Origin of the sequence: Mycoplasma seminis (assembly GCF_030718845.1) — a bacterium.
Taxonomy (GTDB): domain Bacteria; phylum Bacillota_I; class Bacilli_A; order Mycoplasmatales; family Metamycoplasmataceae; genus Mycoplasmopsis; species Mycoplasmopsis seminis.
The window spans coordinates 115,344-173,014 of sequence record NZ_CP132191.1 but is presented as its reverse complement, the minus strand read 5'-3'; the positions used below and the strand labels follow the sequence as shown (position 1 = coordinate 173,014).

General features: G+C 27.3%; 53 protein-coding genes, 2 tRNA genes and 1 other RNA gene (2 of these 56 cut by a window edge). 27 read left to right on the top strand and 29 right to left on the bottom strand.

All coding sequences use genetic code 4. The features are described 5' to 3' along the window. The 3 genes from Q8852_RS00865 to Q8852_RS00855 all read left to right on the top strand — a co-directional run. Positions 1–999: the 3' portion of a type I restriction endonuclease subunit R gene (locus tag Q8852_RS00865; protein ID WP_305938125.1), read on the top strand. It extends 2,145 nt beyond the left edge of the window; 999 of the gene's 3,144 nt are visible here — the last part of the coding sequence; the start codon falls outside the window, past its left edge; it ends in the stop codon at positions 997–999. Between the two features lie 75 nt (positions 1,000–1,074). Further along, positions 1,075–1,986: a site-specific integrase gene (locus Q8852_RS00860; RefSeq protein WP_305938124.1), complete on the top strand. Its 912-nt coding sequence runs from the start codon at positions 1,075–1,077 to the stop codon at positions 1,984–1,986. Positions 1,987–2,133: 147 nt separating this feature from the next. After that, positions 2,134–2,334 (top strand): hypothetical protein, encoded by a 201-nt coding sequence (locus Q8852_RS00855; protein ID WP_305938123.1) that lies wholly within the window; start codon positions 2,134–2,136, stop codon positions 2,332–2,334. 107 nt (positions 2,335–2,441) lie between these two features. Here the strand turns inward: Q8852_RS00855 and Q8852_RS00850 are convergent, their stop codons facing one another. Further along, positions 2,442–5,252, bottom strand: a complete 2,811-nt coding sequence (locus tag Q8852_RS00850; RefSeq protein ID WP_305938122.1) for a hypothetical protein — start codon at positions 5,250–5,252, stop codon at positions 2,442–2,444. Positions 5,253–5,384: 132 nt separating this feature from the next. Here Q8852_RS00850 and Q8852_RS00845 point away from each other — a divergent pair, with 132 nt between their 5' ends. The 3 genes from Q8852_RS00845 (at position 5,385) to Q8852_RS00835 (ending at position 7,785) form a co-directional block, all read left to right on the top strand. Continuing rightward, positions 5,385–6,311: an NAD(P)/FAD-dependent oxidoreductase gene (locus Q8852_RS00845; protein WP_305938121.1), complete on the top strand. Its 927-nt coding sequence runs from the start codon at positions 5,385–5,387 to the stop codon at positions 6,309–6,311. Between the two features lie 13 nt (positions 6,312–6,324). Then, on the top strand, positions 6,325–7,110 hold the full coding sequence (locus Q8852_RS00840; protein WP_305938120.1) for a hypothetical protein: 786 nt from the start codon (positions 6,325–6,327) through the stop codon (positions 7,108–7,110). Positions 7,111–7,185: 75 nt separating this feature from the next. Beyond that, complete coding sequence (locus Q8852_RS00835; RefSeq protein ID WP_305938119.1) at positions 7,186–7,785, top strand: hypothetical protein; 600 nt, start codon at positions 7,186–7,188, stop codon at positions 7,783–7,785. Positions 7,786–8,380: 595 nt separating this feature from the next. On the opposite strand, the gene Q8852_RS00830 is transcribed toward Q8852_RS00835, so the two are convergent. The 3 genes from Q8852_RS00830 to Q8852_RS00820 are packed head-to-tail and all read right to left on the bottom strand — an operon-like array spanning position 8,381 to position 11,244. After that, the gene (locus tag Q8852_RS00830) at positions 8,381–9,163 is read right to left on the bottom strand and encodes a hypothetical protein (RefSeq protein ID WP_305938118.1); all 783 of its coding nucleotides are present in this window, start codon (positions 9,161–9,163) and stop codon (positions 8,381–8,383) included. Positions 9,164–9,188: 25 nt separating this feature from the next. Then, complete coding sequence (gene rlmB, locus Q8852_RS00825; RefSeq protein ID WP_305938117.1) at positions 9,189–10,004, bottom strand: 23S rRNA (guanosine(2251)-2'-O)-methyltransferase RlmB; 816 nt, start codon at positions 10,002–10,004, stop codon at positions 9,189–9,191. Positions 10,005–10,014: 10 nt separating this feature from the next. Beyond that, complete coding sequence (locus Q8852_RS00820) at positions 10,015–11,244, bottom strand: class I tRNA ligase family protein (RefSeq protein WP_305938116.1); 1,230 nt, start codon at positions 11,242–11,244, stop codon at positions 10,015–10,017. A 162-nt stretch (positions 11,245–11,406) separates the two neighbouring features. Between Q8852_RS00820 and argS the strand changes: the two genes are divergently transcribed. The 7 genes from argS (at position 11,407) to Q8852_RS00785 (ending at position 19,817) form a co-directional block, all read left to right on the top strand. Beyond that, entirely contained in the window at positions 11,407–13,062 is a 1,656-nt protein-coding gene (gene argS, locus Q8852_RS00815; protein WP_305938115.1) for an arginine--tRNA ligase, read from the top strand. Positions 13,063–13,114: 52 nt separating this feature from the next. Further along, positions 13,115–13,369, top strand: coding sequence for a DNA-directed RNA polymerase subunit delta (gene rpoE, locus Q8852_RS00810; RefSeq protein ID WP_305938114.1), 255 nt, complete (start codon positions 13,115–13,117; stop codon positions 13,367–13,369). A gap of 10 nt (positions 13,370–13,379) precedes the next feature. Beyond that, complete coding sequence (gene fba / locus Q8852_RS00805; RefSeq protein ID WP_305938113.1) at positions 13,380–14,246, top strand: class II fructose-1,6-bisphosphate aldolase; 867 nt, start codon at positions 13,380–13,382, stop codon at positions 14,244–14,246. A gap of 35 nt (positions 14,247–14,281) precedes the next feature. Continuing rightward, positions 14,282–15,505, top strand: a complete 1,224-nt coding sequence (locus Q8852_RS00800; protein ID WP_305938112.1) for a thermonuclease family protein — start codon at positions 14,282–14,284, stop codon at positions 15,503–15,505. A 155-nt stretch (positions 15,506–15,660) separates the two neighbouring features. Beyond that, the gene (locus Q8852_RS00795; protein WP_305938111.1) at positions 15,661–17,610 is read left to right on the top strand and encodes a DNA topoisomerase subunit B; all 1,950 of its coding nucleotides are present in this window, start codon (positions 15,661–15,663) and stop codon (positions 17,608–17,610) included. Between the two features lie 112 nt (positions 17,611–17,722). Continuing rightward, positions 17,723–18,940: an IS256 family transposase gene (locus tag Q8852_RS00790; protein WP_305938110.1), complete on the top strand. Its 1,218-nt coding sequence runs from the start codon at positions 17,723–17,725 to the stop codon at positions 18,938–18,940. A 307-nt stretch (positions 18,941–19,247) separates the two neighbouring features. After that, entirely contained in the window at positions 19,248–19,817 is a 570-nt protein-coding gene (locus Q8852_RS00785; protein WP_305938109.1) for a hypothetical protein, read from the top strand. A 67-nt stretch (positions 19,818–19,884) separates the two neighbouring features. On the opposite strand, the gene Q8852_RS00780 is transcribed toward Q8852_RS00785, so the two are convergent. The 3 genes from Q8852_RS00780 to Q8852_RS00770 are packed head-to-tail and all read right to left on the bottom strand — an operon-like array spanning position 19,885 to position 21,824. Then, on the bottom strand, positions 19,885–20,343 hold the full coding sequence (locus Q8852_RS00780; protein ID WP_305938108.1) for a hypothetical protein: 459 nt from the start codon (positions 20,341–20,343) through the stop codon (positions 19,885–19,887). 14 nt (positions 20,344–20,357) lie between these two features. Then, positions 20,358–20,735, bottom strand: a complete 378-nt coding sequence (locus Q8852_RS00775; protein WP_305938107.1) for a hypothetical protein — start codon at positions 20,733–20,735, stop codon at positions 20,358–20,360. Positions 20,736–20,768: 33 nt separating this feature from the next. Continuing rightward, the gene (locus tag Q8852_RS00770; protein WP_305938106.1) at positions 20,769–21,824 is read right to left on the bottom strand and encodes a hypothetical protein; all 1,056 of its coding nucleotides are present in this window, start codon (positions 21,822–21,824) and stop codon (positions 20,769–20,771) included. A gap of 154 nt (positions 21,825–21,978) precedes the next feature. On the opposite strand from Q8852_RS00770, the gene Q8852_RS00765 reads away from it, so the two are divergent. The 5 genes from Q8852_RS00765 to Q8852_RS00745 all read left to right on the top strand — a co-directional run bounded on the left by Q8852_RS00765 (position 21,979) and on the right by Q8852_RS00745 (position 25,797). Continuing rightward, positions 21,979–22,815: a hypothetical protein gene (locus Q8852_RS00765; RefSeq protein ID WP_305938105.1), complete on the top strand. Its 837-nt coding sequence runs from the start codon at positions 21,979–21,981 to the stop codon at positions 22,813–22,815. Further along, positions 22,707–23,309, top strand: a complete 603-nt coding sequence (locus tag Q8852_RS00760; protein WP_369810271.1) for an IS30 family transposase — start codon at positions 22,707–22,709, stop codon at positions 23,307–23,309. The genes Q8852_RS00765 and Q8852_RS00760 overlap by 109 nt, the downstream gene beginning before the upstream one ends. 555 nt (positions 23,310–23,864) lie before the next feature. Then, on the top strand, positions 23,865–24,851 hold the full coding sequence (locus Q8852_RS00755) for a hypothetical protein (protein ID WP_305938104.1): 987 nt from the start codon (positions 23,865–23,867) through the stop codon (positions 24,849–24,851). Between the two features lie 130 nt (positions 24,852–24,981). Beyond that, positions 24,982–25,188, top strand: a complete 207-nt coding sequence (locus Q8852_RS00750) for a hypothetical protein (RefSeq protein WP_305938103.1) — start codon at positions 24,982–24,984, stop codon at positions 25,186–25,188. Between the two features lie 204 nt (positions 25,189–25,392). Next, complete coding sequence (locus Q8852_RS00745; protein ID WP_305938102.1) at positions 25,393–25,797, top strand: hypothetical protein; 405 nt, start codon at positions 25,393–25,395, stop codon at positions 25,795–25,797. Between the two features lie 64 nt (positions 25,798–25,861). Here Q8852_RS00745 and Q8852_RS00740 read toward each other — a convergent pair whose 3' ends face one another. Next, entirely contained in the window at positions 25,862–26,692 is an 831-nt protein-coding gene (locus Q8852_RS00740) for a bifunctional 5,10-methylenetetrahydrofolate dehydrogenase/5,10-methenyltetrahydrofolate cyclohydrolase (RefSeq protein WP_305938101.1), read from the bottom strand. Continuing rightward, positions 26,680–29,169, bottom strand: coding sequence for a valine--tRNA ligase (locus Q8852_RS00735; protein ID WP_305938100.1), 2,490 nt, complete (start codon positions 29,167–29,169; stop codon positions 26,680–26,682). The genes Q8852_RS00740 and Q8852_RS00735 overlap by 13 nt, the downstream gene beginning before the upstream one ends. Positions 29,170–29,467: 298 nt before the next feature. Here Q8852_RS00735 and smpB point away from each other — a divergent pair, with 298 nt between their 5' ends. From smpB to Q8852_RS00720, 3 genes are all read left to right on the top strand, one after another. After that, on the top strand, positions 29,468–29,902 hold the full coding sequence (gene smpB / locus Q8852_RS00730) for an SsrA-binding protein (RefSeq protein WP_305938099.1): 435 nt from the start codon (positions 29,468–29,470) through the stop codon (positions 29,900–29,902). Position 29,903: 1 nt separating this feature from the next. Continuing rightward, positions 29,904–30,276, top strand: a transfer-messenger RNA (tmRNA) gene (ssrA, locus tag Q8852_RS00725). A 2-nt stretch (positions 30,277–30,278) separates the two neighbouring features. After that, a tRNA-Thr gene (locus tag Q8852_RS00720) sits at positions 30,279–30,353 on the top strand. A gap of 91 nt (positions 30,354–30,444) precedes the next feature. Here Q8852_RS00720 and Q8852_RS00715 read toward each other — a convergent pair. The 5 genes from Q8852_RS00715 to Q8852_RS00695 form a co-directional block, all read right to left on the bottom strand. Then, entirely contained in the window at positions 30,445–31,962 is a 1,518-nt protein-coding gene (locus Q8852_RS00715; RefSeq protein ID WP_305938098.1) for a YitT family protein, read from the bottom strand. A gap of 155 nt (positions 31,963–32,117) precedes the next feature. Next, positions 32,118–32,193, bottom strand: a tRNA-Lys gene (locus tag Q8852_RS00710). A 75-nt stretch (positions 32,194–32,268) separates the two neighbouring features. Beyond that, a complete protein-coding gene (locus Q8852_RS00705) occupies positions 32,269–33,294 on the bottom strand; it encodes a PDDEXK family nuclease (RefSeq protein WP_305938097.1) in 1,026 nt (341 codons plus the stop codon). After that, entirely contained in the window at positions 33,278–34,237 is a 960-nt protein-coding gene (locus tag Q8852_RS00700; RefSeq protein WP_305938096.1) for a DNA cytosine methyltransferase, read from the bottom strand. The genes Q8852_RS00705 and Q8852_RS00700 overlap by 17 nt, the downstream gene beginning before the upstream one ends. Positions 34,238–34,540: 303 nt before the next feature. Next, positions 34,541–35,749 (bottom strand): IS3 family transposase, encoded by a 1,209-nt coding sequence (locus tag Q8852_RS00695; protein WP_305938095.1) that lies wholly within the window; start codon positions 35,747–35,749, stop codon positions 34,541–34,543. A 156-nt stretch (positions 35,750–35,905) separates the two neighbouring features. On the opposite strand from Q8852_RS00695, the gene Q8852_RS00690 reads away from it, so the two are divergent. The 5 genes from Q8852_RS00690 (at position 35,906) to Q8852_RS00670 (ending at position 40,435) form a co-directional block, all read left to right on the top strand. Then, positions 35,906–37,339, top strand: coding sequence for a putative cysteine peptidase (locus Q8852_RS00690; protein WP_305938094.1), 1,434 nt, complete (start codon positions 35,906–35,908; stop codon positions 37,337–37,339). Beyond that, on the top strand, positions 37,317–37,892 hold the full coding sequence (locus Q8852_RS00685; RefSeq protein WP_305938093.1) for a hypothetical protein: 576 nt from the start codon (positions 37,317–37,319) through the stop codon (positions 37,890–37,892). Before Q8852_RS00690 ends, Q8852_RS00685 begins: the two co-directional genes overlap by 23 nt. A gap of 8 nt (positions 37,893–37,900) precedes the next feature. Further along, positions 37,901–38,473, top strand: coding sequence for a hypothetical protein (locus Q8852_RS00680; RefSeq protein ID WP_305938092.1), 573 nt, complete (start codon positions 37,901–37,903; stop codon positions 38,471–38,473). 116 nt (positions 38,474–38,589) lie between these two features. Beyond that, positions 38,590–40,011 carry a glutamate--tRNA ligase gene (gene gltX / locus Q8852_RS00675; protein WP_305938091.1) on the top strand — a complete coding sequence of 474 codons (1,422 nt, stop codon included), beginning with the start codon at positions 38,590–38,592 and terminating at the stop codon, positions 40,009–40,011. Continuing rightward, positions 40,001–40,435: a hypothetical protein gene (locus tag Q8852_RS00670; RefSeq protein WP_305938090.1), complete on the top strand. Its 435-nt coding sequence runs from the start codon at positions 40,001–40,003 to the stop codon at positions 40,433–40,435. Before gltX ends, Q8852_RS00670 begins: the two co-directional genes overlap by 11 nt. A gap of 34 nt (positions 40,436–40,469) precedes the next feature. Here Q8852_RS00670 and Q8852_RS00665 read toward each other — a convergent pair whose 3' ends face one another. From Q8852_RS00665 to Q8852_RS00595, 15 genes are all read right to left on the bottom strand, one after another. Further along, positions 40,470–42,101, bottom strand: coding sequence for a hypothetical protein (locus tag Q8852_RS00665; protein WP_305938089.1), 1,632 nt, complete (start codon positions 42,099–42,101; stop codon positions 40,470–40,472). 2 nt (positions 42,102–42,103) lie between these two features. Then, positions 42,104–43,870 (bottom strand): hypothetical protein, encoded by a 1,767-nt coding sequence (locus tag Q8852_RS00660; protein WP_305938088.1) that lies wholly within the window; start codon positions 43,868–43,870, stop codon positions 42,104–42,106. Between the two features lie 2 nt (positions 43,871–43,872). Next, the gene (locus tag Q8852_RS00655; RefSeq protein WP_305938087.1) at positions 43,873–44,229 is read right to left on the bottom strand and encodes a hypothetical protein; all 357 of its coding nucleotides are present in this window, start codon (positions 44,227–44,229) and stop codon (positions 43,873–43,875) included. Positions 44,230–44,283: 54 nt separating this feature from the next. Beyond that, entirely contained in the window at positions 44,284–45,021 is a 738-nt protein-coding gene (locus Q8852_RS00650; RefSeq protein ID WP_305938086.1) for a hypothetical protein, read from the bottom strand. 3 nt (positions 45,022–45,024) lie between these two features. Next, entirely contained in the window at positions 45,025–46,881 is a 1,857-nt protein-coding gene (locus Q8852_RS00645; protein WP_305938085.1) for a DUF262 domain-containing protein, read from the bottom strand. A gap of 132 nt (positions 46,882–47,013) precedes the next feature. After that, positions 47,014–47,748, bottom strand: coding sequence for a hypothetical protein (locus Q8852_RS00640; protein WP_305938084.1), 735 nt, complete (start codon positions 47,746–47,748; stop codon positions 47,014–47,016). After that, on the bottom strand, positions 47,741–48,715 hold the full coding sequence (locus Q8852_RS00635; protein ID WP_305938083.1) for a hypothetical protein: 975 nt from the start codon (positions 48,713–48,715) through the stop codon (positions 47,741–47,743). The genes Q8852_RS00640 and Q8852_RS00635 overlap by 8 nt, the downstream gene beginning before the upstream one ends. 83 nt (positions 48,716–48,798) lie before the next feature. After that, complete coding sequence (locus Q8852_RS00630; protein ID WP_305938082.1) at positions 48,799–49,524, bottom strand: hypothetical protein; 726 nt, start codon at positions 49,522–49,524, stop codon at positions 48,799–48,801. Then, a complete protein-coding gene (locus tag Q8852_RS00625) occupies positions 49,502–50,497 on the bottom strand; it encodes a hypothetical protein (protein ID WP_305938081.1) in 996 nt (331 codons plus the stop codon). The genes Q8852_RS00630 and Q8852_RS00625 overlap by 23 nt, the downstream gene beginning before the upstream one ends. 58 nt (positions 50,498–50,555) lie before the next feature. After that, positions 50,556–51,530 (bottom strand): bifunctional oligoribonuclease/PAP phosphatase NrnA, encoded by a 975-nt coding sequence (gene nrnA, locus Q8852_RS00620; protein ID WP_305938080.1) that lies wholly within the window; start codon positions 51,528–51,530, stop codon positions 50,556–50,558. Next, positions 51,530–52,495 (bottom strand): bifunctional oligoribonuclease/PAP phosphatase NrnA, encoded by a 966-nt coding sequence (gene nrnA, locus Q8852_RS00615; RefSeq protein ID WP_305938079.1) that lies wholly within the window; start codon positions 52,493–52,495, stop codon positions 51,530–51,532. Before nrnA (Q8852_RS00615) ends, nrnA (Q8852_RS00620) begins: the two co-directional genes overlap by 1 nt. Before the next feature lies 1 nt (position 52,496). Next, positions 52,497–53,735, bottom strand: a complete 1,239-nt coding sequence (locus Q8852_RS00610; protein WP_305938078.1) for a hypothetical protein — start codon at positions 53,733–53,735, stop codon at positions 52,497–52,499. A 98-nt stretch (positions 53,736–53,833) separates the two neighbouring features. Further along, a complete protein-coding gene (locus Q8852_RS00605) occupies positions 53,834–54,850 on the bottom strand; it encodes an HAD family acid phosphatase (protein ID WP_305938077.1) in 1,017 nt (338 codons plus the stop codon). Positions 54,851–55,180: 330 nt separating this feature from the next. After that, positions 55,181–55,468, bottom strand: a complete 288-nt coding sequence (locus Q8852_RS00600) for a hypothetical protein (RefSeq protein ID WP_305938076.1) — start codon at positions 55,466–55,468, stop codon at positions 55,181–55,183. A gap of 22 nt (positions 55,469–55,490) precedes the next feature. Next, positions 55,491–56,507 carry a hypothetical protein gene (locus Q8852_RS00595; protein WP_305938075.1) on the bottom strand — a complete coding sequence of 339 codons (1,017 nt, stop codon included), beginning with the start codon at positions 56,505–56,507 and terminating at the stop codon, positions 55,491–55,493. A gap of 183 nt (positions 56,508–56,690) precedes the next feature. Here Q8852_RS00595 and Q8852_RS00590 point away from each other — a divergent pair, with 183 nt between their 5' ends. After that, positions 56,691–57,671, top strand: the 5' portion of a protein-coding gene (locus Q8852_RS00590) for an IS3 family transposase (protein ID WP_305938074.1). It continues 228 nt past the right edge of the window; the window shows 981 of its 1,209 coding nt (coding positions 1–981); its start codon is at positions 56,691–56,693; its stop codon lies off the right edge, out of view.

Genomic DNA, 57,671 nt, shown 5'->3' with positions numbered 1-57,671 from the left:
TTTTCAAGAACTAACCGGATTTTTGGAGATGATAAACCATTTGGATACATTAGATATTACCGTCAACCATATACAATGGAACAAAATATTAAAAAGGCTTTTGAATATTATTCAGGTAATAAAGCTTTTGGAGTATTTGTTGATAAGATTCAACAAAATGTTGATTCAATTAATGCTTTATATCAAGAAATAACTCAATTATTCCTTGATAATAATATTGATAATTTCCAATCAGTTCCAAGTAGTGATAAACAAGCTGCTAAATTTGCTAGCTTATTTAATCAACTATGAGCAAAAGTGCAATGTGCTATTATTCAAGGATATGACTTTGATACAGACACAAATAATCCAAACAAAAACTATAAAAATAATTTACTTGATAAAACAACTTTTGAAATCTTATGTTTAAGATATCAAGAATTATCTAAAGCTACTGAAAAAGCTTCAATGTCTCATTCAGATGATATCTTATATGATTTCAATGTTAATATCTTACAACTTGATACTGGAAAGATAGACAGTGAATACTTAGAAGATAACTTTTCTAAATACATTAAGCAAATTCAAATTGATAGCGATGTTGAATCAAATAAAGCTAAAGAGCTTTTAAGTTCACTACAATCTTCATTCTCAACATTAACCGGACCTGAGCAACAAGCTGCTAAGTTTATCATTAATCAAATCCAAAGTGGTGATTTAGAAATCTCTCCAGATAAAACATTTAGAGATTATATTAATGAACATATTATCTGAGACGAAAACAGCAAAATAGAAGCATTCTGTCGCAATATGGGAATTAGTGATATTCAAAACTTTAAAGCTAAATTCCATCAAGCCGATTCAAATGCTTTTGGTGTATTAGATGAAATCAGACAACTAGTAGATAAAAATACAGCTAAAGCTTATTTAGAAACTTTAGCTGGAAAAGAAATACCAGGTCGTAATCTCAATAGAGAAATTTATGATGCAATCACAAAATTTATTGAGAAAAACAAGTAAACTCAATCAACTCGGTTGAGTTTTACTATATCTTGTGGTAGTGCTTCCTAATAAATATTTTAATAAGGAAGTATTATGAAACAAATATTATTATCAGAATATTATGCACAGTGAATTAAGATTTACAAAGAAGGAGCAATTCGCTCAGTTACACTAAAGAAATATTACCTAGCTTTAAGTTGAATTAGAAAGCTAGCACCTAATTTATTTATTCACAATTTAAATCGTTTAATTTATCAACAATTACTTAATGATTTTGCTGCTACACACGAAAAACAAACTACTATGGATTTCCATCGTTTACTTAAACCTGCAATCCAAGATGCCTTGGATGAAGGCTTTATTGAAAAAGATCCATGTCGTAAAGTTATTATCAAAGGAAAAGTACCACGTCCTAAAAAAGCTAAATACTTAAATCAATTCGAGCTACATTCATTACTTAAAACCCTTAAATTAGGAGAAAAACCTAATGTAGATTGAATGATACTTTTAATAGCTAAAACCGGTATGCGTTTTTCTGAAGCAGCCGCTCTCACTCCTGCTGATTTTGATTTCAGTAAGCAAATAGTTGTAGTAAATAAAACTTGAGATTATAAAGAAGCTAGAGATTTTCAACCAACTAAAAACAAATCTTCAATTAGAAAGATTCAAATCGATTGAATGATTTCAACTCAATTTAGTGCGTTAACTAAAAATCTCCCAGCAGATCAGCCGATATTTATTAAAGAAAATATTTATAATTCAACGGTAAACGATACTTTAGAGCGTAGATGTAAGCAAGCAAATGTTCCTATTATCAGTGTACATGGACTTAGACATACCCATGCTTCTGTGTTGCTATATGCTGGAGTTTCTATTGCATCAGTAGCACAAAGACTAGGACATTCTAATATGTCAACAACTCAAAAAGTATATCTTCACATTATTAACGAATTAGAAAATAAAGATATTGACTTAGTAATGAAATCTCTTTCTGCATTAACTTAATTAGCATAATATAAAAACGAATAACCCTATGTTAAAGTTAAATTGGGTTAAAAATACTAAACACATTCTTTTAAATAATAAGAGTGTGTTTTTCTATGACTGTAAACAAATTTCAAAATATCAAGAATAAAAATATATAATACTGATATGAATAATTTAAATACTAAAACAAGTAAGTCACCTAAGAAACAAAAAGTTGCATCAAACCCAAAAAGAACCAGTATTAATGTTTTAAATGAACACGATAGAGATTTATATCAAGAAATAATGGAAGAAATATTAAATGAACATGGTATTTCTCTTGAAATAATCAGTGAAAAAATGAAACAAAAGAAAAAAGAAAAATAAATCATTTTAGAATGATGTTTAATACAAAAAGCACCATATGCTATTTCTAGTATATGGTGTTATTTTCAATCCTAATTTATCTATCTCATAGGTATATTTGTTTTTTATTACTCAGTTCATAAGAAATAGTAATTAAGTAAGTTTTCTGATTGAATTATGTTTGCACTTTTGTCTTTTATATCCATTTTAATTTGATATTCACCTTTTTGACTATCAAAATCATTTACAGCTGAAACATAGCTAAATGCGAATTCTTCTGGATCATTTTTGTTAGAAATAAATGTTTGAGTTTTAACCACTTTTCCATTGTGGGTTAAAGTTACAGTTACATCATATTGGTTTGACGTTGAAATATGACGAGAAATATTTATTTCTTTTGGATTATTGTTAAATAAAATATCATCTAATTTAATTGTTGAGTAAACATTTGAATAGACATTTGTATCATCTAAGCTTACTGCAATAGTATTACTTAAAATACTTTCACCATTAGCTCTATTAATTATTTTAACTTGATAATTTCCTTGTGCATCATCAGCAGATTTAAATAACTCGCTAAAGTTAACTTGGTTTTTATCCAATCCACTAAAGATTTCTTTTCCATCTTTATATCAAATAAACATTAAGTTTTCTTTATTGGTATTTACACTATCAAAGTTAGCAATAGCTTTAACATTAATAGATTGATATTTATATACTTCATAATTTAAAAGATATTTATCAGCTAAATTAGTAGTAATAATAGGCTTATTATGTGTATTAATTCTTTGTTGTTTATATCATTCAATAGCTTGATGAATTAAATCATAAGCTGCTTCATAATCTTCATTAGCAAATAATTTTTTAGCTTGTGCTATTTTAGCTTCAAATTCTTTTTTAATTTTAACTGAAGGAATTTCTAAATCATGAATTCCAACATTGATAACTCCATTCATGATTCTAGCAAGATAAATTTCTCATTGTGCATTTAATTTATAATCCACTGGTTTAGCATCGAAATATTGAGCAATATTTTGCACTAGCACAGTGTAATGTTTCTCAATATCTTTAACAAGTAAATTATTATCTTTATCAAGTCAAAGAGTATTTCCACGGGTTAACTCAAAACTATCTGCATTATTAACTTTAATTTCGCTTACTTTTTGATTTACAACATCATATTTAAGTAAATGTGCTTTCATTACAAAAGGATCATTAGGATTTTCAACCGTTACCACTAGAAGTGAATTATTAAATTTAAAACTAAATCCAGCTCCATATCAACCTTGATTTAAGATATAAGAGTTTAAAGGATAATCAAGTTGTCTTTGTGAAAATTTATTATAAGCAGATGAAACAAGTTTATATCCATGTGAATTATTATCAAATTCCATTCAGTATCATTTACCATTAATTCACTCCGGGCGAGAGTTTCTAATGTTATTGTGCGCTGAATCAAATTTATATGGATCTCAGTTTCTGAAAACAAAATCTTTAGTTAAATCATTTCCATTTGCATAAACATTACGGTCATATGGTGCTTGAGCAATATTACCATCATCTAAATATCCACCATATTCAGCTGGATTAGGATTTGATCTACCTAAATAAAAGGCATCATAAGTATTATTAGTATTGTTAAATAATGGACGGTAATCAATTGTATCTCAAGTTGAATTTTGTACTCCAGTTGCATCAACTGAATATCATTTGTCCCCAACTTGGAAATTGTTTCAAATGTGACTAGCTCCTCAAGATTCAAAGCTTTTTAATCCCATCATATTGAGAAACATTGATTCAAAAATAGTAAAGTGTCTGCAGACAAGTTCTCTTTTAGTAAGTCCTGAAATAATTCCTCTATCACCTATGACAAAGGCTTTTCCATCTCCAATATAACGGTATTTTTCAGTAAAGTAACGAGTAATTTCATACACTTTATCAAACTCAGACATGTTTTTATCAATAAGACCTTCAGATTGAGTAATTAAATCTCATAATACATCTAAAGAAACTGAAGTAGACATATAATCATATCTAGTCATTTTGAATCTTCATTCACCATTGTCTTGATAGAATCCATCTGAATATCCATTTGATAAAGTATAGTCTCAATAGAAATTATCAGCAATATGTTCTTCTCTAACTTCTAAGTAAACTCTAATTAATTGATCTTTAGTAGGTTGATATTTGCCTTTGAATTCTAAACCATTTAAATCTGTTTTATCATTCCAAAGTTTTAAAAATACTTCTTTTACTTCAGTATCACTAGGAGCATGAGTAAATGTAGCAGAAACAGTTTTAAAAGGTTCAACTTCAGGTTTACTTAAGTTTTCAATTGTACCCGCATTAAAGTAACTTGCATAATTAGAATCAATAAGATATTTCTTATTTACTTCTGTAATTTGTTCATTAAGCATACTATCATCATTATTGTCTTCAGCCGGTTTTGTTTCTTCAGCCGGTTTTGTTTCTTCAGCCGGTTTTGTTTCTTCAGCTGGTTGTTTTATTTCACTATTTTGTCCTAGATTAGGTTTGGTTTCGGGCTTTCCATCTTCTGGTTTTTCAACCGGAGCAGAATTTTCTACTTTAAATCCATTAATTTCAAATTCTTTAGATTCTTTTAAGTTTGAATCTTTTTTATGAGTTAATAAAACTGAAACAACAACTTTGTTGTTGAGTTGATTAATAATGTTAAATAATGAAACTTTTACAGTATCATCGAGATTTGAAATCTTAATGTCTTTTATTTGCACATCTTTAGCATATAAATTTTCTTTATTATCGACATTTACTTCAATGTTATTAATTGCTTGTTTTAATTCATTTTGATATTGATTTTTAGCACCAGAACAAGAAACTGCAACAGTAAAAAGCGGAGCAGTTAAACTCACTGCACCAAGTGGAAGTAATATACTTAATAAATTCTTTTGTCTTTTCATAATTTAATATTATATTACAAAAGCAAAAAAATGGTATTTAGATAAAAATATTTATATAAAAGACACTTTTTGTATAAATTATCCTTTTATTATTGCTAAAATATAAGAGTATAATTATCAAAAGGAGAAAAAATGAGAAAAGAATATGATTTAGTAATTATTGGTGGAGGTCCCGCCGGATTAAATGCTGCTTTATATGCTTCAAGAGCAAATTTATCAGTTACTTTTGTGGAAAAATCCACACCAGGTGGGAAATTATCAGCTACCAATAAAGTTGAAAACTGAATCGGAACAGAAATGATTGAAGGTTGAGAACTTGCTCAAGAATTCTTTAATCATGCACAAAAATATGGTGCACAATATACTTATGGTGATGTAGTTGAAATTGATAATGTTTCAGACACACAAAAAGATGTCTATTTAGCCGATGGAACTATACTGCAAGCTAAAGCAGTATTAATTGCAACTGGAATGAAAAACAAAGTTCCAAGTTTTATTAAAAACATTGATAAATTCACCAACCGTGGAGTGAGTTATTGTGCTATTTGCGATGGTCCTTTATTCGGACACAATCCAACAATTGTTTTAGGAGACGGAAACTCAGCAGTTGAAGAATCAACTTACCTTTCTAAAATCGCTTCTGAAGTGCATATTGTAATTCGTGGAGAAGAATTTAAAGCCGAAAGAAGACTAGTGCAAGATTTATATAAGTTACCAAATGTTAAAATCCACCGCATGAGTCAAATTACTGAATTAAATGGTGAAGATAGCTTACAATCTGCTACTGTAGTGGATTCTGAAGGAAACTCACAAGTTATCCCTGTGTCTTCATTTTTCCCATATATCGGAATGGAATCAACCGCTTGATTCTTACAAGATTTAGGTATTTTAGACTCAGAAGGATTTATTATTACTGATGAAAACATGGAAACTAAAGTCAAAGGTATTTTTGCTGCCGGAGATATTAGAAAGAAGGAAATTCGTCAAATCGTCACTGCTGCAAGTGATGGAGCAATTGCTGCTAAAGCTATTGTTGACTTAGTAAATACTGAAATTTAATAAGTGGGTAATTATGCAAAATAAATTATTAAAATGTGTTGAACTAAATGAAAAAATTAACACAATGATTGAATCTGAACCAAAAATAAACAAATATTATTATCGCTATTTTAGAGCTCGAATGCAATTTTGTAGAATTTATGATTCATTACTTTTAGATAATGTAAATCTACCTATAGAAGTTTTTGAAAGTGTAATGACTTATTCTGATTTTGATTGTAGCCTTACACCGGTATCAGTTAGAGATCTTGATTATGCTTTATGCTTAAGAAGAACTTATGGATATTTGAACACTAAACTTAAAACACATAAAAGTAAGAAAACTGCACTTGGATTTTATAAAAGAGTTTATGAATATGTAACTAGACAATATGGAGAATTTAGTAATTCATGTTTACGTAACAACATTAAAATAAACAATAAAAAGTTATCTCCAAGTGAAATTAAAAAAGAAATTATGAAATATCAAGAAAAATATAATGCTGCATTAGATACAAATAACAAAGAAGAAATTCTAAAAGCGATCTTTACACTTTATATTGAATTAGAAAAATTTGCTCCATTTAAATTTGCAAATAGAAAAACCAATCGAGCATTTTTAGAATACTTACTGCAAGTAAATGGTTTTCAAGGATTTACATTTTTAACTGATAGAATGAGTCCTAAAATGTATTATAAACACTATAATAAATTTCTTGAAAACGGTGATGTAGAACATTATTTAAATTGAATTTTATCAATTTATAAAAATGATTTAGAAGCAACATTATTAGAATTTGAAGATGAATTAAATAGCTAATTTTAGCTATTTTTTCTTGACAAACTCAGCTTGAAATTTAGATATAATTTTTCAGTAAAAAATAAAGGAGAAAATATGTTACTTAAAAAACTTATAATACCGCTTGCTACAATAAGCAGTATAGTACCAATTACTTTTGCTGTTCAATGTTCACCTAAGGCTCAAAATCCTGATAAGGATCAAGATGATCCTTCTAGAGAAGTACAGCCCACAGAAGATAATCAAATAGATAAATTAAAACCACAAAATCCTAAAGATACAAATAGTAATCCAAACAATGGAGGTGCTACTACTTCAGGAGCAAATACATCAGGTTCAGATGATTCAAAACCAAAAGAACAACCCGCAACTAAACTTTTATCTAAAGCTGAATTAATTAACAAGCTTTCATCTATTGCAAATCAATACACTTCAATGAAAATAATATTAACTGTTCTTAAAGATAATTTAGCATCAATGAAAAATGCAGTTAAAGAAAAATATCCAAGAGAAGATGACGAACCTTATGAATTAGTTGAATTTATGCAATTAGTAGAAAGCATTACAACTTTAGATATAGCTAATTTAGATGATGATCAACCTAAATATCGTATACCAGGTTCACATGGTTCAACATTTACAAAAGCTGAATTGGTTCAAAAACTTAACAATATTTTTATAGACAATGTTAAATAAGGTATTACCTTATTTTTTTATGTCTTTGCATTAAACTTAAATTTTGTACAAGTAATTTTTAAGTTAATTTTACAGATATACCTAAAATATAGGGATAAAAGTATTTTCATGCTCAGAAACTCCGAAAGGTGTATCACTAATTTGAATACAATAAACTATTTAGTTTCCAAGTTTATACATTTCTATTTACGTTTATCCCTATAAAATAGGTGCTTTTAATTTCACTAAGTAAAAATTACATAGAAAAATATCACAATTTTATACAAGTAATTCTCCAGTATTTTTTTAAGATTTCCCTAAAATATAGTGTTAAAAGTACTTTTATGTATCAAAACTCCGAAAGGTATAATAATATTTTGTTTTATAAAGTGTTTTAGTTTCCAACTTCATAAGTTAATATTTATCTTTACTCCTATAAAATAGTAGTTTTCATTTTTGATAAAAATAAATTACATAGAAAAATATTTTTAATTTTGTACAAGTAATTTTTAAGTTAATTTTACAGATATGCCTAAAATATAGTCTTAAAAGCATTTTAAACTTATAAAACTCCGAAAGGTATTAAAAAAGTTGATATTGCTATCAACTCCAAATTTTACTTGCAAGCTTTTTCGATTGCATCTAAATAAATTGTTTCATCTAAGTTATGAATTGAATTTACTTTTGCATAAGCAGTTTTAAGAACATATAAAATATATTCTTTGTTATCTCCAAATAACTCAGCAATTGGACTACTTCCTGTGTATGAACTATCCACATTTACATCATTATTATTTTCATCTTTGATTTTAACTTGTGATTCAAACACTTTATCATAAACTGGTGAAGAATAAATGAACATTAATGAATAGTAAATAACTTTAGAAGCAAATATCTTTGGATACTTCTTAAACATCATTGAGTTAGTAATATAATCACCAAACATTGTGTAATTATTTTTTCCTTTGATATAAGTTTTATCAATATTAATTTGATATGACTCGGTATCAAAATTTAAGTAATCTTCTTTAGAAATATGAATTCTATTTCTATTTTTAATTAATACATAAATTACAAAAGCTATAATAACTACATAGAATAAGAAGGCAAAATAAGAAACTAATGCAGCTGCTCCTATTGCTGAAAAAGCTAAAGGCATGCTACCATTTTTATCAGCATATGTAACCTTTAAAACTCCTGTAGCATATAAAATAAATAATAATAATATTACAAAAGTATATACACTACTTTGTCCTAATTTTCAATATGTTTGTCTTTGTACTCAATTAAGTTTAAATCCAGCTTTAACAAAATTAAAGTATCCATACATTTTTAGCATCACATAAAATAGTAAGCAAGTTAATGCAACTATTATGATATATAATCAGGTTGAACTCATAATTTAATTTTACTAAATTGAAAATTTATTTCAATTTAGAATTTAATACTCCAAATAATACAATTCCTGTTGCTACTGAAACATTAAGAGATTGCACACTTCCATATTGATTTATGTGAATAAGTTGGTCACTAACAGAAACAACACTCTTAGAAATTCCGCTACCTTCATTACCCATTACTATAACAGTTGGGGTTGCATATGATACTTTTGTATAATCAACTGAATCAGGAGATAAAGTTGTTGAGTAAACTCAATAAGAATTATTTTTTAGCTTGCTTAATGTCGCACTTAAAGAAGACACTTTATAAAAATTCATTCCCACAAATCCACCTGAAGCAACTTTTAAAGCTACTGAATTAACATCTGCTGCATTATCTTTTGGAATAATAATATCTTTAATTCCTGCTGCATTAGCTGTACGAATTATTGCTCCTAAATTTTGTGGATCAACAATATGATCTAAAGCTAAAACTAATTCAGGTTTTCTTTTAACTAAAAAGCTAATATCTGAGTAGTTAACACTTTTAACTATTAAAATATAACCTTGGTGATTTGCATTAGAAGAAAGTTTATCTAATTCTTCTTTAGCAAGATATTGAATATTCAAACTCTTTGGTGTAGGTAATTCTAAATTTTTATTACCTTCTGCAACTAGTAATTTAGAAAAGTTTAAATTACTTTGTAAAGCATCCATTACTGAGTTTTTTCCTCAAATCATAACTTCATTAGAAACTTTTACTGGCTCTTTATCTTTTACGAAACTTGGTTTATTTTCAGTCTTATAACTCTTGCTTGTAGGTTTAAAAGACTTATTTCTTTTATTATTATAATTGTTCATTATTTTATCCTTATATTAAATTATTTTCAATTAACTCAGCTCTGAGTTTATCAGCTTGAGTGTAATTTTTATCATTAAGAAGTTGTTTTCATTCTTTATAAACATCAAGATATTTTTTATAATCAAACTTACTGAATTCAAATCCAAGTGAATCAAAGATTTTAATTAAGCTTGCTATCATTTTAGGTTCTTTAGTTTTATTAATTTCTTTAATTAAAGTATTAACTTCTTTATTAAAATCTGAAAACTTAATATCAACTAAAGTATTCATTATTTTTTCAAATAATTCAGTGTCATAGTCTTGTAAGTTGACATTTTCGATAGCTGCTAAGAAATAAATCTTCTTAATTTTATTTAAGAAAGCATTAACCGATTCCATTGTTGCATCATCAATATTAATTTCACTTGTAAATGCATTTTGAATAAAGATTGTTTTTAAAACATCTGGTGAAAATTTAGTTAAGAAATCTTTTGGAAGTAAAACATTTTGTAATGATTTAGACATTTTAATTCCATTCAGATTAATTTGACCTGTTCTAAGTCATTTTTGTGCAATGTTATTTCCGCTTAAAGCATAAAATTGGATATTTTCATTTTCATGGTGTGGGAATGTTAAATCCATTCCACCTCCATGAATATCTACACCATTGTTTTGGAAATGTTTATAAATTAATACTGCACATTCAGTATGTCACCCTGGACGGCCTGCAGCAAATGGTGAATCATATTGAATTCCAACTGAAGTTTTCTTTCATAAAGCAAAATCATAAGGTGATTTTTTATTTGCACTAAATTCACTTTCTTGTGACATCATATTATCAATATTTTGGTTTGATACTACACCATAGTTGTTTTTGTATTTAACTACATCAAATCAAACATTACCATCTTTATCTTGGTATGCTGCTCCTATAGAAATTAAATCCGAAATAAATTTAATAATTAAATCCATATTTTGAGTTACATATTCTAAATGCGTAATAGTATCAACATTAAATTGTTTTAAAATTTCTAAATATTTTTCAGCATAATAAGATGAAACTTGCGCTTCAGTTTGATTAGTTTCAATTGCCTTATTAATAATTTTGTCATCAATGTCTGTAATATTATGCACAAAAGCAAATTCTTTACCTAAAGCACGGTAAGCTTTAAGAATTAAATCCATTGTTATAATTGGGCGCAAATTACCAATATGCACATCATTATAAACTGTTGGACCACATACATATATCTTTGTCATTTTGTCTCCTTCTTAATTATGTAAATTATAATATATTTAAATTTTTGATTTAGTGTTAAAAAGCTAGAATATAGGAATATAAAAATCATAATTTAACTTTATAAAAAATATAATTTTATATAATTATAAAAATTAATTAAATTCCTAAAATTAAGGAGCAAAATGTCATTAAAACAACAGATTAAAAATGCAATTTTAACTGCGCTTAAACAATTGCAAAATGAGAATTATTTATCTTCTGATTTAAATCTTGAAAATTTAAACTTTAATATTTCACAACCTAATGTTCCAGAAAACTTAAACGCAGCACAAGTTCAATATGATTTTTCAACAAACGTTGCTTTTATCATTAAACAACACTGTGTTGAAAAAAATCCAATCTTAGTTGCTGAAAAACTTACTAATTTATTAATGCAAAATGATTTATTTAAACAAATTGATGTAGCTAAACCTGGATTTATGAACATTATTCTTTCTGATAAATCATTTTTAAATGTAATTGATAATGTTATTAGTCAAAATGATAGATTTGGTGGAGCTTACATTGAAAATGAAAAGCTTAATGTTGAATTTGTTTCAGCTAACCCAACAGGATTTTTACATGTAGGTCATGCTAGAGGCGCTGCTTTTGGAGATGCACTTGTTAGAGTGCTTAGACATGCTGGATATGATGTTGAAGCTGAATACTACATTAATGATGCTGGAAATCAAATTAATGTTTTAACAGATTCTATTTGAGTTAGATATTGTGAACTTTTTGGAATTAATCATCCAATGCCTGAAGAATGCTACAGAGGGCAAGATATTATTTGAGCTGCTGAAAAAATTAAATCAGCTTATGGGGATGAATTCATTACTTTAGATGAAACAAAAAGATCTAAGTTAGCTAATATTGCAACAAATATTATGCTTGAAAAAATTAAAGAAGATTTAGCTCAATTTAATGTTTACTTTGATACATTTTCTAGTGAAAAAGCTATCAAGCAAGCTGGATACATTGAAAAAACACTTGAAACATTAAAACCTAATACTTATTTACAAGATGGGGCTTTATTCTTAAAAACTCAAGCTTTAGGCGATGATAAAGATCGGGTACTTGTGAAATCAAATGGAGATTACACTTACTTTTTACCCGATATTGCTTATCACCAATTAAAATTCTCTAAATGTGATAAATTAATCAACATTTTTGGAGCAGACCACTCAGGTTATATTCAAAGAATGAAAATTGCAGTGCAATATTTAGGATATAATCCAGATAACTTAGATATCTTAACTATTCAATTAGTTCGTTTAATTAAAGATGGACAAGAATTTAAAATGTCTAAAAGAGCTGGAACTAGTGTAACACTAGCTGATTTAATGGATGTATCAAGTACTGATGCAATTAGATTTACCATGCTTACTAGAGAAATTAATAATAAATTTGATTTTGATATCGATTTAGCTAACTCACAAGATGCTAAAAATCCAGTGTTTATAGTGCAATACGCTCACTCTCGTGCAATTTCATTACTTAATAAATTAAAACGTGAAACATTTAATCAAGATATCATCTTTACTGATAAAGCTAAAAAACTTATTGTTGAATTAGATAACTTTGATGAATTAATTAAAACTATTATTTCAACAACTAAAGTAAATTTAATGACTCAATATTTAATTAATCTTGCAAAAATATTCAACAGCTTTTATGCTGAAACTAAATTATTAAATCATCAAGATGAAAGCACTTATGCTTACTTAGTGCATGCAACACAAATAATACTTCAATTAGGTCTTAATTTAATCGGAGTTTCAGCTCCTAAATCAATGTAAAAAGACTAAAATACAGTATAATAAAAATAACTTTCTAATTTAAGGAGAAATTATGTCTAATAGAACAATGCTTGAAATAGCAATTAATAAAGTAAATCAAGACCCAACAGCTGAATTTGACTTCTTTGAAATTTTCAATGAAGTTGAAGCTGAATTAAAATCTGACTGAGAAGAAAGATTCGTTAGTGAAAGAAAACCATACGAAAAAGTTAGAGAATCAAAAATGGGTGAATTACACCGTCTTTTAACAGTAGATAAAAGATTCCAAAGAACAGCTAATGAAAAATGACAAGCTAAAAACATCTAAGTAGGTAATTATGGCTCTAGTAAATGCTAAAGATATGCTCAAAAGAGCAAAAAAAGGTAAATATGCAGTTCCTCATTTTAATATTAATAATTTAGAATGAACTAAAGCAATTTTATTAACATGTGAAGAAATGAAATCACCAGTTATTTTAGGAGTTTCTGAAGGAGCTCTTAAATACATGGGTGGATTTAATACCGTTTCTGGTATGGTACTAGGAATGATTAAAGATTTTAAAATTTCAGTTCCAGTTGCGCTTCACTTAGATCACGGAACATTTGATGGATGTTTAGATGCTATTAAATCAGAAGCCTTTACATCTATTATGTTTGATGGTTCAAGTTTACCTTTCTCAAAAAATAAAGAATATACTCAAGAACTTGTTTTCCTAGCTAGTGCTAGAAATATGTCAGTTGAAGCTGAAGTAGGTTCAATTGGTGGTGAAGAAGATGGAGTAATTGGAGAAGGAGAAATAGCTGATGTATCTCAAGCTGTTTCACTTGCAAAACAAGGTATTACAGTGCTTGCTGCAGGGATTGGGAATATTCATGGGATTTATCCAGAAAACTGAAAAGGACTTAACTTTGACGTTTTAAAAGAATTATCAGAAGAAACAGGACTAGGTATTGTGCTTCATGGTGGAAGCGGAATTCCAGCAGATCAAATTAAACAAGCAATTGCTTTAGGTGTTACAAAAATTAATGTTAATACTGAATTACAACTTGCAAATCATCAAGCAATTAGAGATTTTATAATTACAAATAAAGATCTTGAAGGTAAAAATTATGACCCAAGAAAGCTTTATAAACCAGGTTATGAAGCTATGTGTCAAGTTGTAAAAGATAAAATACTTGAATTCGGTTCAAATGAAAAGGCCTAGCCTTTTTTATTTTGCAAAAGTGATAGAATTAAATTATGAAAACAAATAAAATAACAAGAATATTACTTGGTACAATAGCACCTCTAGCTTTAATATCAACTACAGCTTTATCTGTATCATGTAACAACTCAGAAAAAGAAAAACCAGATCCTAAACCCGCACCTGTTCCAAAGCCAAAACCTGAACCTGTTCCAGCGCCTAGATCAACAATGAAATCATTAACTGACTTAGCAATTCAAAATATTAGAAATAATGCTTTACCATTATCAAATGTCGCTAATGATTCTGGGTTAAAAGCATATTTAGATAAAAATGTTCAAACACTTAAGAGTTTAGAAAACAAAGAAATTACTGCTTTAAATAAACAAATAGTTAATACTATTGATAATAAAATCAATTACTTAAGCAAAATGTTTTCAAATCAAGATGATTTTGATCAAAATATAACTTCAGCATGGAATTTATTAAATCATTCATATAATAAAATGATCGAAAAATCAAATTTCATAATAAGTCATGATCTAAAAGATAACAGCAACAAACAAGAATATCAAAACTTAATTAAATATTTAAATAAAGACAAAGAAGCAAAACTTTACCAATTTAATTGAGAAACTCCTGAAACATTAAAAAATTCATATAGAAATGTTTTAGAAAAATATTTAGACTTTATGCAAACTCATTTACCTAAAAATTATGCAGTTTTAAATCAATATAAAGGCGGTAGAGTTGCTGATGGTGATACTGTTTATAACTTATTTGTAAACACATCTAAAAAAGAAATTTCAAACGAAATTATGCCTTTAGTTAAAGAAGATAATTTAGGATATGTTGGCTTCCGTTTTAGAGGTGTAGATACTCCTGAAACCAAAAAAAATATACCCTCAAAAGATAAAAAGCTCAGACCTAAAGAAGACTTTTATGCACAATTAGCTGGAGAAAACTTACATAAAATTATTCAAAATGAATGTTATGTATTTTATTTACATAAAACTACTGAAGATATTTATAAAAGATGAATAACTTTCTTTTACCCAGATTCAAGCGAAAACTTAGCAGATGAATTTGGTATCCAACAAGTCAGAGATGGATTTGCTTGAAAACACTATATTCAAGACACAAATCCAAAAGGTAATTTCTACACAGAAACTGATTTAGAAAGGCATTATCTTAAATACCTTATTAAAGTTGAAAACGAAGCTAAAGCAGAAAAAAGAGGAATTTGAAAAGAAAACATTGATGATGTGTTTCATGTTTAGTAAATAGCAATGCTATTTACTTTTTTATTTCACTTTTATGTCTATGTCATAGTACTAAAAGTATATTTCTCTCAAATGACAAAAAGCAACAAAAATGCCTAAAATCTTATATAATTCTAATAAATATAAATATTTATTAGAATTAGGAGATATAAATGTCTGAACAACAAAAAAATAATAACTATAATGCAAGTAACATTCAGTTCCTTGAAGGTTTAGAACACGTTAGAAAAAGACCTGGTATGTATATTGGTTCAACTTCTAAGACAGGACTTCACCACCTTGTTTGAGAAATCGTAGATAACTCAGTTGACGAATGTATGGCTGGATTTGCTTCTCGAATTGATATTACAATTAATCCAGATAACTCAATTATTGTTGAAGATAACGGTCGTGGTATCCCAGTTGATACTCATGAAAGATTCAAAATTTCAGCTCTTGAAGTTGTATTAACTAAACTTAATGCTGGTGGAAAATTTGAATCAAATGCTTATAAAGTTTCTGGTGGACTTCATGGGGTTGGTGCTTCAGTTGTTAATGCACTTAGTGATTCATTTAAAGCTTGAGTTAAAAGAAATGGAAATGTTTATTTTGCTGAATTTGCTAATGGTGGAAAAACAATTCAATCAACTCACATTATTGATAGCTGTAATCCAGAAGAAACTGGAACAAAAATTCAATTCCACCCTGATTATTTAGTAATGGAAGAACTTCCTTTTGATAAAGAACTTATCATTGACCATGCTAAACAAATCGCACACCTTAACAAAGGATTATATGTTTCAGTTACTGACCTTAGAGATAATACACAAGCTGAATTCCAATATGATAACGGTATCATTGACTATGTAAATGAATTAAACGAAGGTTATAAACCTGTAACTCCTGTTATTTATGCTGAAGGTGAATACACAACTAAAAATAATAAAGATGAAGATGTTATTATTGGTGTTGAAGTTGCTATGCAATACCTTTCAGATTTATACAGAGGAAACATTATTTCATATACTAACAACATTTCAACTCATGAAGGTGGTTCACACGTTTCAGGATTCTATGATGCTTTAATGAGACTTATTAACAACTATGGTATTGAACACGGAATCATTAAAACTGATGCTGAAAAATTCACACGTGATGACTTACTTGAAGGTGTTACTGCTGTTATTTCTATTAAACACCCAGACCCTGAATTTGAAGGACAAACTAAAGGAAAACTTGGTTCTAAAGATGCACGTCAAGCTGTTAATAAAGTATTTAGTCCTATCTTAGAACGTTTCTTAAATGAAAATCCAGACTTAGCTAAAAAGATTCTTGAAATAGCAACTACAGCAAGAAAAGGAAGACTTGCTTCAAATGCTGCTAGAGAAAACGCTAGAAGAAAGAATGTTTTTGAAAGTGGTGGATTACCTGGAAAACTTTCAGACTGTACTTCTAAAAATGCTGAAATTTCTGAACTTTATATAGTCGAAGGGAACTCAGCTGGTGGTAGTGCAAAAATGGGTAGAGATAGAAAAACTCAAGCAATTTTACCACTTAGAGGGAAAATTATTAATGTTGAAAAATCACGTCAAGAAAAAGTTCTTGCAAATGAAGAAATTCTTTCTCTTATTACAGCACTAGGTACTGGTCTTGGAGATAACTTTAACATTAATAAATTAAGATATCACAAAATTGTTATTATGACGGACGCCGATGTCGATGGAGCTCACATTAGAACATTGCTTCTTACCTTCTTCTATAGATATTTCAAACCTTTAATTGAGCACGGATTTATTTACATTGCTCAACCTCCGCTTTATAAAATTCAACAAAACAAATTTGTTGCTTATGCATTCAATGATGCACAAAAAGATACTATTCTTTCAGATTTAAATCCTAATACTAAAATTACTATTCAACGTTACAAAGGGCTTGGAGAAATGGATCCTGAGCAATTATGAGAAACTACAATGGATCCTGAAAACAGAAAAATGTTACAAGTTCAAATCGAAGACGCATATAAAGCAGATCAAGTATTTGAAACACTTATGGGTGAACGTGTTGAACCTAGACGTGAATTCATTCAAACCAATGCTAAATATGTTAAAAATATCGATTTATAATAAATTAAATTCTTATAGCTTAAGCTATAAGTTTTTTTTATCAACTTTTAGGATTACAGACTAAATTAGGTGTCTAGAAGACTCGTTCCAAAAATGGAAGGAGTTTTTTGTTATGATTAAATCAAATAGTTTTATTTTTAAAGATTTAACAGAAGAAGGTAGACAAATGAGAAACATACATCAAATTTTAGGATTAGATAATACTACTCTTGAAGAGATGATAAACGATCATTTATCACAAGAGGCTGACTTATATATTCAAGAAACAAAGATTTCTTTACCTGATAGCAAAATAAAAAGAAACGGTACAAGAACTGTTACAAAATACACAATGAATGGTAAATTAAACATAAAAGTACCTAAAGTTAGAAATGGTCAATTCTGACCAAAGGTCTTAGAGAAATATAAAAAATGCGAGGAATCATTTGAATCAATGATTGCTGTTCTTTTATCAATGTTTATTTCATATGAATCTGTAATCGCAGCTGTAGAATTTTGAACTGGTATTAAAATCGGTCATTCTTTAATAACTAGAATTAAAAAGAAAATAAATGAAAAAGTTAAGAATGCTTTTAAATTCCAAATCACCAAGAAATATAAAGCATTATTTATTGATGCTTCATATCATGATGCAATGAAATGATATAACCCAAGCACAGGTGAAATTGTTGAAAGCTTTGATGATATTGAAAATAAAGATGCTTTTGTCAAAAAGAGCTATAAGGTAGCAGTATACACAGCAATCGGCATCACAGAAGATAATTACAAAGAGCTTTTACTATTAGAAGTAAAAGGACAAGAAAGCAAGAAAAATTGAGAAGACTTTCTTCAAAACTTAATAGATAGAGGATTATCTGATCCGGATGTAATTGTTTCAGATGAATTCTCTGGAAACGAAATATTAAACGAATTATTTCCAACAAGTAAATTGCAAAAATGTGCAATTCATAAACTTCGTAATGCAGTTAAAACTGTTCCTCAAAAACAAAGAAAAGAATTTTGCGCAGACTTTAAAGCTGTTGTTATTTCAAACACAAGAGAAGAAGCAGATTTAAACTTTTCAAAATTAAAACAAAAATATAATTCAAGATTTCCTAAAGCTATTAGAATTATTGAAAATTCATTAGATGATATTTTAAGGTTTTTAGAATTACCTAAAGAATTAAGGATTCATATCTGAACCAATAACATAAGCGAAGGATTCAACTCAGCTCTCAAAAGATATATAAAAGAAAAACGTTCCCACGCAAGTGTGAGAACGCTTGAAGTGTTTGTTATTTTAGCCAGCTTCAGAATCACCAAAAATTGAGCTGACAAGCGTATTTATTAAAACACGCAATTAAATTGTATTATAATTTATGTAATTCGTTTGGAAAAAACGAGCTTCAGACACACAATTCGGTCTATAATCACTTTTAGCAACAAAAATTAAAAGTTAGCTAAAAACATAAAATTTTGGGTTCATAAAAAATTCAAATCTTTTATCCGCTCCTAAATTTTAGGCTTAGACGTTTTTAAAAAATAATTGATATATATATATATATATATATATATAATAAAAGTGTGGTACATTTCCACACTGCAAAAAAACACCCTATAAGATAAAAAAATAGTTATAAACATTTATTGGAGACAATATGAAATTCAAAAAATTATTTTATACTTTAACACCATTAGCAACAGTTTCTTTACTTCCTGTCGCAGCAATTTCTTGTAGTAAGCACGACACATCATCATTAGCAAAAGACGAATTAGAAGCCTATAAAGATTCATTATATGTAGTTCTTGACAGAGATGTTGATACAAAGAAATACGCAAGTGATGGATATTATGGTCCAAGAGGAAGAATAGATAATAAATTAAGATTATCATTAAGCGAGTTTGAATCATATCAAGCAGAAACAAGAAAATTACTCACAAACTTTATTAACAGTAACTTTACAACTGAAAAAATTAAAGAAATAGCAAAAATGTATGCTGAATTATCAAAAGTTTCAGATGATTTAAGAAAGGATAATAACAGACATGATTATCCTTATAATAATGACGAATTAAATAGAGATGTTCCCGCACCATCAAAATATGAATTTGTTCTAGATAAAATGCGTGAAATTAATCATGAAATGCACAATCTCCCAGAAAAACAATTCAAGATTTTTGAAAGTGAAGTCAAGAAACTTATCCCAAATGAAGAACATAATAATTAATAAAATTTTATTAGTTATAAACAATTTACATAAAATTCCAGAGAACTTAATTCTCCGGAATTTTCTTTTAATCCATTTTAGGCATTAACCCTGCTACTAATCCTGTACCCATTTCTTTTAATAATTTTTGAAATTCAACTTGTTGTTCAGCTGTAAAATCTTTAGATTTATTAACAAGTTGTAAGAATTTACTTTGAAATTGTTGTTGTAATTCTGCAGCTTTTTCAGGTTCTTCCTTGATCTTATCCATTAATTCATTAGTTAATTGTTTGAATTCAGCAACTAATGTAGCAGGTGTTACATTTGTAGTAGTTTGTTCTTTCTTAACTTCTGGATTTGATTTTTGGTTATCTGTTCCTGGGTTATTATTAGTTTTACCACCTTCACCTTCTGTAGGATTTTGTGGATTTTTTAAATCATCTGCGGGTTTCTTTTCTTCTTTAGCACTACATGCAGTTGCGATTATTGGTGTTGCTACAACTGCTGCAAATGGAAACAATCCAAATAAAATGTTTTTTGTTTTCATATTTTCTCCTTATATTAAATTCAAATTTCTTTTTTGTGTTTGAAATCTCAAATAGCTTTTTGATTATTTGATTTAGCTATTTTTAAAGCGTGCTTCTTATTATAATAGATTTTTATTTTATCAATGTACAATTTCTTATCTTTTTCATCATATCAAACACCTATTTTTTCATCAAACTCATTAACTATTTCTAAAATCGAATCAGATATTATATTTTCTTGATCTTTTGTCATATTCTTGAAATCTACAGAAATAGTTTTGTAATTTTTTATTCCTACAGCATAGCCTTTTTGGAAATTATAGTTATTACAAAAAGTAATTGTTAAGCCCTTATTATTTAAAATTTGTGCTCTAATTTCCTCTATATTGATATTGCATATTTTTTCTTTCATATCTAACCTTTATTTTTGAACTTTGTTCATATATTAGTGTGTATAAGACTTAAACAACTTCGCTCACTTAAAATGTAATGTTCATTTTAAATACAATAAATAAAACTTATCACTGCATTTAAACGAATTAAAAAAGATATTAAAACAAATGATATCCAAAACAATTAGATAAATAGTTAAGCAAGAATAAAACAAAAGCAAAATACTAAATGTAACTAGCAAGATTATTTCTTCATAAAAGTTAACAAGTAAAACAATAAAAAGCATCATGCATAAAATACTAAATATTAATCAATATGAATAATAAAGAATTCTTAATCAAGAAATATTATTTATAATTCCTTTCTTCATTAAATGAGCCTCTACATCATTTGCTTTTATTCTATTTTTAGGAAGTGAAATTTGCGTATATACATAAGGTGTTATGTATTTAATATTTTCCTTTTCTACATTAGAAATCTCTTTAATATCACACTGGTTGTTATAGGTGACAAAATCAATATAGTTATCACTAGTAATTTCTATATTTAGTGTTGTATTTAAGCTATCTAAATAATTATTATTACGGGATTTAAAATACATATAATTTCAAACATCGCTAGTTAAGAAAATACCAGAATATTTTTCTATATATGTCTGTGGTATAGGTGTATTGATAATAATATATTTTTTATTAAGCAAGAAAAATTCAATGTAGTTATTATGCACATTAGTTATTTGAATTTGTGGATACTTTTTTAATTTATCAGCAGTAATTTTGCTGTCTTTTACAATTAAAACTATTTGGTTAATTTTCTCATTATTATTTTTGTTCTTATATTCTATCGCTGATTCATATGCTAATACTAAATCAAATTTCTTGCAAAGATATTTAATACTTGAAATGGTAGTTTTATCAAAGTTACTATAAACTCATAAGTATTTTATTTCATTAATTTTTAAGGTTAATAAATAATAAATATATAAAGATCTTTTAGTCTTTTTAGCACTTCAATTATTGTTAAAATGCAGCAAAATTATTGTAACTATACTTCTTGCGATTAAATAAATAAAAGCAAGAGTAAGCAAAAATCAAATAGATAATAGCATAGCAATTCCGCTATGAAATTCTTTCCCTATTAAGACATATAAAATAACTATAAATTAAAAAGCTGCTAATCCACCTAAACAGTGGGTTAACAGCTTTTTGTAGTTCCTTGTTATAATAATATTGCTTCAAAAAGAAAGGAACCACACTTATTATATGTTAATCGAGAATAAATATAATAAAAAAAGTATTTTTTGTATAAAAATTGAGGAGCAAGTTTACAAGACTGTTGCATTAAAAACACAAAGAGAAGCATACCATCATTTTGTGATTATGGATTCATTAAATAATGAAAATATAAACAAGATGCATAAAGAAATAAATAGCATCAGAGAACAGAAAATCACAAATTTTAACATTGAAAAACTCGCAATAATGTTTAAACATTTTGAAACAGCAAATTCACTTACTGAAATTGCGAAATTAATGAATATATCAAATAAAATTTTGAAGCAAAATTTAAAACTAGCCACATTAAATCTTAAAGCAGAAAACTCATATAAATTCTGTAGTAATTGTGGAAAGAGATTAACAACTATTTTTAAAGTTTCACATCATGAGTGATATAAATATAAAATAGAAAATATTAAAAATCCAGTTGAACAATTAAGGCAAAATACCTTATTAAAATGAAAAGATATTGTTCGCTTTTCAAAATACTGAAGTAAACAACACAAACGAGTTAAAAAACTTTTATCTAAAGGACAACAAATTTCTATTGATGAAAAGAAATTTGAACCACTTATATCTGTTGCTACATTTCTTGATTATTATAAAGAGCAATTGGAAGATAAAAATGCTTTTGTCCCTACACCACAGGCTTTTTATGACTTTATGGATAGTGATTATGTACATGAAATAGATTTTTCAATCTTTATTATTAAATCAAAAGAGGAATATCTAAAGCTCATTGAGATAAACAGCAAAATAAAAAGAAAAAGCCAAAAGGAACTCAATCAACAAAGATTAATTTTGGAATTTCTATACATTTAGCTCCGCTATCTATAAGAAACAGAGAAGAGTTTGGTCATTATGAAATGGACACTGTAATACTTAATTTAAGAGCTAAATGATGTATTTTAACATTGCTCGAAAGAAAAACAAGAATGCTATTTGGGATTTTAACACGGCGAGATGCTGAATCAGTTAAAGAAGCGCTTATTACACTAATTAACCATCATAATTTAACAATATTATCTTTAACCATTGATAATGGTTCTGAAAATGTAAAGTTAAATGAAATTAAACAAATACCAGTTATTTATAAGTGCGATACATATTCTTCATGACAAAAAGGAAGCATAGAAAATGCTCATAAAAAAATCAGAAACTTTTTACCAAAAGGCAAGTTTCCTAGATATGTTAATGATGAATATATTTTTCAAATGTTTATCGCAATAAACGACCAATATAGAGAGTATATTGATGATAAAACAGGTAGAAAAATAAGACTAAAAACTTCAGAGTTCTTCAATAGTTTTATTTAAGAAAAATATCGCATTTCCAGCCCCGGCTGTGTTTTTGCATACTCTTTTTGCAAATTTAGTAAAATTTCTACAGCAATATTGAGGAACTACTCAATTTTTCCCTTTGGTGGACGTTCAACTTTTTAATTAATACATATAAAATAACATTAAATAATAAAACAGTTGAAATTATTAACCCTAATATTCAAAGCGTTAATAAAACATATTGTGTTGGTTTTCTTTTCTTAATCTTAAGCTTGGAAATTGTCGCAATATCTCTTTCATCAATCTTATATTCTTTCATAACAACCTACTTATAAATAAATTATAAAGAATTTTATTTTGTTATTTATAAATTTCAATTTTTAGGCTTTTTTAGGCAAAATTCTCACTTTTTTGTGGAAATATGTGGAAACTTAAGTGTCAAATCATCATTTCCTTGACTTATTTTCCTAAAGGTATAGCAAAATTAAAACATCGGTTTCCTACTAATTAGTAAGATTCCGATGTTTTTTGTCTCCTTAATGTAAAATAAGTGTGTAAATTCAAAAATAATAAAGGAGGCAATATTATTATATGCTATCGAATGCAAAACATTATCAAAATAATTTAATTTGTTTGAAATTTAGAGCTAAATCTAGAAATTCAAAATACTCAACTGAATTTACAACTCGTTATAGTCATTACGTCTTAAGACCATATTTAGATAAATCAAAACTTAAGATGTTAAATACTAAAATCCAAAATATCAAACAGTATTCACCTAGAGAATTTACAATAGAAAAAATGAAAGATTTGTTCAATAAATTAAAAGATGAATGAAGTCTTTTAGAGATTTCGAGACAAATGTCTTGTGATATTAAAACCATTAGAGAACAAATTGAAAAAGCATCTGAGGAGTATAGAGTCCAAACATCATTATTTTGCAAAATCTGCAAAAGACATGTTGGTGGATTTTCGTTCCTTTCAATAAATGAATGAACTAAATCAAAAATCTATACAAGAGAAAATACCTTGGATGGAAAAAGAATAACATCATTAGAAAAATGAAAACCATTGCACGAATTTACACAAGATTGAATTTCCAAACATAAAAAATACAGAAGTTTAACAACGACTGAAAAGAAAAGACTAACAAGTGAACAACTTGTTTATTATAGAAAAACTTCGTTACAAAAAATATTAGATAAGTTTGAGGATTATGTAAAAGACAATAATCTAAAAAATGTTTTTATTCCTACCGTACAAGGGTTTTATGAATATATCGACAGATATTATGTTGATTTTGAATATAAAATACTTACTTTGAAAAGAAAGTATGGAATAGCAAAAAGCAGATTAAAGAAACCTAAAAAAGCAAAAACTAAATCTAAATTAAAATTTGCAAAAAGCATTCACGAACGTTCAAAGAAAATAGATATAAGAGAAGAATTTGGACACTATGAAATAGATACTGTTCAGTTCAAAAAGACAAGTAAATATTGCTTAGTTACACTACTAGAAAGAAAAACTAGAATGTTATTTGCGATGTATTCTAAAAGAGATGCAATCTTGTCAGATTAGCACTCGAAAAACTGATATGCAAGTATAACTTAAAAATTCTAACCTTAACAATGGATAATGGTTTAGAAAACTCTGAACTTCATAAAGTAAAATCCATAAAAGAATTTTATGTATGTGACCCTTATTCTTCATGACAAAGGGAAGTTTAGAAAACGCACATAAAGAGATTAGAAAGATTATTCCAAAAGGCTATGAACCACAGTTTATTTGTGAAAATTTCATATTTGAATTAATTGATTTGATTAATAAAGATAAACGAAATTATTACTTTGAAAATAGTCAATATCCAGTTAGAATTTCACCATTTGAATTATTTAAAAATTACACAAAAATTTAAAAAATTGGCTCAAAAAATAAGCCAAAACGACCCTGTCGTGTATTTTAACACGCCCATTTTTTAAAAACTTGATAAAATTTAAAAAGAATTTTCACATTTTATGAAATTACACATTAAGTAGAAAACCAATCTTTTAATTAATCTTCCTAAAGGTATAGAATCAAAGTAGATATATAAAATATTTAAGATTTTAGGGGGTGTAGTATGAACGAAAATAAAAATAGTACTTTGCAATCATTATTAAGAAAACTATCAATACGAAAAATAATTATAATAGCTTTAATAGATGTATTAATGATTAATATTATTTTAGCCTCACTTCAAGGTGTACATACATATATTACTTTTCCAGATGCTAGCATTAATAACTTTATTATTAATATAACTGGATTAATTATCTCTGCAATTTTATTTACCTACATTACATTATGATTAATTTGTTCAATTATATTTAAAGCAAAACATTCTAAATTAAAAAAACATTTTATAAAGTTTTACTTACTATTAAGTTTTGAAATTAGAGTTTATCAAGAATACTGTGGAAAAATTCCGAGTTATCAAATTGATGTTAATAAAGAATATGATGATATTTATAAGAATAGATGGTAACACTCATCTTTTCTTTTACCCCTTACAGCAAGACATAAAAAAATCAGCAGCATATGCTAACTGATTATCTTACTATATCCACAAGGTTTTTCATTAAAGAAACTACTGTCATAGGTCCTACACCACCAGGTACAGGTGTGATAGCTGATACTTTATCTTTAACTGATTCAAAATCAACATCTCCACATAATTCTTGTGTTAATTTATCATCAAGGTTTGTACCAACATCAATAACAACAGCACCTTCTTTAACATTTTGTGCTTTTACATATTTTGCTACACCAATAGCTACAATAACAATATCTCCAGATTCAATTCCTTTGATTCCTGTTTCTTCATTATAAGTAGCAACTGTAGCTCCCATTCTTTTAATAATGTGAGCAAGTGGTTTACCAACAACATGTGAACGACCTACAACACAAACTTTTTTATCTTTTACATCTATCTCATAGTGTTCCATTAATTCAAGAACTCCACGAGCAGTTGCTGGAATAAAATGTTTTTCAGGTTGATCATTATATAATCTAAATTCATTTTTAGTTGTTAATCCATCGATATCTTTATCATATGGAACAGCATCTAAAATAACTTGTGTAGGTAAATGTTTAGGTAATGGGAGTTGCACAATGATTCCATCGTGTTTTTCATTGATACGGTCCATTTTCTTAAGTAATCTATCTTGAGTAATATCGTCAGGAAATTTATATAATGTTGCTTCAATTCCTAAATCTTCAGCTACTCTAAGTTTGTGTTTAATGTATTTATTTGAAGCTTCATTATCACCAACTTGGATAATAGCCATAGTTAATGCTCTTGGTAATTCTAGATCAATAATTTCTTGTTTTAATTTAGCTAATTCTGCTTTAGCAAGCTCTTTTCCACTTAATATTTGCATTTAAGTTCCTCCTCATATTGTTGCAATTCATCTTGATATTTGTTTAATTTTTCTCTTTCTGCTTCAACTTTTTCTTTTGGAGCTTTAGCTACAAATTTTTCATTACTTAAAATTCCTTGAGCACGTGCTATTTCTGATTTAACAAACTTAATTTTTTCAAGTAATAATTCTTTATTTTTTTGTTTTGTTTCTTCTGATTGTTTAATGTATAAATTATTTTCGCTTAAAGCGATTAAATAATCTTGATTTTCGTGCATTTCTGCATAAGCCATTTTATTTATCATAGCAATAGCTGATGAATCAAGTTGTTTACTTAAAAAGTAAAGTAGAGTTTCTTTTTTAGAAATATTATTTTCTTCTCTATATTTTCTAAGTTCAGTAACCACTTCAATAACATTATTAATATATGAAGTTTCCTTTTGCACCTCAAATGTAGGTCAATTTTGTTCAAGTAACTCAGTTTTAAAAATTTCACTATACAATTTATCAGTAATAAATGGAAGGAATGGATGAAGAATAATTAAGGTTTTTCTTAGTACTTCCATTGCACTTTGTTTTGAATATGAAGTTTTCAAGAATTCAACATATCATCCTGATAAATCATTAAATAAGTAACGATAAATTTCACTTCCTAAAACAGCAAAATCATAACTTGCAATGTGATTATTAATTTTGTTTTCTAAGTTAGCTAATTTTTCATTAATTCATTTATCTGCATCAGTTGCAGCTGCATCATTTTCAGGTAAATCACTAATGTATTTAGCAATGTTTCAAAGTTTATTATTAACTCTTCAAGCTGCTTCTACTTTTTCTGTACTAAATTTAATATCAAGTCCAGGAGTTGTATTAGTAATTAAGAATCATCTTAAAGCATCTGAACCATATTGTTCCACCATATCCATTGGATCAACTCCATTATTAAGAGATTTAGACATTTTTCTACCTTGAGCATCACGAATTAAACCATGAAGTAATAATTGGTCAAATGGTTTTTGTCCCATGAATTCAAGCCCAAAGAAATACATTCTAGCAACTCAGAAAAAGATAATGTCATATCCAGTAACAAGTAATGAAGTTGGATAATATCTTTTTAGTAATTTATCATCTTGTGGTCAACCTAAAAAGACAAATGGTGCAAGTCCTGATGAAAATCAAGTATCTAAAACATCACTATCTTGGGTTCATCCTTCACCAGGTGAGCTAAGTTGCACTTTCATGTTTCCATCTTTATCATATCAAGCGGGAATTCTATGTCCTCATCAAAGTTGTCTTGAAATTGTTCAATCATAAACATTTTCCATCCATTGACGCATTGTGCTTTCAAAACGTTTAGGGAAAAATTCAACACCTTTACCTGAATCTAAATCATTTAAGATTAAATCTCTGAAATGATCCATTTTAACAAATCATTGTGGAAGCACTAAAATTTCAACTGGAGTTTTTGAGCGTTCTGAAACACCAACGGCTGAAGTGGTAGTTTCAACTTTTTCAAGTAAGTTTTTTTCAGTTAAATATTGTGCAATTGCTTCTCTAGCGGCAAAACGTTCCATTCCATGGAATTGAGGAAGAGCAGGATAATTAATATTTCCAGCTTTATCAATTGTTTCAAGAATTTCAAAACCTAGTTTTTGCATGATATCAATATCAGCTTCAGCATGGGCACTAAGTTTCATAAGTCCTGAACCAAAATCAATTTCAACATATTCATCTGCAATGATTGGAAGTTCTTTTCTGGTAACTGGATGAATTACGTATTTTCCTTTTAATTCTTGGTATCTAGCATCATTAGGGTTATAAACAACTGCAACGTCTGAAAGTAATGTTTCAGTTCTAACAGTTGCAATCGTTAAATATTTATCACTATCTTTAATTGGATATTTGATGTAATACATCTTTTGTTCTGTTGGTTCGTTATTTACTTCAATATTTGAAAGCGCAGTTTGTAATTTAACATCTCAGTTAATTGCTTTTACACCTTTGTAAATAAAACCTTTGTTATATAAGTCAACAAATACTTTTGAAACTGCTTCATTTGCTTTTTCATCAAGAGTAAAGCGCTCTTGTGAATAATCTAAAGCAAGTCCAATTGTTGATCATTGTTTTCTAAATAATTGTGCATATTCAGCTTTTCATTCTCAAACACGGCGAATAAATTCTTCTCTTCCTAAATCGTGACGATTTTTACCTTCGCTTTTAAAGATTTCATCCTCAACTTTTGATTGAGTCGCAATTCCTGCATGATCCATTCCAGGCACTCACATAACATCAAATCCATTAAGTTTTTTATAACGGATAATTGTATCAGGAATATATACATCAAGTGCATGCCCTAAGTGTAATTTACCAGTTACATTAGGTGGTGGAAGTAAAATTGTAAATGGTCTTTTAGCTTCATCATGAGTCTGAAAGTATTTTTTCTCTTGTCATTTTGCATCAATTCCAGCTTCAACAAGTTTATGATTGTATGATTTTTCCATGCTTCTCCTAATTCTAAGGTGTTATATATAATATAAGTGTCATAATTATACTACTTTTAGCAAAAAAGCCGCATATTATACATTTTTAATTGGAAAATAAAAAATATTTTTTATATTTTTTTAAACTTCTAACTGTATACTATAGGCTAATTTGTTTTTCTACTGATATTAAATTTATCTGTGAATTATTAACTTATTTAAATTTAGCATTAGATTATTTAATGATTACTGTGCATTTTTATAACACTTTAGGCAATTTTCTTTAGCCTTAAATATTAAATTAAGGTACAATTCTAGTATGAAAATAATAGCAAGTAATAAAAAAGCCTTTAGAGATTATGAAATACTTGAAAAATATGAAGCAGGTATTTCTTTAATGGGTTGAGAAGTTAAAAGTGCTCGTGCTAATACAGTGGATTTAACTAATGCATACTGTTCAATTTACAAGGGTGAAATGTATCTTAAAGAAGCACACTTTAAGCAATATATGCAAGTTAAATGTGATGAAACTAGAGAAAGAAAACTTTTACTTCATAAAAATGAAATTAGAAAGATTCAATTTAAAGAAGACAGCTTAAGATTAACTATTATTCCGCTTAAAATTTATTTTGATAATCATTCTAATATTAAACTTGAAATCGCTTTAGCTAAAGGGCTAAAGAAATATGATAAACGTGCTAAAATAATTAAAGAAGAAGTAAATAAGAAAATTAATAAAACTTTACTTTTTTAATGGGGATATAATGGTTTCGACATGTTATGAAACCTTATTGCTGCAGTAGTTTGGTAGACTATAATACTTCTAGACTTTCTTAAACGGAAAAGATCAAAAACAAACAAGCGTAAACCCAATGTTTTTCGCTTACAACAACTCAAATCTAGCTTTTGCTTAATTTTGCAAACTAGTGGCTTATAGAAATTTCCTTGGTTTTATAAGTCGGGTAAAAGGATAGTGTAAGCGCTGACAAACTTACATGAAATTAGTCAAACACTTTAAAACTTTTTGGTTTGCTTTAGTTTTCTAGTGTTATTAAAAGCAAAATAAACTGTAGACGCAATAAGCCTTTTGTAATGTGGACAGGGGTTCGACTCCCCTTATCTCCACCATTGCCCTTTTAGTTCTAGTGGTAAAACAGTTGACTCGTAACCAACCATCATGAGTTCGATTCTCATAAGGGGCACCAGATATCATGCTAAGCATGATTTTTTTATGCCTTTGTCAGAGTAATAAAAAATCTAGAGTTACCTCTAGATCTATTATTTAATATGAATATATTAGAATTTATCTTCAGGTAAATAAATATTACCGTCAATACTTTTAATATCTGAAACTGAAATGAATGCATCAGGGTCAACGCTACGTACATCTTTAATAATACGTAAAACATGTCTAAATAATGCGATAGAAGTAATAACTTCTAAGTCTTCACCTTTGTATCCACCTTTAGCAGGGAAAATTGTCATTCCTGTAACAATCTTATTATCATTGTTGATCATGCTTCTAACTTGTTCAGCATTCTTAGTAAAGATTTGTACACGAACAAGTTTAAATTTAGGATAAAGTTTATCAAGCATCATGATGTAAACAACATTAACAAGGATTGTAGCAACAAAGTTAGGTGATAAGTATAGTTCAAATGATCAAGCTTTAGAGAATAATGTTCCCGCAGCAGCAAAGCTTTTTGTTAACTTGATATTGTCAGCAAATGTAGCTTCATTAGCTTTGATTCCTGAGTAAGCATTGTTTCAATCAATATTTTGGTAGTCACTGAATTTAGTTAAATCAATTCCTATATTTTCTTTAATGTTTTTAGCTAAGTCAGCAATTTGAGTTTTTAATGCCTCTACATTAGCTGGTGCATTTTGTTTAATTGTTTCAAGTCCAGCATCTCATTGTTTTTGAGCTAATTGCATATTAGCTTGAGCATCTTTAAGAAGTATTGATCCTGGTAATCATGACCCGATTGCAACCGCTATAAAGACAATTACAATGTTCATATATCCTGAAATTGCTCCGAATGATTTTTGTTTTGCATTAGCATATCATTCACCAATAACCCCTGTAACTCCTGCTGTTCCACCAATAATTTGGATAATAGCAAAAATGTAAGCAAGTACATATCCATAAACAATTGAGTAAAGCATTAAAGCAATAACACTTCCTGCATCACCTCCTGTTCATTGTAATGGAATAATACCACTAAGGTCTTTTTTGTAATCTGATAAATACATCTTAACATCAGCGTTTGAGTAATCACCAATTAAGTAAACTGAGTTAGCTCCTGGAATAAGCCCGATTCCAAATGATACAAGTGAAGATACCACAAGGAATAAGATTGTTATATTAGTAAATAATTTACCAACCTTCTTATATCCGAAAACAAATATCGGAATACTTAAGATAATATAAGCAACCCAGAAGACAAATTGGTCAATAAGGTTTCTAACTGTTGCAGAAACTTGTTCTTGAGTTAAGTTTACAACAATAATTTTAGATGCAGATTGTCCGAATGCAGCTAAACCAAAGTTATAAATACCAACGTTTTTAACAAAGAACACACTGATTACCCCGAAAAATAAAGCAGTTACAATTGTAATTACCATAATTTTCCACATAGGCATTTGTGAATAGAAACGATTAAGTTTTAAACCAAAGTTAGACATTCTAGTTCTTTTGTATAAAGTATTAGTTTTCTGAATGTGAATACTTGCTTCATAACCATCAACTAAATCACTGATTTCTTGTGCTGTGTTTTGATCCTGATTTTTATTTTTCTTTGAAAATCATTTCATATTTCCTCCTTTCATTATGTTTGCAAAAAAGCAAAAAAATAACTATTAGCAGAAGCTAATGTCTATTTTTATTGTACTACTTTTTTGACTTCATATAGCTGTGATTTTGCAAAATAAAAGTTGCATGGATGCAACTTGTGGTCAATTTCTTGAAATGGTACATCGTACAGGGTTCGAACCTGCGACCCGCTGGTTAAGAGCCAGCTGCTCTACCGACTGAGCTAACGATGCAGTATTATTATAAAACTTTTTTGCCTAGGGTATAGAAAAAAGTTATATTTCTAATATAAAAAGCAAAATCCATTTCTAAACTAACGTAAATAAATTATTTAAATTAACTGATGAGAAAATTTTAGGATTATTTTGATAATAAATATCGGAATTATAAATTTCTTCTGCAATTACTAAATAAACATTATGTTTAGCTAGAATATTATTTATTTTTTGAAAAGTTAAATCTAATCCTAAAGTAAAGACAAATAAGTAATCCACATCTAGAAAATTACAATCATATATGTTTTGTTTATATCTTTCTCTTAAAGTTCTTTTGCAGTTGATTCCAATAATTTTATTTTCTTTATAAACAATGAAATCATATTCAACTTCAGGGTGTTTGCTATCATGTTTATGTTCAATTAGTTTGTTAGAAAATTCTTGAATTGAATTTTTCACTCTTTGTTCATAACGCACTCCAGCATTTGCTATTATTTTTTGATTAATTGATTCACTTACTATTAAATTAAAAATACTATTAACGTTTAATCCGTATCTAATCTTTAGATCATTAATTTTCATAATTATTTCATTGATATCTACTGGTATTTTTGATAAACTTTCTGCAGCAATACTTATTAATTCAGAATCCTTAATATTTTTAATCAATAACTCAGTGAGCAAGGCACAAATAACTCTTTCTCCATATGGTAAATTAATGTTTAAACTATCGTAAAGTAAACTCAATTTATCATCAACATTTCTTAATTGATGAGAAATAAGTTTTCTGGCTTGTAAATGTGATGTATCAATAATTCAGTCTTTTAAAGAAATTAAATCTAAAGCAATAAATGTGTAATCAATAAACATTTTTATACCTATCTCATTGAGTAATTCAATTAAATGTTGAAATTGGTAATACTTTTTGCTAGATTTTTTACAAATCTTTTCAGAAATTAGTAACGTTTTATATAGATTTTCTGAACTAACATTTAAATTATCAAAAATCAATTCTTGTAAGATCTGTCTATTCTTAGTAGATAAATTAAATTTAATTAATTGTTTAATTACTTTATAAAAATACAAATTGTTAAAAACATAATTATTCTTTTCTTTCATCAAATGCCCCTAAAGATTGAAGCATATTTTCTGCTACAGCTTCAATCATTTTAGTAGGAACAGAATTTCCAAATTGTTTATATGCTTGTGTATCGGAAACACCAATAATAAAGTCATCGTCAAATCCTTGTAATCTAGCCGCTTCACGTGGCGTTAATTTACGTGGATTTTTGCCTTCTTGTCTGATTAATATTTCAGATCCATCTTTATAGTACCGAGCTGATATTGTACTGGTATATCTAGAATTTTTATCATATAAACTGTATCCAAAACCATTTCCTTTGGATTGATGCATTTGTTTCCTTCTTTGATGCCCTTGTCATAATTTATCCGAAAGAGTGTATTTTTCATCAACGTCTTTTTCTAAAATATCCCCTAAACAGGTTTTTGTTTCAAAAGGAGTCGGAAACACAAAATCAATATCATGATTTTTAAAGCCAACAATAATAATTCTTTCTCTATTTTGAGGTACACCGAAATCTTTCGCATTAAGCACTTTATAAAAAACTTTATAGTTTAATTCATCTTGTAATGTAGTTAAAATAAATTCAAAAGTTTTGCCTTTATCATGATTAATTAAACCTTTAACGTTTTCAAGTAAAAATGCTTGTGGCTTATGATGAGCAATAATGCGAGCAACTTCAAAAAACATTGTTCCTCGTGCATCATTAAAACCTTGACGTTTACCAGCTAATGAAAAAGCTTGACATGGAAAACCAGCAAGTAAAATATCAAATTGTGGAATTTGTTCACTTGGTATTTGAGTAATATCACCTGAAGGTTTTTCACCTCAATTTAATTCATAACTTTTAGCTGCATATTTGTCAATTTCAGAAGAAAAAACACATTTAGCACCAAATTTTGAAAATGGTCTTCTGATTCCTCCTATTCCTGCGAATAAATCAATAAAGGTTAAATTATTTTTTATTTTCTTCTTTTGCATTTTCCACCTCAACATAATTATTAAAAAGTAAATAAATTATATAAAAATCTTTTTAATTCGCTTAGGTATCTTATCCCTTGATTTATTCATTATTTATATTATTTTTTTGAATAGTGAACTAAAAATAAGCCTTTAATGAATCTAATTTTCAAAATAAAAAAATTATAGTATAAATCAATACTATCCTTTTATGCTAAAGGTCGCTAAAACTACAGTTATTTATCAAAAAATACACTTTTAGCGATTTTTATACATGGACAACTTATTTGGACTCCCCTCCTTATAAATTGTCTATTTTTTTGATTAAGAATTTAAAGCATAAAATTGATTAGGAGTTAATCATCCTAAATTAGATTGAATTCTTTCCGAATTATAATATTCAATAAAATCTTTGATAATTACTAATAATTCATCATATGAAGTTGTGTTGTAATTAACAAAATTTAAACATTCAGATTTTAAAATCGAGAAGAAATATTCTGCTTCTCTATTGTCTAGAGAATTGCCTACTCTACTCATCGATATAGTCCCGTTTTTAGAATTAATTAATTCAATATACTCTTTTGAAGTGTATTGATAACCGTGATCTGAGTGAATTATTCATGGTGAATCAAATTCTAATTCTTTTATATGCGAAATAACAAGTTCAGTATCATTTCTGGTTGAGACATTATAATTTAACACTCTTTTTGTTTTATGATCTATTGCGACTGATAAAAATAAGTGATTTAATACATATTTTAAATCGTAAGGAACTTTTAGGTATGTAACATCTGTTGCTACAATATTTCTATTTTCTTTATCGTTATAATCTCTTTTAACTATGTTGTCACATTGTGCAGAAGTATTTTTAATTTCTCTTTCTTTTTGTTTTTGTCTAACTCTACATTTAAGGCCTATTTGTTTCATTCTTCTTCCTATTGTTCTAGAAGAAATCTTAATACCGTATTCTTTTTCTAATACAGCAGAAATTCTAGCTCTTCCAAAATTTCTTTTGTGCTTGTAAAACACTTCTTTAATTTCATTTTCATATTCAATTTCTTTATCTGAATTTTTAGAAGTTTTTTGGCTTAATAAATTAAATAAAGTGCTTCTAGACATGTTAAAAGATTTAGCTATTTCAGCTTTACTTGATTTAATATTTTTGATTTTGTTCAAATCTTCTTCAGGAATATCTTTGACAATTTCTCCATATTTTTGTCAAATTTCTAGTATTGTAACCATATCGTCTTTTGAAATCTTGTTTCAATTAACTTTTGTATTTTTTCTTTTTCTTCCACGTTTATCTTTTGATAATTTGTAAACTACTTCTTTATTCATATTATGTAAATTATAATGTTTTATAAATTCAATAATTTCCATTAATTGATTTTTTGGTAGTTGAATATTTGTGGCTATTTCAAATAAATTTATGAATTTTTCATAAGGAAATTTATTTCTTTCTATAGTGAGAATACAATTGAATAATCTTTCCATTAATGATTTATTCAAAACAATTTGCTCTTTTATCATAACTTTTACAGTCTAAATAAAGTGTCCTAGTTTATTTTGTGGAAAAAAATCTCAATTTTCCACAAAATGGTTTTATCATGTGCAAAAGACTATAATTAAAGTATAGGATAGAAAGAAGGAGGTTCTATCTTCACTAATTTTCATAAAGGAGGCTTAATGAATAAAAAAATCTTAAAAACTTTTTTAAGTACTTCTGTTTTAATTTCTAGTGCAGCAATCATTCCATCAATGACTACAACAATTTCAAGCTCTACAGATTCAGAAAATGATCTTGTTATCAAATCTGAACTTGCTAGAGTTAATAAAATTGATAAAACTGTTCATATAGTTAAATATACAAAAGTTATTGAAGATATTCAAAAGCATAAATATTTATTAATTTGTTTTGATAATATGTATTCAATAATCGATATGCGTTATTTAATCTCTTTAGAAACTAGATGAGGAGACATTTCACAATATCAAAATTCATCCAACTTAGCATATATACCAAGTAAGGGAATCTTTGAAAAAGGAAATGATAATTCTTTTCTTGAAATATCTACAAACAAGTTATATTCATTTGATGAAATTAAGGATTTTGAATTCAATTTATATTTACCTAAGGATTCATTTTTTAAACAAGAACAATTAGAAAAAAGAAAATCCCAAATTAAAGAACTTTCACGTACTACATACCGTGCTAACAACGAAAAGCCTAATCCATATACAGTTATACCGTATGCAGAAATTTGACATGGATCAGATAGAACATTCATTTCAAATCCTAATGTAACAGATTTAGCTGACCACAGTTGATGGTGATTAACTAGGGATTCAGCTTCTCGTATCGGTTATGATGAAGACAGAGCCGATGAATATTTTAATAAGGAAGTTAGCTCAGGATGGTGTTGTTATAATGCTTTAAGTAATTTAATTTTATATAATGAATTATTTAAATATGATGGTTTATTTTCAGATGATGAATATAAAACATTCATTACAAACGACTATAATCCTAATAATTTAATAAGATACACATCACCAGTTTGAAAATGACACAAAAATAACGATAATGCTCCAACAGATTCTGAAAGAAGAACATTCGACTATTATTTGCATAAACTAAATAATAAAAACTATAACTTCAAAATTAAGGAAAGTGGCTGAGCTCTTAATAATTTATATAACAAATTTATAAAAGGAAAAAAAGCAGAAAAATTATATCAACCATACTATAGTGATAGTTGAAAATATTCATTTAAGAAAGCTTGAAAATATATAACTAAATATAAAATTCCTGTTATCCTAACAGCGGGTAATGTAAATGCAAAATACAAAAAATTTAATCATGCATTTATAGCCTATGGATATGATTCTGATACCGATCAATTTTTAATAACAAATTTATGACCAAGTAGTCCAAAAACAAATGCATGTTTGCTTTCTTATTACTTGGATGCAGGTGCTTTTTCAATGTTTACTTTATATCCAGTAAACTATACTCGTGAACATGCATGACCTAAAGCATATTTTAAATATAAAGACAGTGAATATACATGAAAACAAGTGGAGACTCATATTATTTATGACCAATCAGCTAAAGTATAAGTTTAAATTATCATTCTTAATAATCTATAACATTCTAACTATATCTTTATTTTTAGGTTTCGTTATTTCTGTACTCTATTTTGGTATTAAATCAAAAATTGAACCTAATAATTGTTTAATTGCTGCTAACTTTGAAAAAACCCCAAGTAATCAAATAGAAAGCAATCAATGCGGAGGATATATATTTAATGAGTGGTACAATCTGTGAGGAACATATTTAGGCCTTGCGATTGCATTTTATGCATTACAATTAGCATACTTATTGGTGCTAAAAAATAAAATATTGCACTGCTTATTTCCTATCTTGTACATAAAGAAAATTAACTTAGATAATAAAAACAAAATAATTTTTATAATATTCTCCATTCTTGCTTGAATGCTATTTATAGGATTAATACCTATTTTTGTAGTTCCGTTTTGATGAATGATGAAAGAGATTATACAATCAATTGTAGCAGTAATAATTTCTTGTTTATTGATTATATTATTCACTATTGTTTGAGGAATCGAGCTAAATGATTTTATTAAAAATTCAAAATCCATTAGTAGTTAAGGAAGATTATGACCAAACAGCTAAAGTATAGATTCAAATTATCATTCACAGTTTTTATAAATCTTATTATCATAAGTTTATTTGTTGGCTTTATTGCTTCAGTTATATATTTCAGTATTAGAGCAAAAAACGATCCATTTAGACAAATAGGAGTTGATTATGTGCATCCCGAAGGTGAGCATAAGATTCCGATGAACATTTATGGTGGATACTTATTTGATAGTTGAGATAACTTGTGATATGTATATTTAAGTCTTGGAATTACTTTTTATGCCTTGCAGTTAGCTTATTTAATAGTATTAAAGAATAAAATGTTACATAGTTTCTTTCCACTATTCTTTTTAACAAAAATTAAATTAGATACAGATAACAAAACTATTTTCATTATATTTTCAACACTTGCCTGACTTCTATTTATTGCCTTACTTCCTATTTTTATAGCTCCATTTTGATGATGCATACGAGATATTATTCAAGCTATTGTAGCGATTGCTATTTCTTGTTTGATTATTATTTGATTTGCTATAGTTTGAGGAATTCAGCTAAATGATTTTATTAAAAGTCAAAAATTAAAACAATAATTTGCTAGCATACTGACAAAAAACAGTATGCTTTTTTCTTTAAAAAATACAGTATATTTTTTAAGCCCTATATTTAAATTAATTTATAATTTAAATACTTATTTAAGGAGATAAATATGACTAAAAAAGTTAGAACTCGTTATGCACCTAGCCCAACAGGTTACTTACACATCGGAGGAGCTAGAACCGCATTATTTTGTTACTTATTTGCTAAACATTTCAATGGAGATTTTATCTTTAGATTAGAAGATACTGATGTTAAAAGAAATGTTGAAGGTGGAGAAGAATCTCAACTTCACAATTTAGCTTGACTTGGAATTGTTCCAGATGAAAGCCCACTTAACCCAAATCCTAAATATGGAAAATACCGTCAAAGCGAAAAACTCGATCGTTATAATGAAGTACTACAAGAACTTTTAGATAAAGGTCTTGCTTATAAAGCTTATGATACAACTGAAGAATTAGAAGCACAAAAAGCTGAATCAGATGCTAAAGGAATTCCAAGCTTTAGATATGACAGAGATTGGTTAAAAATTTCTGATGCAGAAAAAGCTAAAAGAGATGCTAATGGTGAATTTTCATACCGTTTAGTAATGCCCAAAAATGTTGAACTTGCTTGAAATGATATTGTTAGAGATAAAATCTCATTTAATTCAGATGAAATTGCTGACTGAGTAATTTTTAAATCTGATGGATATCCTACTTATAACTTTGCTGTAGTAGTAGATGATCATGATATGGAAATTTCTCACATCCTTCGTGGAGAAGAACATATTGGAAACACCCCTAAACAACTTGCTTTATATCAAGCACTTGGTTGAGAAGCTCCACAATTTGGTCACATGACTATTATTACTAATATGGAAGGTAAAAAACTTTCTAAACGTGATTTATCAACTAAACAATTTATCGAAGATTACCGTAATGAAGGATACATTCCAGAAGCGATTTTTAATTTCCTTGCTTTATTAGGATGAACTGCTGCTGATGCAAGTGAAGTAATGTCTCAAGCTGAAATTATTGAAAAATTTGATCCAACCAGACTTTCAAAATCACCTTCTAAATTTGATATTGCAAAAATGGATTGATTCTCAAAACAATATATGAAAAATGAGTCTAATGATAAATTAATTAACTTAATGAATTTAGACAAAAACGCCTTTGGTACAGACTGATTAGATATTTTTGTTGAAACATTTAAATCTAGTGCTATTACTACAAGTGAACTTAAATCACACCTTGATTTATACATGACACCTACTTTTGAAAAAATCCAATTCTCAGAAGCTGATTTAAAAACTGTTCAAACATTTACTAGCTTATTAAAAGCAGATTTAGCTAACGATATTTTTACAATTGAATCTATACAACAAGCTATTAATAATACACAAGCAGCACTAGGAGTTAAGGGTAAAAATCTTTTCATGCCGATAAGACTTGCAGCTACATGTGTAGCTCATGGACCTGAACTAGCTAAAGCTATTTGATTATTTGGAAGCAATGTTATCTTAGAAAGATTAAATCAATATGAAAATTAATTTTAAGTCAACTATTCAACCTGTAGTTTTTGAAAATGGTGAAGAAATAATTAATACTGAAGCAATACAAGTTATTGAATTTGATGCACCATTAACTAAAAATATTAATACTGAAGAAAAATCAATTGAATTAATTTTTAAAGAACCTAAATATAATGAAACTAATCGTGTAGATATTTATGAAAACGAATTTTGAGTTTATACTAATAGCACTACAGTACAAGTAATTAAAAACGACTATGGTAAAGCTACAGTAACATTTTTAAACCCAGAAAATAAACAACTTATGGAATTTGAAATTAGAACATTTGGACAAGAATTCATCCAAGAAGAAAACAAATATACTTTTAAATATTATATTTGTGCTCCAGATAGTAATAATCCTGCTTCATATTTTGATTTACAACTTACAATTAGTGAATAACAAAAATCTAGAGAGCTATTCTCTAGATTTTTTCTTAGACTCAATTTAGAACAAAATGTAACACTGCTCAAATACCAGTTCCAAGCAATCCAGCTCATATTAAACCAGCAATTACACTGATTCATATAATAATTTTCTTTTTATTTAAATTAGAAACAGTAATTAATTTAACTTTTTTCTTTAGTTTTTCTAAGTTACCGTCTTTTTTAGCAGGAGTAATTTGGTATTTTTTATTCTTACCATATAGTCTTACTGAAGCATCAGAAAGAACCTTGTTTAATTCTGCTATTTTCTCAGCAGTATATAACGAAACTAGCTTGTGGTAGCCTTTAATCATTCCATAAGCAATTCCATCAAGTTGTTTTCTTAGTTTATTAATTTCATCTTTTTTATTTACGACATTATATTTTTTATAGAACTTTTGAACAAATTCATTTTGAATAATTATGCAAGACATAAATTTATCAATTGAAATTTCATCTTTAATTGTTTCAATATAATCTTTAAAGCCTACAGCATAGTGTTTAAATAAATCTGAGATATTTTTAATACTATCAATATTTTTACTAATTAAAGGACATAATATATTACTAATTTTGAATCAGTTGTTTTGGTACTTAATAATATCTTGAATAAAATCTCAATTATTATGATCAAAATTTTTAATTCAGTATTCAATATATTGAGTCTTTAATTCACCATTTAATAAAATAATAGTATCATCTTGAGCTTGTTTTCTAGAAGCAAGATCTCCATTATTCCCAAATTCCTCTAGATAATTAAATAATTTGATCGGACTTAATTCAGTTGATTTAAAGAATTCAATTTCAATATCATCTACATTAAAGTATTTAGAATCATTAATAATATCTTTTACTTGACTATATTGGAATTTTTCATATAAATCTTTAGTTCGATTATTAAATACATCTACAGCTTGTGGATAGGTGTTTTCATAATCATTTAGGTATTTTCGTTTTAATTCTTCATCGAATTCTTGATATGTTTTCAAAGCGTTGATATGAAACTTATAATTCTCATTTCCGGGTAGCATATTATTTTGCAATATATGAATTGTTGCAATAAATAATCATTCTCTAGCTTTTAAAATATGATAAGTTGAATTGTATTTCTTACAATTATTATAATAATCTTCGAATGCTCAGTAGTCATAATATCTAATTGGTGCTTGCATTTTTTCTTCACATATAGCTTCAAAAGATTTTAACTTTAATAATTTAATGTATTTAATAACATCTGGCGTACTATAATACTCATCCATAAAATTTGCATTCCTAATAAGAGTCATATAGTCTTTTTTAATAAATCATTCATTAAATTCATGTATACTTCTCAATTGTTTTCTAAGACAAAATGAATATCATAATAAGTTATTACTTTTGTGTTTAATATTGCTTTCTACTTTTTGCATTTTTTCTTGTATTCTATCATAACAAGCATTCATTGCCTCTTGACATTGATTTTTATAGAAACTAGCTGTGTTTGAAAAATTGCTTGCAACTGTATATACATCATATTGATTAGGTATACTTAAATTGTTAAATGTTCTTTCAATGTCTTCTGCTTTACTATCAAATGAAGATATTTTATTTTCAATTTTTGAAATATTACTTTTAAGAGATTTAAAATCAGATTTAGAAGCCATAACTATTTATTCCCTTTCTTAATATGTTTATAAACATAGAAATTTTTACTTGGTTTTTTAAGTGCTTTAGAAATTAATTTTACTGATTGTTCAAATGTGAAAATTTCTTTATCATAGGTGTTTACAAATTCATTAAAGTATTTTGATTCTTTTAATATATTAATTCATTGTTTCTGTGAAATATTATTTATTTTTAATAGTTCATTAAGCTGTTGCAATCAATATTTATCTAAGCGAACATAATCTTTGTAAGAATCATCAAAGCTTTTATTTATATTGATTTTATTCATACCGCTAAAAAGCACTAGTAATAAGAATTCAATATTTTTATCAGAACCTTTATTTTTAGAAATAATGTATCATAATGCACTATTAAAGGAATTAATATTTTTGGTAGCAAGACCATTAGATAATTTAATAAATAAAGCATTTTCAATAATTGCATTTTTATCCAAATTATTCCCAGTTACAGAAATAGCACTATTAATCTCTTCTAAAGTAAAACCATATTTTGAATTACGTTTTAAAAATAATTCTTTTATATCATCATTATCTAATGGTGTATTTTTAGAAATAATTATTTTCTTTTGTTCTTTATTTTGATTTACATAAGGAACAATATTTGGGTTATTTTCATCACCAGTTTTATAACCGAAAATGACTTTTTTACCATCAAGTATTTTTCTATTCGATAAAAACGAATTAATAAATTTTTCTGAGTATTCAAAAGCGATAATACAGTCTTCTTTTAGATGTTCGAATGATTTTCGAGTAAATGTATCAATTGCTCTTGAAATAATTATTAATTCTAAATTTGGGCAATTTTTGAATGCATTTGGGCTTATTTTTGAAACATTACTTAATCTTAATTTAGTTATATCTGGATAAATAAAATCAGAATCTTCTAATGTTGTTACAAAATTTTCGGTTTCAAATAATCCATTTCCTTTATCAATTAATTCTTCTTTCTTCTTATATTCATGATAATAAGTTCGACCACTTATAAAATCTTCTTCCAATAAATCCGTTTCTGCATCTACATCATCATCTCAATCTTCATTAATTTCTCCATCGCCTGAATCTTCGCTTATTTCTTCAACCGGATTTTCATCTATTTCTTTTTGACCCTCTTCAGAAGCTTCTGATAATTCAATATTTATTTCATCTTCATCATCGTTGTCATCGTCATCAACTATTATTTGTATTTCTTCTTGTTCTTTTTTAGGTGGTATAACAGTTGTTTCATATAAATTTACATCTTCAATATCTTCTCTAACTTCACCATCGACCAATCATGCTCACCTATCATTTTCTCTATCTTTAATTAAGATTCTTTCAGGTTCTTTTAATTTTGGATCTTCTGGAAACTTAGTTTCATACATAGGAAATTGTTTCTCTAACTCCATATCTTCTAAGCAAATTTCCTGAAAACTCATTGAATAATTAACTTCTAATGTAGGTAATTCTCTTTTTATTAATTTATCAATCTCATTTGATAAATTTGAAAATTGATTTGACATTTCTATATTTTTGTTGTTGAAATTTCTAATATCAGCTCATGTTCTATAATTGCTGTTCTTCATTTCATTCTTAATAGAATCGATATTTTGTTTAGTTTTATTTGAATATGATTCAAGCTTACTATTATATTGAGAGAAATTAGTATATTTATGTTTTTTGCAAATAGATTCAACATCAAAACAACTACTTTCTATGTCTGAAATTAAATTTTCAATTTCCTTTATTTCATATTCTGTTAATTCAGCCATAATTATAATTCTCCTTTAATTATGAAAAGTGCTTCAGCTCTTTTATCAAATTCTTTTCTATACTGTTTTTTAGTTTTGCTAATTTCATTAAAAGAATTAGCTTGGAATAAATCTAATTTTTGATTAAAATCAGCTTCGTAAGAAGCAATTTCTTTCTTTATATCATCAGCAAGATTTTCCATTGATCTGTCAAATTTAGATTCTAAATCCTTGACTTCTGACTTTAATGTTGAATTAATTTTTTGATATTTATTTTCTAATTCCTTAATAATTCTTTCATTCTTAGAAATAATATTTTCTGACTCTTTAGTAAGAGTTTTCACTTTAGACTTTAAATTTTGATATTGTGAATCAAACATCTTTTCCTCCTTAAAATTTATTATTAAATGAAGAAAGTAGACAAATAACTTTGTCTACTTATCCATATAATACTCGTCCACCTTTCAGTATGGTACTTTTGGTTTTTGATTTTTTTGTAATTTGTATTTTATGTATGAATGACATTTATCACAGTGATGTTCTCTGCAGTTAGGTGCATAGTGACTATTTGATCTTGAACTTGAGTCTTTTTTACCGCCCATAATTAATAATATTGCAACTACTAAACCAATAACAACTAAAATAGGCAACAATATAATTCATAACACTTCACGATTAGAGCTTCTAAAAATGTAAGCTACTATTAGAGAGAAATATGAGACTCAAAATGATATAGAAACTTCAAAACTAAAACTACTTCAAAATAAGAACAATGCATCAACTAATGTGATTTTACCATTATTTATTGCTTTACTATTCATATCTCAGCTAAGTATTGGAGCATATAAAATAAAAGATATCGAAATTAATGCTGATGCCGTAGAAATAAATATAACTCATTTTTTATCAATGTTACCAAATTTAAAATATAATGATGCAAAAATAATTGTTGAAATTATACCTATTAAAACCATAAATAAGCAAATTAAAGTTCCATAATTATCAATATTATGATATTCACCAGTATTATTTATGATATTAACATTATATCCTAGTGCTACAAATCATGACACAAGTGATATACCTGCAAATATTAGAGAAATAATATTAGCAACAAATTGATATTTACTAAATTGCTGTTTCTTTCCAATTTTAAAAATTTTTTCAAACATTGTTTACCAATTAAACCTTTCATTTAATTCTTCGATAATATTTTCTTTTCTATTTTTATAGAATTCTTCAAAATCTTTTAAATCTCATTTATCTCATTCTTTTTTATTTCCATCCTCATCTATAAAATAAGCATAATCAATTTTGTTATTTGGATTATTAGCAAGTCATTCGGCCGGCATCAAATCATTTTTTTCTTTGTTATCTGAATCGCTTAATAGTTGAAGATTTGGGATTGTATCTTTTAGTCTTTTTCAAGAATCACAGTATTCTTTATTATACTTATCAATTTCTTCCTTACTAAGACCTTCTTTTTGTAATTGTTCAGTAAATTTTGTCTTATTAAAAACTCTTGTAGGAAAAATATGATCTTGGTTTTCTACTAGTGTTCCAGTATCTTTAACGTTTTTGTATGCTTCTAAATTAGAAAGAATAATAATACTGATATTGTTGCTTTTTCTTGTGTTATTTAAAATGTTTTCTATATTCTCTGCAGTTAGTTTAAATTTATCACCTGCATGGAACGAAATTGTATCTGTATTAAATCTTTTAGCTTCAAATTTAGTAGATGAATTTTTATTGCTAAATCAATTATCGATTTCACTTCTCATTTGTGCTAGAACAGTGTAACCACCATTACTAAATGCTCTTTTAAGAAAAGCTACAAATAAAAACTTTTGAACTTCATTTTTAAATTCATCATTGTTATATCAATCATGACCATGTTTTTCATCCTTGAAAATATAATACATTATAGGCAATAATGCATAATCTGACGGTATCTTAATATTACGATAAAAGTTATTTAGTAACTTGCTCATAACCTTCAAACTGATTGATATTCGATCTCAATGTTTTTGGATGTTTTCGATTGTTTCTTTAGTCTCTTTTTTATTTTCTATTATTTTATCAGCTCTAATAACACCATTTCCAGACGCGACTAAATATACAGCTGTACGAATTATGAATCCACGATCATATTTATTTTTCGTTCCAGCTTTATTGTTAAATTTTTGAACAGCACCATCAATTATTTCTTTTCCACCTTTTCATTCTGAAACTAATTTGGAATATATTAATTCTCATGAATCTAATGGTGTTCCACCGTTATTTAATCTAACAAAAATATCAACTACATTATCAAACTTTTTATCTTCAGGAATGATCATTTTATTAATAATACCTTTTGTTGTGTATAACTTTTGAAGTCTTTCTAATCTGTTTTTACCAGTATTATCAATGTTGTGATCTTCAACATATTTTTCTATTCAATCCTTTGAAGAAATCTCGCTATCTAGTGATTCAACTCTGAAGTACTCTTCTGGTTTTATGTTTTTACCTGATTTAAACATGAATAATGGATTATTTGATTCATTTTCGTCTTTTAAAGACATATATAAATAACTTCTGTTCTCATTTTCATCACCTTCTTTAGAATTTTTAGATTCTTTAACTCAAAATCCTTTAAAAGCAATATATAAAGATGTTAATCTTTGTTGACCATCAAAAATTATTTCTCTCTTTTTATTTAAATCTTCATTAAGAATAATATGTTTTGAATTTATTTGTTCAGGTTTAGATTCATAAAAATTAGGATTAATTTCGTATAAATCACATGCATTAGCATTTTCTACAGTTAATTTGCCTTTATATGTGTTAATATCTATGTTTCAACTTAACACAGGTGGACAAGGAAATTCATTATATAATGAATCTATAAAAATTGCAATGTCATTTTTGCTTCAAACAAATCTTCTTTGAATATGTGGAATTAATGTTTCTTTGTGGTTAATAGATGAAATCCAATCTTGAATTGATTTTGTTTCATTTACTTGCATAATTTTTTGGCTCTTATTTTTCAAGCCCCTCCTATAAAAAACTTTACAAAAAAAAAAAAAAAAAAGCAAGTAAATGGAACAAAATTTCCACATTTGGAGCAAAAGTAAAATAAGTAAACAAAAAGCACATCAATAGATGTGCGAATTAAGTTGTTTTTATAAAGATTCTAGATAAATTTGAAGTCCTTTTTTAACACCGTCAATAAAGTCTTGAATTTCTATTCTGTATAACGGAATTCTTTCTAATTCAAATCATTCTTCATTAAATGTTTGTTTACCATCTTTGATGCTTAGATTAAAATTAGCTGAATTGAAACGTAAGAATAGTACATAATAATTTATATATCTAATATCATGTCTTCCACTACCTAGCATATATAATAGAATAAAAGTATTATAAATTCTAAATAATCCTTTAGTATAACTATTTAAATTAGGACCATAAAACATATGTTCCTTATCAACTTCTTCATCTAAATATTCTCAATAAGCATAGAATTCTTCTCTTTGCTCTTTTTTCATTCGATAAAATTTGTCAATAATGGTAGCAAGCTTGTCATTTATTCCTCAGATGATGTTTTCTAAATTACCATCTCTGAGGTATTTTTCAAAATCTTTAAAATATTTATCATCAATTTCACTTGTATCAATAGTAGACTTATTTGAAATAAGTTCTTGCTTACTTTTTAACATAGGTGCAAACATAACTGTTCTAAATAGTGATTTTGCAAGCTTTTGAAATACTTCTTTTTTAGGTGATTTCATCCGAGAAAAAGTCAATAGTTTTTCAATTACTTCATCTGCTAATGGAATAAATACATTGTATGTTCCTACAAGATATTGGTCATCACTTTTTTTATTAGTAATATTTTTTGAAATAACTTTATACATTTTTTTCTCCTAGCACAATTTCAATTCCTTCAGCAAAATATTTTCTATATTTAGAATTAATACCATTATTTTCTCATCTAACTCCGCTTTTTTGGTTTAACTTATTAATAGTAACATTCTTGTTGTAATTGAAGATAAAATCCATGATGTTATCTAAGTTTTCAACATCTGAATCATTGTGGCGTGCCCCTCCGATATAGATTAAATACATAATGAATTTTATTAAAGTTGAATGGAAATCAGACACAGTAGAAAGGTAAAAACTGTATTTATTTCTTATCAAATTACTTGTTCAAACCACAAATCGATTATTGAATAAGATGAAACTTAAACCTTCTAATTCCTCTGTTCTAGCAACAATACTTTTTCAGAAATTATCTCTGAATTTACGATACTCCATCATACCTTTGACACCAAAATATAGTTCTACATATTTATTTATATCCCTAACATGATCTAATTCTTCTATTTCATGAGGCAATATAAAAACATTACCTAATCCCATTTTGTAAAATTCGCTAATACTAAACTTTTCAAAGCATTCTTTTTTAACACTATCTTTTAGATATCCATAAGGATTAAAGTTTACATATATTTCATGGAAGAATTCATAAGCATGCGATTCTGTAGTAGTGATATGATCATGAGAGTCCATCATTTCCTTTTCAAACTTATCAACTTCTGCTTGCCGTTGTCTTATCCCTTCTTCATTAGAATCTGCAAGTTTTGCAAATGTAGTTAAAATTCCCATTACAATTTCTTTATTAACTTCTTGATACATTTCTTCTGGTAAAGGGAAATTAGAAATTTTATTTAAAATATCTTCAAATATCGGACATTGCTTTTTAACTGAATTAAGTGTTCCGATTTTAAGCTCTTTACTTTTTCCACCTTCACCATTAACTTGAATGATAACTTGTTCATTGTTTTTAGCTTGTGGGTTTTTTCATATAAATGTTTTTTTCATAATGTAATAATTATAAATTAATTCTGACAAAATTCATAAAAGCACTTAAAAATAGATATAAAAATACACACTTTTAATGTGTATTATTCTTTTTCAACTGAGTTTAAATAAATTTTAAGCCCTTGTGAGATATATTTTTTCATTTTTTCAACAGAGAACTTATGGTATTGAACTCTACTAAATTGGAATCAATTTTCTTTTTTTATCTCTCCATCTTGTTTAGTTATATTTACTGAAGCATTATTAAATACTTCATACATCACAAAAGGAGATAGATCTAAACATAATTGTTCATTTTTACCTAGTAGGTATAGATAAATAAATGTGTTAAAGATTTCATATAACTCTCTAGTATCACTTGTTAAGCTAGCTGGATGAGAACAATCATCTCCTTCGATTTGAGCTTGGTATTCCACTATATTATTTCTAAAAGCAGAGTAGGCTTCATCACTTTGTATATCATCAATAATTAAATTAACTAATTGGACATTTAAATCTCTAATAGATGTAAACAGTCCTGAATCATCAACAAATTTATTATATTGTTCAAAGTAAATTGGATCAATATTTGAAATATCTACTAATGCTTTATGTTCTAATAATTCATCTCTAGTTTTTAAAACAGGAATATACATAATTGAGCGTAGGAATACTTGAGTTAATTTTTGAAAAGCTTCTTTTTGCGGTTGCTTTAACTTAGGAAAAATGAAAATTTCTTTGATTACTTGATTAGTAAATTCAATAAATTCATTATATGTTCCAATAACAGTGTTTTGATAGTTTGCTTTATTCTGTATCGTCTTGTACATATACACCTTCTTTATCTATCATTTCAAGTCCTTTGTCAAAATATTCTTTATATTTCTTTAATATTCCTTTGTCTTTTCAAGGCACTATTATTATAGGGCTAGAAGTAGTTTTAAATCTTTGCACATTAGCATTATAACTAAAGATAAAATCAATTATTTTACTATAATCCGCAGATTGTTTATCGTCTGATAAAACTGCACCATATCAAATAACAAACATCATTATCTGCATGATTTTTGCATGATAAGCACCAGCAGTTTTAAAATAGAAATAATATTTATTTAAATATACGTTTTCTAAAAACTCTTCAATTAAATATTCTTGTCTAGATCATAATTCAACAATATCATCAGGGACTTTTTTTTGTAAACTGTCATAAAGATCTAAAACAGAATTATAAGTATTGATATTGGAATCTTTTATATAGTCTTCAGCATATTTTTCAATAGCCTCTGGTGTAGGTAATTCAATTGAATGTTGCACATAAAATAAATTACCTAAGGCATTTTGATAAAATTCTGAGACACATAAAAATTCATAACATTGTTTCTTAGCTTTAGGTTTAATATTTGAAAATAAATCTAGCTTGTTAAATAGCGCTACAAATAATTGGTCTACTAGTGAAGTAGTCATGATTTCATAATCATGTGTGTACAAAGCCTCTTGGTATGCTTCTTCTTCCATTTCATCAAGACCAGCTAATTCTTTATAAAGTCCCATATTAATTGAAGCTAGTAGCCCATTTAACCATTCTTTATCAATATACGGAATCATTTTATCGTCGATTTGTCATCTTCCTTCAGTGATGATAAATTCAAAATTAGGATACAATAGTCTTAAGTCAGCTAAAGTTCCCATGTTAATTTCTTTACATTGAACAAATCCACAAATCATAAAGATAACATCTTCATCGTCTTTAGCTTGTGGGTTTATTCAAATAATTTTCTTCTTTGGAATTCTTACTTCATTCATATTAATATTATAAAATAATAAAAACAAAAATGTGCTGTCAAAGCACATTTTCTCTTAATTATTTATTTTCAGCTTGATAACGTTTAACTTCCGCAACACAATCATCAATAACTTTTTCAACTAAATCCATTGAATCTATCATAGCTCCTGAGGCTCTTTCGTGACCTCCACCACCTCATTTAAGGGCTACATTTCTAACAATAGGTCCATTAGATCTGAATTCAACTCTAACACGTCCGTCTTCCTCTTCAGTAAATTGAACTCAGAATGGGAATCCATCAATATTAGCAATTGCATTAACTCTAACAGATTGTTGTGGAGTTTTTCCAAACGCTGCAGTTGATTTTAAATCATTTTGAATATAAGCTACACCATCACGTGTTTTAAGTGTAGACATTAATCATGAATTGTATTTTAAATCATCAAGTGTAACTTTAGCTAAATTTTGGTGGATAAAATCTGCTCTAAGTCCAGCTTGGTAAAGTTTTGAAGCTAAATATAAAGTTCTAGCTGATGTTTTATCAAAAAGGAATCTTCCTGAGTCAGTGTTAATTCCTAAATATAAGAAATCAGCTGCTTTAGCTGTAATTTTTCATTCATTAGTTACTGCGATATTTGTAATCATTTCATCAGCAGCAATATAAGAAGAATCTACTCATCTAATGCAATCTTCACCTAAATCATCATCATTAGGGTGGTGATCAATTCTAATTACTTGTTTAAATAAGTTTTTATCAAGTACTTCTCTGCATTCGATTCTTTCTTTAAAGTTAGCATCTACCACTACCCCAAGAGAGTTAGCAAGTATTTCATCTGAAGGAATTTCATCCATTTTAATATCTAAGAATTCAAATGAACCTTTTGCATCTCCGATTGCATAAACTTTTTTATTAGGAAAGTTAGTTTGAATTAATTCTTTAAGTCCAAATTGTGAACCTAAACAATCTCCATCAGGTCTAATGTGGTGGAAAATAACGATTGAATCATATTTATATAATTCTTTTGTAACAAGTTCTAAACTACCAATAACCATTATTTAGCCTCTCATTCAACAATAGCTTGATTTAATGCTTTTAATACCGCAGGAACTTGATCTCAAGAATCAAGTGTAATACCAGCAGCATTATCATGTCCTCCACCATTAAATTGGTTAGCAACTTTGTTTACAAGTGGTCCATTACTTCTTAATCTTCCACGTACTTTACCATCTTCGAGTTGGATAAATAAAGCTCAACATGAATTATCTTCAATATTTCCAAGTTCATTTACATATTGTGCTGCTTCAAAAGAATCCATATCATATTCTTTTAATGTATCAGCATCAATTTCATAATAAAGAACTCTTCCTTCTTTTTTGAATTCTGAAAGAATTTTTCCAACGAATTTAATTGATTTAAATGTACGTTGTGAAAGTTCTCTTAAAATGTTAGCTGGATGAAATCCTGTATCCATTAAGAAAGCAACTAAACGGTGTGTTCTCGCACTTGTATCAGGGAAAAGGAATCTTCCTGAGTCAGTGTTAATTCCAAGGTAAATATGAGATGCAGCTTTTTGAGTTACACTTCAGTTTGCATCATATGCAAGTTGTGCAACCATTTCAGCAGCAGCTACATAGTGTTCATCAATCCAGTTGTAATCGTAATTAATGTCAGCACCATTTGGGTGGTGATCAATTCTAAGTTTGGCTGTTGTTTTGTTTTCATATAAAAGTTGAGCACATTCGATTCTATCTCCACTAGAAGCATCTACTACAATACCTAGTGAGTTAGTAAAATCAATATCTTCAATGTTATCAAAGTGATATCCCATGAAATCAAATAAGTGTAAGTTATTTCCTGGTGTAAAGACTTTTTTATCTGGATAATTTGTTCTAATTAATTCAGCTAAACCAGCTTGAGAACCTAAACAGTCTCCATCAGGTCTAATGTGGTGAAAAATAACGATATTATCGTATTTTTCAATAGCTTCAATTGCTACTTTTGAGTTTCCTATAATCATATTAATTATTTCCTTTCTTTTGATTATCTTGATTATTATTTTGCTTTAAATACTCTTTAATTTTATCATTTATTTCATTTATAAATTCTGCTCCAGGTATGACTTTTTGAGTTTTATCTTCTGTTTCAATTCTTTCAAAAATATCTCAATTTTGCATTTCCTTTAGTTCTTCAGGTGATATTTCAGGATTTGTTTCTAATTGCTTAATAAATTGTCTAAAATTTCTACCTGCTTTACTTAAACTAGTAGTTAAATTAATATATTGAGTTGAAGTAAGTACTGAGGCAAATTGGAGTTTTTGGTAAAAACTAAATAAAATTTCTGCATAAACATCATAAAAGACTCATTTACTTGCTTGCAGTAATTTATCACTAAGTTGTAGAGCTAGAAGCGTTTTATCTATTCTTTGTAATCCACGAATTTGTTCTCAAATATATTGATCTTTATTTTCAATGCTCTGTAATGTATTTAATAAAGAAGTTTTTCCATTTTTAAGTAAATTATATAATTCAGAACAATTATTTGAATCCTTATCTAAATCACTTCCAAAGATTGCTATAGTTTGATTAAATTTAGTTCAAGATTCTTTTAAACTAGTGATAGTTTTATTAATATCTTCTGTATTAGAAACTAATTTAGATTTAATTAAATAATCATATATTGTTATATAGCCTCGAATTCATTGTTGTGATTCTTCATAGATATTTAGAATTCTATCATAATTAGTTTTAACAGAATTTTGTTCAGTTTTTTTAGTTATATCTCCTATAGTATTTGTCAGAGTGGATACAAGCGAATTTATATTCTTTGTTTCATTAGAAGAATCATTTGCATTAATATTAATAGTAAAATATATTAATATAATATCTAATTTTCTAGCATCATAAATTTGTGGTTCATTATTCAACTTTTCAACAAACTTTTTAGCTATTTCTTCTTTAGCTTTTAATGAAGCTACTAATTGAAAATAGTGATTAGCTGAATAATGCCCACCATCTTCGTCTGCAAAGTTATCAACATAAGCGAAATATTTTGATGCATTCTCCATAGCGGTTACTAAATATTTATATTGATAACTTCCATTTTGATAATCTGCCTTATATTGATCAAGCAATAAATTTCAATCTTTAATTGCTTGTTTATACTGTTGCTGTGGTGTACAAGCCATTGAAACCATAGGTAAAGCAGAACATACAATTATAGGTGAAATAAATAATAATTTTTTAAGTTTTTTAAACATATTTAAATTTTACTACATTCATATTTTAAAGTAGAAAAATATCCAGATTTCTCTGGATATAATTTAGACTAACAAATAACAATTTTAAGATTTAAAAATTATTTTGCCGGAGTTGTTTGACTTCCTGAATCAGCTGGTTGTGCAGCTGATGTAGGTTTGTATTGTCATGTAGATAATAATTGAATAGCTTTTTCATAATCAATTGAATATCCACCATCCATTAAATGACGAACTCATGTTCCGTAGCTTGCATTTCCTGCTACAAATACATAGCTTTCTGATTGAGTTTCTTGTTCTCATTTATTTGTTGTAGGATTAAAGTATACACCTTTTACTGAAGTATCTGTATTCACAAATAACTTACCATAATTTGTATCAGAAGATTTTAATGCATCAATAACACCTTGAGCAGTCATGAATTTTCCATCAACTTTACGTTTTGAAAAGTTATCGTTAAAGTCAGAAATATCATCACCAATTCTCATTACAGTTTTAAATTGTACAGAATTTTGACCAATAGGTAACTTGTTATTGTTTACATAATGCATTCTTTCTTCTTTAGAAACACTTATGTTTCTGTTATCAAAGTTATATTGTTGACCTGCTTCAGCTTTTGTTTCACCTTTCATTCATCAAATTCAATCAGGCATATATTTAGCATCTAGACCTAATTTTACAAGATTGTCTTTTGTTCCTTTTAGTTCTGATACTTGTTTTCTATTTGAGTTGAACATAACAACTCCGCCTTGGCTTCAAACGTATTTAATAAATTCAATTGCACCAGCAACTTCCTTAGCGGTAGCTGTGTTTACATATTTAGTTCAGTCTGAAGAACTGAATTCAGTTTGATTTGTTACAACTGATCAGTTTTGATATAAAAAGTTATTTAGAACAGTGTCATCAAGATCCATAAATACAACAGGAACAAATTCATCTCCAGTTGTTGCTTGAACAGCAACTTCAGCTCCAGAAGTATCTACTTTATTTGTAACAGCATTAGTTTGAGATTTCATTGCATCAAATGAAATTTTTGCTAATCTATAAGTTTGAACTCCTGTTACATATTTTTCTGATGAGAATGAATTCCACAAATCAGATGTAATTTCTTGAGTCATTCCTCTTTTTGCTAATAAGTCAGTAGCTTGTTTTTGCGCAGCCTCTAAAGCTGTTTTTGTTGCAGCTAAATCTTCATTAGCTTTATCTAATTTCTTTTGTAAATCTACATTATCGTTTGTAGATTTGTCTGAACAAGATACAGCTGTTATAGGTAAAATAGTAGCACCAATAGTTGCACTTGCAATGATTAATTAAAAGATTGGCTTTCTACTTAATGTGTAATTTCATAAAATGTGAAAATTCTTTTTAAATTTTATCAAGTTTTTAAAAAATGGGTATGTTAAAATACACGACAGGGTCGTTTCGGCTTATTTTTTCGAGCCAATTTTTTAAATTTTTGTGTAATTTTTAAATAATTCAAATGGTGAAATTCTAACTGGATATTGACTATTTTCAAAGTAATAATTTCGTTTATCTTTATTAATTGAATCAATTAATTCAAATATGAAATTTTCACAAATAAACTGTGGTTCATAACCTTTTGGAATAATCTTTCTAATCTCTTTATGTGCGTTTTCTAAACTTCCTTTTTGTCATGAAGAATAAGGGTCACATACATAAAATTCTTTTATGGATTTTACTTTATGAAGTTCAGAATTTTCTAAACCATTGTCCATTGTTAAAGTTAGAATTTTCAAGCTATATTTGCATATCAGCTTTTCAAGCGCTGAATCTGACGGAGACTGCATCTCTTTTAGAATACATCGCAAATAACATTCTAGTTTTTCTTTCTAGCAATGTAACTAAGCAATATTTACTTGTCTTTTTGAACTGAACAGTATCTATTTCATAGTGTCCAAATTCTTCTCTTATATTTATTTTTTCTGAACGCTCGTGAACACTTTTTGCAAATTTTAATTTAGATTTAATTTTTGCTTTTTTAGGTTTCTTTAGTCTGCTTTTTGCAATTCCATACTTTCTTTTTAAAGTAAGTATTTTATATTCAAAATCAACATAATATCTGTCGATATATTCATAAAAGCCCTGTACGGTAGGAATAAAAACATTTTGTAGATTATTTTCTTTTACATAATCCTCAAACTTATCTAATATTTTTTGCAACGAAGTTTTTCTATAATAAACAAGTTGTTCGCTTGTTAGTCTTTTCTTTTCGGCTGTTGTTAAACTTCTATATTCTTTATGTTTGGAAATTCAATCTTGCGTAAATTCGTGTAATGGTTTTCATTTTTCTAATGATGTTATTCTTTTTCCATCCAAGGTATTTTCTCTTGTATAGATTTTTGATTTGGTTCATTCGTTTATTGAAAGGTACGAAAAAGCACCAACATGTCTTTTGCAAATTTTGCAGAATAATGATGTTTGGACTTTATACTCCTCAGATGCTTTTTCAATTTGTTCCCTAATGGTTTTAATATCACAAGACATTTGTCTTGAAATCTCTAAAAGACTTCATTCATCTTTTAATTTATTGAACAAATCTTTCATTTTTTCTATTGTAAATTCTCTAGGTGAATACTGTTTGATATTTTGAATTTTAGTATTTAACATCTTAAGTTTTGATTTATCTAAATACGGTCTTAAGACGTAATGACTATAACGAGTTGTAAATTCAGTTGAGTATTTTGAATTTCTAGATTTAGCTCTAAATTTCAAACAAATTAAATTATTTTGGTAATGTTTTGCGTTTGATAGCATATAATAATAGTGCCTCCTTTAGTATTTTTGAATTTACACACTTATTTTACATTAAGGAGACGAAAAAACATCGGAATCTTACTAATTAGTAGGAAACCGATGTTTTAATTTTGCAAAAATGTGGAAATGCTCTCATTTTTTCCACATTTTAAACTAGGACACTTTATTTAGACTGTAAAAGTTATGATAAAAGAGCAAATTGTTTTGAATAAATCATTAATGGAAAGATTATTCAATTGTATTCTCACTATAGAAAGAAATAAATTTCCTTATGAAAAATTCATAAATTTATTTGAAATAGCCACAAATATTCAACTACCAAAAAATCAATTAATGGAAATTATTGAATTTATAAAACATTATAATTTACATAATATGAATAAAGAAGTAGTTTACAAATTATCAAAAGATAAACGTGGAAGAAAAAGAAAAAATACAAAAGTTAATTGAAACAAGATTTCAAAAGACGATATGGTTACAATACTAGAAATTTGACAAAAATATGGAGAAATTGTCAAAGATATTCCTGAAGAAGATTTGAACAAAATCAAAAATATTAAATCAAGTAAAGCTGAAATAGCTAAATCTTTTAACATGTCTAGAAGCACTTTATTTAATTTATTAAGCCAAAAAACTTCTAAAAATTCAGATAAAGAAATTGAATATGAAAATGAAATTAAAGAAGTGTTTTACAAGCACAAAAGAAATTTTGGAAGAGCTAGAATTTCTGCTGTATTAGAAAAAGAATACGGTATTAAGATTTCTTCTAGAACAATAGGAAGAAGAATGAAACAAATAGGCCTTAAATGTAGAGTTAGACAAAAACAAAAAGAAAGAGAAATTAAAAATACTTCTGCACAATGTGACAACATAGTTAAAAGAGATTATAACGATAAAGAAAATAGAAATATTGTAGCAACAGATGTTACATACCTAAAAGTTCCTTACGATTTAAAATATGTATTAAATCACTTATTTTTATCAGTCGCAATAAATCATAAAACAAAAAGAGTGTTAAATTATAATGTCTCAACCAGAAATGATACTGAACTTGTTATTTCGCATATAAAAGAATTAGAATTTGATTCACCATGAATAATTCACTCAGATCACGGTTATCAATACACTTCAAAAGAGTATATTGAATTAATTAATTCTAAAAAC